The sequence below is a fragment of the Paenibacillus sp. LT-B23 genome (assembly GCF_059417685.1).
Genome location: NZ_JBSQBM010000004.1, coordinates 115,343 through 173,013, shown reverse-complemented (window position 1 = coordinate 173,013; position 57,671 = coordinate 115,343). Strand labels below are relative to the sequence as shown.

Genomic DNA, 57,671 nt, shown 5'->3' with positions numbered 1-57,671 from the left:
TTCCTTAGGCACGTTCAGCGCCTCAGAAATTTCAAAAATCGTCGGTTCCCGCGAATTCAGATTTGTCAGACTATCCCGCACCTGAAGCGCCTTATATGCAATATCTCGCAGCGAACGGGATACACGGATCGGATTATTGTCCCGCAAATACCGGCGTATCTCACCGATAATCATCGGTACCGCATAAGTGGAAAACTTCACGTTTTGCGAAAGGTCAAAATTATCAATCGCCTTCATCAGGCCGATGCATCCTACCTGAAACAAATCGTCAACAAACTCTCCCCGATTGTTAAAGCGCTGAATCACACTCAGGACGAGCCGTAAATTGCCGTTAACCAATTTTTCTCTGGCTGATCGTTCATTATTTTGCTGAAGTGATGTGAACAGCTCGCGCATTTCCGCATTGGTTAGCACTGGCAGTTTGGCGGTATCCACACCGCAAATTTCCACTTTGTTTCGGGTCATCGTGTCTTACCTCCCAAGGAGCAACATTAATGTACATTATCTCCTGAGGGTGTTTTTTTATTCGTCGTTTCCATGGCTTCCTAATATCCCCAAACGTCATACCATTTTGTTGAATTCTTTCCGTAAGCGCTTTATAATACGTTTTTCCAGACGCGAAATATAGGATTGCGAGATGCCTAACAGGTCAGCAACATCCTTCTGTGTCTTCTCTTCCCCGTCCTGCAAGCCAAAACGCAGCTCCATAATCAGACGTTCCCGATCCGTCAGCTTATCCAGCGCCTTATGCAATAATTTGCGGTCCACCTGCTCCTCAATATTTCGGTAAATGGTATCATTTTCCGTTCCCATCACATCGGAAAGTAGCAACTCATTCCCGTCCCAATCAATATTCAAAGGCTCGTCAAAAGAAACTTCCGTTCTCGTTTTACTATTTCGGCGCAAATACATTAAAATTTCATTTTCGATGCATCGGGAAGCATAGGTAGCGAGCTTGATTTTTTTCTCGGGATCAAAGGTGTTAACTGCCTTGATAAGTCCAATCGCCCCTATGGATACGAGATCCTCAATGTTGATTCCTGTGTTCTCAAACTTACGCGCAATGTACACCACCAGCCGCAAATTCCGTTCAATCAACATGGAGCGTACTGCTGCATCTCCGGAAGAGAGTTTTCCAAGCAAATACTCTTCCTCATCCCTCGTCAGCGGCGGGGGGAGCGCCTCGCTACCGCCGATATAATAAATCTCTTCACTTTTTAACCCAAATAAAAATAAAATACGATAATATTGCAACTGTAAAGTCAACCTGATTTTCATCTTGAATTTCATCTGTTCCCGCATGTCATTCTCCCCCTTCTGAAAATGGTGCAAAATCTCGCTGCATCCCTTCATTCGTTACAGCCATCGCCTGATTGCCTTCAGACCTGATCGTGTGCACACGACCATCGTCCTGCGTTGCAAAGCGTGCTTCCTGCTTCTGGTCCAGCTCAGCAGCCCTCTCCGCGTGTGCCGTCACGTCCGGATGAATAATCGCGCGGTATTTTCCCTCTGCTGACAACGTCCCCCCATCCAAGCCGATCAGCACCCGATAATGCACATAGCGAGCTCCATTCATCACCACCTCTACGCGATCCGGTTTGAGTGCGAGCATAAAGGAGTGGTTACGGTTAATACCACGATAGGGTACGAGACGAACTCGATCCTGCCAGTTGAACGATTCGTCTCCCAACTCCATCACCAGCTGATCCGCATTTCCCTCAGATAGCTTTTGGAGCCAGGAAGAGGGTAAATATGCCTCCCACAAGGCAGCCTCCATGATCATCACGGGTGTCCGTGTCAAAGGATCATGAAGCTGATTCCCCGTATCCAACAAGCCTGTACACTCAATATGATCCTGCCCGATCCATACCTGCACCTCACCCAGAAATCCACTCATCCTTTCCGTACGCTGCTTTGAAGATTGCACAATACGAAAGAAAAGCATCACTCCGCCAAACGTGCATAAAATAAACCAGAATGCAATTTTCAGCTCAAAGGACATTCCACCTGAAGCCGTGTACCAGATGCCATTAAATAATTCCCCCGTACTCTGGAGTAAATAATGTATCCCCAGAATTCCGCCCGCTGCTACAAAATTGATCATATAAAAAGCACCCATCGTACGAAGGTACTTTTGCATGCTGCCAAATCCAAAAGCCACCAACAGCATAATGACCGATAATGCCAGCTTAATCAGGAACGTAAATAAAAAGGACAGCTCCGGCACAAACATCATGACCACGTACATCGCACCGATGACAGCCGAAGCAAGCAGCCGCCACCACACCAGACGAATTTTTCTCATCCAGGCGGTAGCCATCAGCAGTACAGCATCAATGAACAAATTGGCCAAAAAAATTAAGTCGATGTAAACAACCAAAGATTCACCCGCCCAGCGTTTGCAGGATAGGCTTAAGTATAGTAGTCATGCTGTTCAAAGTCTGTCTAACGATGGGGACGGTGACCGACTAATTTTGTCGGAAAGGGGAGAAGCACGAGAAATGGTAAAAACATTTGAATCGGCTAACGAATCGAACACAAGATGCAGAAAACAGAAAGAAGCCCGTATCTCCAAGGAGAATACGGGCTATCCGATTTCAATCTAGTTATCGTTATTATTATTGCGTGAACGGTTACGTAAAAATGTCGGAATATCGAGTTGATCACTGCTCTGAGTGTTGCCGAACGGACGCAAGTTAGGAGAACCCTTCTCCGCCGATTCAGGTGCCGCCGGGTTAGCAGCCGGTTTACGCCCCGGTGCCGGTTGGCTTGGTTTACCTTCAAAGCCAGTGGCAATGACGGTAACCTTGATCTCTTCTTTCAACTCTTCGTCAATGATAGCACCGAAAATCATGTTGACCTCCGGATCGGAAGCCGACGTTACAATTTCAGCCGCTTCATTCACTTCGTACAAAGACAGATTGTTACCGCCAGTGATGTTCATAATCACACCCCGTGCGCCTTCAATCGATGTTTCCAACAACGGACTCATGATAGCCTTGCGTGCTGCTTCAGCCGCCCGATTCTCACCAGTTGCTTCGCCAATCCCCATCAAGGCGGAGCCACGCTCCGTCATGATCGTTTTTACGTCAGCAAAGTCAAGGTTGATCAGACCCGGTACAGCGATCAAATCAGAAATACCTTGTACCGCCTGACGAAGAACATTGTCCGCTTCGCGGAATGCTTCCAGCATTGGGGTCTTTTTGTCCACAATTTCAAGCAGTCGATCATTCGGGATTACGATCAAGGTGTCTACCTTTTCTTTTAATCCCTCAATGCCCAGCTCGGCTTGATTGGAGCGCTTGCGCCCTTCAAATGTGAATGGTCGTGTTACAACGCCTACAGTCAGCGCGCCGCATTCCTTGGCAATTTCAGCAATGACAGGGGCTGCTCCGGTACCTGTACCGCCACCCATTCCCGCTGTCACGAATACCATATCCGCACCTTTGAGCGTGTTCATAATGAGTTCACGCGACTCCTCAGCCGCTTTTTTACCCACATCCGGATTAGCACCGGCACCCAAGCCGCGAGTCAACTTATCACCAATTTGAAGCTTATGCTCAGACTTCGCTAAATGAAGCGCCTGAGCATCCGTGTTGACGGTGATAAACTCCACACCCTGAACACCATTTTCGATCATTCGGTTAACCGCATTGCTGCCGCCGCCTCCGACGCCGATCACTTTAATTTGAGCCAAGCTCTCCATTTCAAAATCAAATTCCAACATACTATTCCATCTCCCCCTCAATGTGCATGGATGGCCCGTCCATGATTGGCATAATTAGCAATGAACGTTATATAAACTCACTGAACATGTTTTTTAAGCGTTCAATCAACCCCTGCTTTTGCTCGCCTTCCGCAGCGGGACTGCTCTTGGTTCGGTTGGTCGGCTTCTTGGAACTTCCACCGCTACTGCTGCTAACGCTGGTAGATCTTCCGCGATAGTAGCGAATGGCATTATGCAAGATGCCGACTCCGCTTGTGTAGCCCGGATCCCTTACACCGATAAAGTCCGGTACGGCAATCCTTACAGAAGCGGCCAGTTCGCTTTGTGCCACCTGAAGTACACCAGGCATGGAGACGGTGCCTCCGGTAAGTATATAACCCCCCGGAAGCTCTGTGTAACCCAAGCGCTTAACTTCCGCCTGAATGAGCTGAAAAATTTCCTGCACCCTCGGCTCAATAATGGCAGCCAAGTCCTGCTGATTGAATTCCTTATCGACATTACTGCCGATACGGGTCACTTTAAAGACCACATCGGCTGCCGCATCATCATACCATGCGCAGCCGTATTTAAGCTTTACTTTTTCGGCTTGATCGGTAAGGGTTCTCAGTCCGTAGGCAATGTCATTGGTTACAAATTCTCCGCCGATGGGAAGTGTAGACGTGGCAACAATCGTTCCTTCCTGGAAAATAGCAACATTGGTAGAGCCTGCACCAATATCCACCAGCACCGAACCCATCACCTTTTCATCCTTCGAAAGTGACAATTGTCCGGCGCCCAGAGGCAGCAGCACCAAATCTTTGATCCTCAAGCCGCCTTTCTCAACGCAGCGCAACAGATTATGTATCGGCGTCTTGCCTCCCGTAACAATCGTAGCTTCTACTTCCAGACGAACTCCGATCATACCGCGAGGGTCTTGAATACCTTCAAGGCCATCCACGACATACTGCTTGGCTACCACGTCTATAATTTCTCTCTCTGGTGGTACTGCAATAACTTCAGCTGCCTTGAGCACACGCTCAATGTCCTCCTCACCGATTTCACGGTCCTCGTTGGACACGGCTACTACGCCATGACTATTTTGCAGGCCAATATGGTTGCCTGAAATCCCCACATACACTTCTGTTATTTGAATACCAACCATGCGCTCTGCGTGATCCACGGCGTTACGGATTGATTGCACGGTTTGATCGATGTCTACAATTGCACCTTTGCGAATCCCTTCCGAGTCGGCAGATCCAACTCCAATAATATTAAAGGTTCCATTGTTCATTTCCCCAATAATAGCCCGAACTTTGGATGTACCGATGTCCAAACTAACAATGATGTCATTGTTGCTCAAGTCTGTGGCACCTCCTGACTCCAAAATGAATTTCGTTCTTTGAACACACTCTGTACATATTCAACATTCTCCATGCTTTCCCTCTTTTTTCTACAAATTTTTTAGAAGCCAATTTATGGTTGCAGTCACATAAAAATTCGAAGAAAAAAGAAGGAGGCAAGTCTATTACCCATAAAATCAATTCTAGCATTTTTTCACATCACTGAGTAGTATCTTTTTCTTGGGCCTCTTCGCTCGTGTCCTGTTTGAACGGAACGTAGGAATCTGCCTCCAGCATGGTGATCAAACCAGGCTCTTCTGTTTCCAGCACCTGATTCAAATAGCTGATTTTAGAGCTCAGAAGAGAAACCGTCGTAATGACCTCAAATTGAGAGCGTGTATACATTTTTATGCGGTCCGGAAAAGAAGGGATCGGCGCGGGAATGATTTCCGAAATGTCGGCTGTCCATTCCCCCGGAATCCGAGATAACGCATCACACAGCTTTGCTTTGTAGGGATCATCCGATTTCCATTTGGTCAAAATGGGCTTCTCAACTGCAATTCCGCTGCTGCCCACGCCAACGCTTGTCCCATTTGCAAGAATGGCGCGCAGGCTCCCATCACTCTGCAACTCGTAAGCAACCGTAGCATACTCTTTAATATGAACAGCAATAACTCCTGGAAACTGCTTGTCCACTGTTACTTGTTGAATCGACTGAATCTCTCGCAGCTTATTGGAAATGCCTGAAGAACTGACTCCGAAATACTGATCCCCGATAGCCAGACCACTTCGATTAAGCAACTGTTCCCGAGTCGAAAATACATTACCGTCAAAATGGATTTCAGAAACCCGGCTTAACGAGGAACGGAAAAAGAGAACAGCCAGCAGTACGATAAACAACAAAATGAGCAGGATGGCAATCTTCCGACTTGTTCTTTTTTTCATTCTGTTCTGTTTAAGAACAGGTATTTGAGCGTTTGGCATAGCTTCTCTCCACAAAAGCCTTTGGTCCCTCCGCTAACGGAGGGACATTACAGGCATTAATTTACGAAATCCAGTTGCTCTGGCACCGGAGACTGACGGCTCATTCGTGCACCCAGTCCCTGGAAAAGACGCTCAATCCGGTCATACCCTCTGTCAATATGGTGTACCTGCTCGACAATGGTAAGCCCTTGAGCTGCCAGACCCGCTATAACCAGCGCAGCCCCCGCGCGTAGATCGGTAGCCTCTACCGTGGCCCCGTACAGACGGGGAACTCCCCGTATAAAGGCGGCATTCGCATCAACCGTAATATCGGCACCCATCACATTCAATTCATCCACATGTTTGAATCGACTTTCGAAGACCGTCTCTTTCATCACACTAAAGCCATCTGCCAGAGAAAGCAGAACCATGACTTGTGACTGCAAGTCCGTCGGAAAAGACGGGTAAGGGGAGGTAACAATCCTCTCCACCGCTTTGGGGCGGCTCATGCAGCTTACGGTCATTATATCATTCAAGATGCCGATTTGAACACCAGCCCGCCTGAGGACGTGAATCAGAGCGGACAAATGGGAGGGATTACAGTGCGTCAACGACACACTGCCACGCGTGGCCGCAGCCGCGATTATAACGGTCCCGGCCACAATACGGTCGGGAATAACCTCATACGTACACGGATTCAAGGAGTTGACTCCCGTAATCGTAATCGTATCCGTCCCCGCTCCGATAATACGAGCTCCCATCGCATTCAGGAAGTTTTGAAGATCCTGAATCTCAGGTTCCCTCGCTGCGTTGGTAATCGTTGTCTGGCCTTCGGCCAACGCAGCGGCCATCATAATGTTTTCTGTAGCCCCCACGCTCGGGAAATCCAGATGGATATCCGTTCCTGTCAGCTTGCGGGCCCGAAATGTAATTTGTTCTTCTTTTTCCACGATCTCCGCTCCAAGCGCCTTAAGGCCCTCCAGGTGAAGATCAATTTTGCGCTCGCCTATGGCGCAGCCTCCCGGTTGGTAAATGGAAACTTCTCCATATCTGGCGAGCAGCGGTCCCATGAGAAAGATAGACGAGCGCATTTGCTTCATCAAATCTTCCGGAATCTGGAACGTTCGGACGGACGACGTATCCACGTATACCGTTTCCTCTTCATGTCGGCATGTACAGCCAAGTCTCTCAAGGATGTGCAGCATGACCTTAATGTCTAATAAATGGGGCACATTCCGAATTTCTACCTTACCTTGTGCAAGCAAGCTTGCCGCAAGAATAGGCAGTGCCGCATTTTTTGCCCCATGGATACGTATGGTGCCTGACAAGGGACGGCCTCCCTCAATCACCAATTTGTCCAATGTATCACCTCCGAGTTTACCGCTCACCCACTACGAAAACCTCCGGAACTAGCTTGATGCCGGTTTGAGATGATATTGTACTTTGAATATGCTTCATTAGGGTAAGCACGTCCTCTGCTGTCGCTTGACCGGTATTTACAATGAAATTGGCATGCTGTACGGAAACTTCAGCGCCTCCAGCCTTTAAGCCCTTGAGACCTGCATCTTCAATAAGACGGGCCGCATAGTCTCCTGGCGGATTGCGAAACACGCTTCCCGCACAGGCCAGCTGTAACGGCTGAGTCTGCCTGCGACGATCTTTGAAGGCTGCAAGCGCCGCCGAAATTTCCTCTCGGTCGCCCTGCTTCATCCGAAACACCGCTTCTGTCACCATTCCACGCTGCTCATGCAGCACGGAGTGGCGATAGCTGAAATGCATTTGTTCGGCATCATACACAGCCAATTCCCCTGTATCCAGCACAATCTCAGCGGACTGGAATATTTGTGACACATCAGACCCATGGGCACCGGCGTTCATGTAGACAGCCCCGCCAACCGATCCCGGGATACCTCCCGCAAATTCGAGGCCGGATAGCCCCTGCTTGCTGGCCATGACACACAGTTTGACTAGTGACACGCCTCCACCGGCGACGATCCGTTCATCTTCAAAACGGACATAATCAAATCCCGGTCCCAGCTTGATCACGAGACCCCGGATTCCTTTATCGGAAACGAGCATGTTCGAGCCCCGTCCCAACTGCATCCACGGGATTCCGTGCTCGCCAGCCAGCCGCAGTAAAGTTGCTAGCTGCTCCTTGGTATCCGGGATGACAAGTGCATCCGCCGGACCCCCAATCTTCCACGTCGTATATTTGGAAAGCGGCTCATGCTCCAGCACTTTTCCGATATCATGCTCCGCTAATAATGGCATCCATTGCTGCATTTGTACTGAAACCTCCTTGTTGCTTGCCCCGCATGGTTGTATGGCTCTCGCCTGACAACCGGCAGCCTGAGTGATGGTCACAATGTATAGGGTATCTTATGTCAATACCATCCAGTGTGTGACAACCGCCCAGTCTGCGCTGCGGTCTAACTTTTACGGGCAAGACGCTCCATTTCTTTTACTAAAATATCAGCTGAATCAGGCTTGCCAAGCGCAGACGCTGATTCAGCCATTCGGCTGCGCAATGCCTCATCCTCCATGATCCCCGCAATGGATTGAAACAAGGACGAACCGTTCAGGTCCTTCTCCACAATCATGACCGAAGCCCCTGCTTTTTCAAGTGTACGGGCATTGGCCTCCTGGTGGTTGTTCGTCACATTGGGAGATGGAATCAAAATGGATGGAATACCCAATGATGTGATTTCAGCCAAAAAGGACGCGCCGGCGCGATTAACGATTAAAGAGGTACAAGCCAGCACCTCCGGCATATTGTGAATATAGGGAAGCACATGCAGATGATTGGGTAGTGAGCCGATCTGATTCCGTATGCTGTCCAACGTCTGCTCATAGTAAGATTCACCAGTCACATATACAAAATGGACGTCTTTCAGTTGCGAAAGTTGCGGAGCCATTGCAATCATGGCATCATTGATGGCCTTTGCTCCCCTGCTACCACCGACCACAAGCACGACCGAGCTGTTCATTGGAACCCCGATGGTAGCAAAGCCCCGGTCCCGGTTAGCCTGACGAACCGTTGTAGCGCGCGGATTCCCGGTGTACAGTACATTTTTGGCTTTGGGGAAAGCTCCTTCAGAGCCCTCAAAGCTGACTGCCACCGTATCCACGTAACGGCTCAGAAACGCATTGGTCAGGCCCGGAATTGCGTTTTGCTCATGAATAATGCTGGGTATCCCCAACTTGGAAGCTGCATAGACGACAGGGCCGCATACATAACCCCCCGTGCCGATAACGATATCCGGCTTGAATTTTTTCAATAATGCTTTGGATCTGCGGACCCCTTTGAAGAAGCGCATAATCGTTTTTATATTTTCCACAGACAGGCTGCGACGGAATCCTGTAATATCAATAGCCTCGAATGGAATTTTTTCCTGAGGAACCAGCTTGCTTTCCAGTCCCCGCTGACCGCCAATGTATAAAAATTCAGCGTCCGGATCAATCTCTTCGCACTGTCTGGCTACGGCGAGCGCCGGATAAATGTGTCCTCCGGTACCGCCGCCGCTCAACACGACGCGCATAAACGTTCACCTCGCATAACGTGATAAATTCAGTAAAATGCCCAGCGCTGTTAGCATCAACGTTAGAGAAGAGCCTCCGTAGCTGATTAAGGGCAGTGTTATTCCTGTCACCGGCATTAAGCCGATTACGACACCTATGTTAATGACCACCTGTACGGCAACCATTCCTACAATGCCCACAGCGAGCAAACTGCCGTAAGTATCCGGAATGGTAATAGCGACGCGCATTCCTCTCCACACGAGAACCAGAAAGAGCGCTAGCACCGTCATTCCACCGATAAAGCCAAGCTCCTCCGCCAAAATCGAAAAAATAAAGTCCGTCTGCGGCTCGGGAACATAGCTGTATTTCTGGCGGCTCATGCCAAGCCCCAAGCCTGCCAGCCCACCAGGTCCAATGGCGTACAGCGATTGAATAATCTGATAGCCTGCACCAAGCGGATCGGACCATGGGTCCAGAAACGCAGTGATCCGCTGGAGCCGATAAGGCGCAGCCGCAATCAGTGCCGCAAATCCGGCCGCTCCCGTTAATGCCAGCAGGCCCAAATGCTTCATACGTGCGCCTGCCGTAAATACGATCAGCATGGACGCCCCCATCATCACCGTGCCTGTGCCCAAATCGGGCTGGAGCATAATCAGGCCAAAGGCCAGTCCCATGAGTCCAAGCGGGGGCAGCAGGCCGTGCATAAAGGAATTAATATCATAATCCGGGCGGCTGAGCCAGCGGGCGAGAAAAAGAATCATGCCCAGCTTCATAAACTCGGATGGCTGAATGCCAAAAGAACTGATACCGAGCCAGCTTCGTGCACCGCCTCTGACTACACCAATACCGGGAATGAGTACGGCAACCAGCAGAGCGAGACAGATCAGCAGTACGACCTTGGCATACTTCTGCCAGATCCGATAGTCCGTTCGGGCAGTAAAGTACATCGCTACAAGACCTAGCCCGGCGAACAGCAATTGCCGCTTCACAAAATAGTAGGAGTCCCCGTACTCGTGAAAAGCGAGGACGGCGCCCGCACTGTATACCATAACCATGCCGATGGCTAACAAGCTCAAAATACAGACGAAAAGCCATATATCCGGCGCTGGACGAGATTGCTTCATCAGGAGGCCACCCCTTGCATAAAAGTAGGGGCTTATCCAACCCCCCTACTTACAATTTATGCGCCGCCTCTTTAAAAATACGTCCACGCTCTTCATAGGACCGGAACATATCCCAACTTGCGCACGCGGGTGAGAGCAATACAACATCTCCCGGCTCAGCAAGTTTAGCAGCCTTGTTCACAGCCTCCACGAGCGTAACGGCGGCGTCCTCCCCATTATCGACGACCTCGATACGCTCTATTCCAGCCTGACGTGCCCGGTCTGCCAGCTTATGCCGAGTCTCGCCCAGCAGCACAACAGCCTTTACACCCTCTTGCAAGGACGGTACGAGCTCTGCATAATCCGAACCCCGGTCCAATCCTCCGGCAATCAATACAATAGGTTGCTTGAAGGAAGACAGCGCCATCATCGTCGCTTTGGAATTGGTTGCTTTAGAATTGTTATAATAAGCTGCCCCGGCATGTTCTCCAACATATTCGAGCCGATGCTCCACTCCACGAAAAGCACTTAGCGGTTCCGCCAATTCAGACGGCTCCGCTCCTGCAGCAATAGCAATCGCACAAGCAGCGAGGGCATTTTCCACATTAAAGCGGCCTGGAAGACCAATCTCGGCAACGCCTATAATCGGATGCACCACACCACTCGCATCGCGATATACGATGCTGCGTTCGATGTCATCCGTCACATCCGGTATGTATGGCGGGTCAGCGAACAACCCTTCCTGCAAACGTTCCGTCATTGAGAACGGGAGCAGCTTCGCTTTGATATAGGGCACAAGCTCCCGACAAACGGGATCATCCCAGTTCAATACCGCAGTATCAGCCGCCGTTTGATTGGCAAACAGACGCGCCTTGGACGCAACATAATCTTCCATGTCACCATGATAATCCAGATGGGTTTCAGCCACGTTCAGCAAGCAGGCTACAGCAGGTTTGAAATCCTTTGTTCCTTTTAACTGAAAACTGCTCAGCTCCACCACCATCCACTCGTCCGATCTGGCATCCACAGCGGCCTCACATAATGGCGTGCCGATATTACCAGCCACGATCGGCTTCATGCCGGATGCCTCTAACAGCTTACCTACCCAAGTGGTCGTGGTCGTCTTCCCATTCGAGCCTGTAATCCCGATCATCGGCGCTTTGCATAGATGATAGGCGACCTCGACCTCGGTCACGACCTCAATCCCCAGTTCGACAGCTTTCTGCACTGGCGGGGCCGTATAAGGAATACCCGGATTTTTGACAACCAGCTTCACTCCCGGATGAATTAGCCCTTCCGGGTGACTGCCGCATAAAACGGAAATTCCCAAAGCCTCTAATTCAGAAGCTTCGGGACATTGTTCCCTGTCTTTTTTATCATTGACTGTCAGCTTGGCCCCGGCCTGGTGCAGTACCTTGGCGACTTGCACACCACTTTTGGCCAGGCCTATAATAACGACCTCTTGATCTCGGTATGTGTCTGGATGATTCATTTGTCTACAACCCCTTGTTGAGATAAAGTCCGAGTCCTGCCAGCAGCAGTCCTACAGCCCAAAATGTAATAACTACGCGCCATTCGGACCAGCCGGACAGCTCGAAGTGATGATGAATCGGGCTCATTTTGAAAATACGTTTGCCACGTGTTTTAAAGGAAGCTACTTGCAAAACTACGGACAGCATTTCAATTACAAATACGCCACCAATAATAATGAACAAAATTTCGCTTTTGGTGACGATAGCGATGGCACCTATAGCGCCTCCGATTCCCAGCGAGCCTGTATCGCCCATAAACACCTTGGCCGGATGTGCGTTGTATACAAGAAAGCCAAGTACGGCACCAATCATGGCCGCTGAGCAAACCGCAGCCGGAAGCGAGGTTGCTTGAATAGCTACGATGGCATAAGCACCGAAGGCAATCGCACTGGTACCGGACAGCAGCCCGTCCAGCCCATCTGTGAAGTTGACGGCGTTGCTAATCGCCAGCATCATAATAACGATGAACGGATAATAGAACCAGCCACTCCAATCAAACGACCAGGAAGTTCCCGGAATGCCAATGGCAGTGCTGTGATCGTTACTAATCAGAAGCCAGCACATGATTCCACTGAACAGCAATTGCCCGAATAGCTTTTGACGGGCAGTCAGTCCGAGCGAACGCTTGAAAACAATTTTGATATAGTCGTCCAGGAAGCCGATCAGTCCAAAACCAAGCGTAGCGACCAGCAGGACGTAAAAGTCCGTATTTTTTATCGCCGAAAATTTAAGAAAGGTCAGCGTAAAAGCCACCAGAATAACGATTCCGCCCATAGTAGGCGTACCCGTCTTTTTAAGATGGCTTTGCGGCCCGTCATCCCGGACCTGCTGGCCGAATTTCATTCGCCGCAGCAGCGGAATGAGTATTGGAGCGGCAATGACCGCCAGTATAAACGATACGACGATCGTCAGCAGTAATAATTGAATATCCATGGGAGTCTCCCTCTCGTCAACATCATTTCTGTAGCGGACCGTTTTTCAGCGCATCCACAATTTCTTCCAGTCGCATCCCTCGGGATGCCTTAACCAGCACAATATCATCGGCACGGAGGTAAGCTTGCAGATCTTGAATCAGTTTTTGCTTATCCTCATAAGCATGTACGTCATCAGACGGCATGGACGCTTGCGCCCCATGCGCAATGGACGCCCCCAACACACCGTAGGTGAACAGCATATCTACGTCATGTTTCGCTGCAAAAAGCCCAATTTCCTCGTGGAATTGCTTTTCCTCGGGACCCAGCTCCAGCATATCGCCAAGCACGGCGATTTTACGTCCCTTTGTTTCGTAACCGGATAATGTCTGAATTGCAGCTTTCATTGAAGCCGGACTGGCGTTATAAGCATCGTTCAGCAGGGTAAGCCCATTGGTGCAGCTCACGACCTCAATGCGCATGCCTGTCAATTTCAAAGCCGACAGCCCTTGGCGCACATGGTCTGCATCCACCCCAAAATGACGCGCTACCGCCAGTGCTGCCAAACCGTTCACAACATTGTGCTGCCCAAGCAACAGAAGCCGGAAAGCATCCTTGCCGGATTGGGCCGTCGTGAACAAGCTGCCTTCTCCATCCGTAGTTATTCCAGTTGGATAATCATCGTTATCCGCAGACATACCGAACGTGAACAGCTTCAAGCCGTCTGGCTTAACCGTTTCGGGCTCCGCGAGCACTTGCGGCAATAGCGGTTCATCTCCATTGTAAATCAGCAAGCCTCCAGGTTTGAGACCGCTGACGATTTCCAGCTTTGCACGTGCTATTTCCGCACGGGAACCGAGCTGGAGCAAATGCGATTCGCCAATGTTCGTAATGACCGCTACATCAGGCTGGGCAATATCCGTCAGCAGGCGAATTTCCCCACGTCCGCTCATGCCCATCTCCAAAATGAGGATGTCCGTATCCTGCGGCATGGATAGCACCGTTAAAGGCAGACCGATGTGGTTGTTATAATTCCCTTCGGTTTTGTGTACTTTAAAGGTCGTACCCAGCAACGCGTTGACGATGTCTTTTGTCGTCGTTTTGCCATTGCTTCCGGTAATCCCTACGACAGGTACACCCGTCTCCCGCAAATATGCGGCCGCAAGACGCTGGAGGGCCACCAAGGTATCCTCTACTTCAATCGCATTCCCTGCCGGGGGTGCACCGTGATCCTTTTGCCATAAAAAAGCAGCCGCTCCTTCTCCACTTACGATCTGCTGTACATAATCATGTCCGTCAAACCGTTCACCCGCGAGTGGAACGAACAGCCCCTGAGCCTGCGGCTTGCGTGAATCTGTAAAAACGCCCTCAACCATTCGTTCGGCGTCCGCCTCTATGTGAAGCGTTCCCCCGCTCATGGAGGCGATTTGACCGATTGTTCTTTTCATCACTTGGATAAACCCCTTATCGCTTCTTTGGCTACGATGCGGTCATCGAATTCATGCACCGTTTTTCCGATCAACTGGTAGGTCTCATGACCTTTTCCCGCAATCAATACTACATCGTCAGGGCTTGCCATTTCAACAGCTTTATGAATAGCAGCTCTACGATCTGTAATCAGCTCGTAACGTTCTGCGGGTATACCTTCATCAATCAGCCCTTGCTCAATGTCTTTCAAAATAGCTTCCGGGTCCTCTGTCCGCGGATTATCCGAGGTAATAAAAGCATGATCGCTGTATTGAGCAGCAATTTTTCCCATCAAAGGACGTTTCGTACGATCCCGATCCCCGCCGCACCCGAATACACACCATACTTTACCAACTGCAAACTCCTTAACGGTGCGGAGCACATTCTCCAGTCCATCCGGTGTATGGGCATAGTCTACAATAACTGCAAATGGCTGACCTGCGTCTACAGGCTCTACCCGTCCGTCTACGCCTGCTATGGACTCCAAGCTGTGCTTGATATCAGGCAGAGACACTCCTTCCAATAAAGCGGCTGTAACGGCTGCCAATGCGTTATACACATTGAACTTGCCCACCATGCGCAGCTCAATATCGGTATCTCCTTTAAAAGTAGAGACATGGAAGGATGTTCCCTTGGCACCTACAGCGATATGGGATGCCTGCACATCCGACTCCTTTTCCACGCCGTATGTAATCACTTGGGCCGCAGTGATAGCCTGAAAATAGGAGGAGGCCGGGTCATCCGCATTCAGAACAGCATATTTACTGTCCGACGCATCCCGCGAAAAGGTATTTCCCAAGCGAGAAAACAACAATCCTTTGGCCGCACGGTACTCCTCCATCGTGTTATGGTAGTCCAGATGATCCTGCGTCAGGTTCGTAAAAATAGCGGTGCGAAAATCAGTTCCTTTCACGCGCCCTTGCTCCAGTGCATGTGAAGATACCTCCATTGCACAGCATTGGACCCCTTGCTCCGCCATATTTCTAAGATAGCGTTGCAGCTCTACCGCCTCGGGTGTGGTACCGGACATAGGGTAGGACTGACCACCGTAACGCATTTGAATCGTTCCGATCAGTCCAGTGTTCATTCCAGCATCGTTCAAGATTTTTTCAATTAGATAAGTTATAGTTGTTTTGCCATTGGTTCCGGTTATGCCAATCATGCGCATACGACGGCTCGGTGAATCAAACATATAATCAGCCAAAACCGCCATTGCGTACCGGGCATCCTTGGCTATAAGTTGTGGCACAGATACATTTAATTCCCGTTCCACAACCAAAGCCGCCGCCCCGGACGCAACTGCCTGCTGTGCATAATCGTGTCCGTCAACTGTAAAACCGGGCAGACACAAAAATAAATCTCCCTGCTGTACACGGCGTGAGTCCGCCCCGATTCCTCGGCAATCCACTGTACCGTCCCCCACAATGCGGGAGGCGGCCAGCAGTGAAGCCAATTGTTGAAGCTGCATCTTTCATTCCTCCATTGCTCTCTCGTTAATCTTAGTATGGGTATAAAAAGAACCTATCAATCCCCCATATATATACGGATTGTTGATCCCCGCTCCAGCCGGGAGCCTGGCTTTGGTGCCTGACTGACCACCGTCTTGCCTGACCCGGATTTTACGAGCATAAAGTTCATATTCATATCTTCGTATAAATCAGCCACAGTAGCACCTACCAAATCCGGCACCGTATCAATTCGGTTTTCCCCGTACTTGTATTCCTTGGCAATCTGATTGGTGCGAGGTGGTATTTTCAGAGCAAGCAGCGAATCCCGCAAAATATTTTGCACGATTGGCGCAGCGACCACCCCGCCGAATTGAATGCCCTTCGGGTTATCCACAGCGGTATAGACGACAATTTGCGGATCATCCGCCGGAGCAAAACCGATAAAGGATACAATATGCTCCGAAGAAGAGTAACGTCCGTTGATCACCTTTTGCGCTGTACCTGTTTTGCCACCCACCCGGTAACCCTCAATAAAAGCGGGACGGCCTGTGCCTTTGGCTACGACGCTCTCCAGTGCTTCCCTCACTTGTCGGGAGGTATCCTCTGAAATGACTCTGCGCACCAGTTCAGGCTCTACTTTTTCCAGCACCTTGCCTGTCTCTGGTTGAATCCAGCCTTTGGTGATGTGCGGTTTATACAGATTGCCGCCATTGATCGCAGCGGACACGGCCGTCACCTGCTGAATCGGAGTGACAGATACCCCTTGGCCAAAAGCGGTTGTCGCCAGCTCTACCGGTCCTACCTGGGGTAACTTAAATAAGATACCATTTGCTTCACCAATCATGTCAATGCCCGTTTTACTGCCAAACCCGAAATTGCGAATATACTTGAAAAGCGATTCCTTGCCCAGACGCTGACCCAGCGTCACAAAGCCTGGATTACAGGAATTTTCCACGACTTGAAGGAAAGTCTGGCTACCGTGGCCGCCTTTTTTCCAACAGCGCAGGCGGGCCCCGCCAACTTCAATGTACCCCGGGTCGAAAAAGCGATCGTTTTTGAGATCGACCTTCTTCTCCTCCAATGCAGCAGCCAAAGTAATAATCTTAAAAGTGGAGCCTGGCTCGTATGTCATCCAAATCGGCAGATTTCGATTGTAAATTTCAGGTGCATATTGTTTGTATAGCGCAGGCTCATAGCCTGGTCGCCCAGCCATACCCAAGATTTCCCCATTTTTGGGGTTCATTGCGATGGCCAACGCGGAATTAGCCTGGAATTTGACCATGGCCTGGTCAAGCTCCCGCTCCATGATAGACTGTACAGACTTATCAATGGTCAGTTGCAAGTTCAGACCATCCTTGGGTTCAACGTACTTCTCAGAAGAGCCGGGCATCAGACGACCGCCTGCATCGGATAGATAGGCAATGCTTCCGTCAATGCCGCGAAGCTTGCTATTATTCTTTTTCTCTACACCCGTTAACCCCTGATTGTCAATTCCCGTAAACCCAAGAATATGAGCCGCCAAATCACCATAAGGATAATAGCGTTTGTTGTCTTCAGCAACAACGATACCCGGCAGCTTCAAATCACGAATTTGCTGCGCTTTCTCCATCGTAATTTTTCGTCCGCCGGGCTGAAGTTTTTGGCTTGCTGTTCGTTTGGTAATCAGTTTGAGCACTTTATCCTCGCTCATATCTAGCAAGGGCGCCAGCCTGCGCGCCGCTTCTTCCGGCTCCTTGATCTGCACCGGTATCGCCATGACTGTCGGCGAAGTGACATTATAGGTCAGCGCCGTACCTTGCCGATCCAAAATTTCGCCGCGTTTGGCGGCAAAAGGTATATTTCGGCGCCACGATTCCTCAGCCTTGGCCGAGAGTTCGCCCCCTTTACCCAATTGAACATAGGCGAGCCGGACTGACAAGGCTGCAAACAGTACCAACAATCCCAGCAGCCCCCATACCAGCCTGCGCCGCATGGTCACGTTAGATTTCTTCAAACGCACTCCCCTCCGTTCCTCCAAATACTCATGACATGTCTTACCTCATGAATATTCAAAAAAACAGACGTTAGAACAAGCTATCAGTTATCTTGGCCTTTAATCGCAGCCGCGCTTTTTTCATCGGCTACAGCGGAGACCCCACCCTTGGAAGTATCCCCGCTTGAGCTTGCACTCGCAGTGGTATCGGTTTTTGCATCAGTATTTGTTTTTGCTGTACTGCCTGTTTGGTTAGGTACGCCGGTAGTCGAGTCGGGTGTTTCCTCCGGCTTAACTCCGGTTACGGTTTCTTTGGCTGGCTGGAGCATCACACTGACGACCCGCTTGCCACTTACCATTTGCGCCTTTTGCGAGACAACATACCCTTCACCGGTTACCTGAACACCCACCTTCATGAGCGTCAACACTTGCAGCGTGTCACGCAACGAGACGCCTGTAAAGTCGGGAATAGTCATGTTGGCACTATCCTCGGTCAGCAAATAAATACGTTGTCCCGGCTTCATTTTTACGCCTGCCTCCGGGTACTGACGGACAATTTTGGAGCCTTTGCCGACCGTTTCATAGGCAATCCCCTGTTTGAGCAATGCGTTTTGCGCATCCTTCTTCACCTGACCAGTTAATTGTGGCACCGTCGGTAAATTCACCGTTTTCACAGCAGCACTATCTGATTTATTATTCGCTTTGGCTCCCGTTTTGGGAACCCCCATGTATTGCAGCGACTGGGATACGATTTTCTTGAACACAGGGGCTGCTGCCGTACCGCCGCCTACCGATTTGTTAGGTTCGTCCATTACAACCAGAACAGCTATTTTCGGATCATTCACAGGTGCAAAGCCGATAAAGGACACGACATCCTTCGAATGGTCGTACACTTTCCCCACGACTTTCGTCGCCGTACCTGTTTTACCGGCAACACGGTATCCGTCAATATAAGCAAGACGCCCGGTTCCAATTTCTTGGTCAGACACGACCTGCTCCAGATAGCTGCTGGTCTGTAGGGCCGATTCCTGCGAAATCACCTGGCGGACTTCCTTTGGCTGAATCGTCTGCACTTCCCCTGTATCCGGGTTCGTAATTTCCTTCACCAGATGAGGCTGCATCAGCTTACCGCCGTTAGCAATGGCCGAGATAGCCGCTACCTGCTGAATCGGCGTTACCTGAACACGTCCGTGTCCATATGCAGCTGTTGCGACTTCGGATTTGTATTGGGTGTGGAACGTAATGGCTCCGCTAGACTCACTCGGAAGATCAATCCCTGTTTTCACACCAAATCCGAAGTTGTTAATATATTTCTTCAACCTTTCGCCGCCCAGCTTATCCAGCCCCAGATGAACGAAACCGACGTTACTTGAGCGCTTAACCCCTTGAAGATAGGTTAACGTTCCCCAATTTCGACTCACGTCACGAATATCCCATCCCCCAACTCGGATCATACCAGACTGATAGGTTTCATTTGGGTTGAATACCTTTTCCTGAACTGCCGCAGCCAAGGTTACAATCTTAAACGTGGAGCCTGGCTCATAAATGGACTGAGTTGCATTATTGCGGAAAAAATCCATTGAAGATGTGCTCCCGTATGTATTGGGATTAAAATTAGGATAACTCGCCATACCGAGAACGTCCATCGTTTTGGGATCTGCCGCTACAACCGTCATCGTTTTCGGATTGTATGTTGCAATAGCTTCCTGCATAGCGTCTTCTATATAATACTGAATCGTGTCATCAATCGTCAGCTTTAAATTCTTACCATTTTGTGCTGGTTCATAATTGCTCTCCGATCCCTGAAGAGGAACTCCCTTTAGATCCCGCTGATAAAGAAGCTTTCCAGCCATGCCCGAGAGCTCTTTATTATAATAGGCTTCCAATCCCATGCCTGCTGTACCGTCTTTCCCGTAATAGCCAAGAACATGAGAAGCCAGCTTATTTTCCGGATAATAGCGCTTGGATTCCTGAACCGTGTCCACAGCTCCAATCACTTTGTACTTGTCCTTTAAATATTCTTTGAACGTATCCACCTGTGCCTTGACCTCAGGGTCTACCTTCCAGCCTCCGTTACGAATCTCGCGGTTTTTTAAATAGTTACCGCCTTTGTCCTTGGCCGAAAGATGCTTTCTCAGTTCGTCCTCAGGTGTTTTGAGCAGCTGATGCAGTTTGGCTACGACCTCGTTTTCCAGATCATATTCCTGGATGATGCTCGGATTGACCACTACTGTATAGGCCGGGGCATCTGTAGCCAGTACATTTCCTTTACGATCCGTAATCGTTCCGCGCTTGGGTTGGATCACCTGGTCTTTTTTCACCTGAGTAACTACCTGATTATGCCAGTATTCCCCGCTCACGACCTGAATCCAAAATACCTTAAATAGCAGAACAAGAAAAAAGAGGGTAATACATCCCCCTATCAGCAGTGTGCGAAGCTTTATTCTTTTGACCATAGCTCAACCTCTCTGCAAAAAAATGTACGTCAGAGCATAGCTTAATGCTATGCCCTAACTAACTAATTGGCAGCCTGCTTTTCCACACGAATGGGCTCTCTCGTCGGCTCGATATATCCCTGTTCCTTTGCCGTAGGTACAATCTGATTTTCCAGCCGTTCCTTCTGAATCTTCAGTTGGGCGATATTGGTCTGTAATTTGGAAATGTCCTTGCTCGCTGTATTAATCGAATAATTGATTTGATAAATGTGCGCGTATCTGCCAATCAGCATACCAGCAATGACAATGCACGTTACAAGTGTCAAAAGATACAGCAGCTTTTCCCGAATCGGCAGCTCTCTACGGCGTGTAACGACTTTAGTGGTTTCACGATACCGTTGTTGCTGAACCTGTTCCTGACGGGCTCTTTCTTTTACAGCCAAATTACCGCGTGTATAAGCCATGTCGCCTCTCCTTCTCCATTAAATTTACAATTTTTCGGCAACTCTCAGCTTGGCTGACCGGGACCGTGGATTAAGCTCCAATTCCTGCTCTGACGCCACAATCGGCTTACGATTCACCAGCTTCAGATCCCCTATCATTTTGTCCTCCAAAATAGGCAAATCAGATGGATAGATGCTTTTCGCCAAATACTCCTTGAAAATATGCTTGCATATCCGATCCTCCAGAGAATGGAACGTAATAACCGAAATTCTGCCCCCTGGAGCCAGACATTTTACTGCCTGATGCAAAGTATCTTCCAGTGCACCCAACTCATCATTCACAGCGATTCGCAAAGCCTGAAAGCTGCGTTTGGCCGGATGTCCCCCGGTTCTGCGTGCCGCAGCCGGAATTCCTTCTTTGATAATATCGACAAGTTCCCCTGTTGTGTGAATAGGCTTGTTTTTTCGACGTTCAACCATAATCTTCGCGATCCGGCGTGAAAACTTCTCTTCTCCGTAGTGAAACAAAATACGCGCAATCTCTGCTTCAGACCATTCATTGACAATCTCGTAAGCCGTCAGCGAGCTACTCTGATCCATCCGCATATCAAGCGGCGCATCATGATTGTAGCTGAATCCCCGTTCCCCCTCATCGAACTGGGGCGAGGACACACCCAGATCGAACAAAATACCCTGTACCTGCGGGACGCCGTCTTTTTCGGGCAATCCCAGTTCAGCCAGCCTGTCCTGCAAGTGGCGAAAGTTGGATTTCACCAATGAAATCTTTCCTTCGTAGGCCGACAGCTTCTCGCGCGCATTGTTCAATGCCCAGTCATCCTGATCAAAGGCAATCAGCCTTCCCTCAGGGCCAAGCTGTGACGCAATGACGGAACTGTGTCCTGCCCCTCCCAACGTGCAGTCCACATAGATCCCGTCCTGCCTGATGTTTAGTGCCTGTGTTGCTTCTTCCTTGAGTACGGTAATGTGGTGAAACAAACGGCTGACCTCCTAAATTACAATTCAAAGTTGAAATCAACCAATTTCTCAGCAATGTCGTTAAATGCTTCTTCTGATTGGCTGAAATATTGCTCCCAAGTGTGCTTGCTCCAAATCTCTACCCGGGTGGACACTCCCAATACGACGCACTCTTTGGTAAGCTTGGCGTATTCGCACAAATTCCCCGGTAAATTTACCCTGCCCTGTTTGTCCAATTCGCATTCAGTCGCGCCCGAGAAAAAAAACCGGGTAAACGCCCGCGCATCGGCCTTCATCAAAGGCAGTGCTTTAAGTTTTTTCTCCATGACAGCCCACTCATCCATGGGATACACGAAGAGGCATTGGTCCAGCCCGCGGGTAACTACGAACGAGGCACCGAGAAGTTCACGAAACTTGGCCGGAACAGTAAGCCGACCCTTCTCATCAATGCTATGTTGGAACTCCCCCATAAACATTGGTTTCGTCACCCCTTACCCCATTCTCCCACTTTGGCCCACTTTCCACCACCTAAGCATAATAGATTCGCTTTAAAAAATCAAAGACCTTCTTTACATTTCCAAAAAGTAATAAACAACAAATCCGTACGGTGATGTCTGTTATTGTTGCCACGTATCATAACACGCCAAAAAGCCCCTTTTTCCATGAAGACGAACTCCCGACAATATGCATCAGGTTTCGAAACAACATGAAAATAAAGGGCTTAGTCTCATTCATTATGCCAACCTATACAAACACCTGTGTTACACGTTAAACCTTTGAACCCGGCCAACGTGACCGGCAATGCTCAAGTTATGCATTCCAGCTATCCAGGTAGACCTTTTGGTCTTCTGTTAAAGAATCAATCTTGATTCCCAGGCTATCGAGCTTGAAGCGGGCTACCTGCTCATCAATTTCATAAGGTACGTTAATTACAGCTTTGCCCAGCTCATTATAACGATCGTTCACATATTTCAAGCCAAGCGCCTGAAGTGCAAATGTGGTATCCATAATTTCCGCAGGATGACCATCCGCCGCAGCCAAATTCACGAGGCGTCCTTCTGCCAGCAAATACATTTTACGTCCATCCTTGAAGCGGTACTCCTCAATGTTGCGACGCACCGTCCGAATGGATTCGGAACGTTTGGCAAGCTCAGGCTTACTAACCTCCACATCAAAATGCCCCGCATTACACAGCACAGCCCCGTCCTTCATGACATCAAAGTGCTCTCCGGTAATTACGGCTTTGTTGCCAGTCACCGTAATGAAGAAGTCACCCAGCTTGGCTGCTTCCACCATTGGCAACACATGGAAACCATCCATATGGGCTTCTACTGCCTTGATTGGATCAACTTCGGTTACGACCACGTTGGCTCCCAGCCCTTTCGCACGCATCGCAACCCCTTTACCACACCAGCCATATCCTACCACGACGACCGTGCTGCCTGCCACAACCAGGTTGGTTGTGCGAATAATGCCGTCGAATGCTGACTGCCCAGTACCATAACGATTGTCGAACAAATATTTGCAGTAAGCATCGTTAACGGCCACCATCGGGAAGTGGAGTTGACCCTCTTTTTCGAGCGCCTTCAAGCGGATAATTCCGGTTGTTGTTTCCTCAGCTCCACCACGGATGGTAGAAATCAGATCAGGTCGTTCGGATTGCAACAGAGTAACCAGGTCGCCTCCGTCATCAATAATAAGGTCCGGCTTCGTTTCCAGCGCCTTAATTTGCAAGCTTTTAAACTCAGCCGGGTCCGGATTGTATTTAGCCAATACCGTAACTCCATCTTCAACCAATGCTGCACAAACATCATCCTGTGTGGACAATGGATTACTACCCGTAATCGTGACCTCAGCCCCGCCCGCCTGTACTACTTTAGCCAGATAGGCCGTTTTGGCCTCCAGATGCAGACAAATGGTTACCTTCAGACCCTTAAAAGGCTGCTCCTGCTCGAACTGTTGACGTATACGGTTCAATACCGGCATATGGGCTTCCACCCAATCAATTTTCAGATGGCCCTCAGGTGCCAGTTTAATATCGTGAACGATGCTGTTTTGCAAAGAATGCGAAGTCATATTTATTCCTCCTTCATATTGGTTGTTGCTGTTAGCATGCTAAATCATACATAAATGACACGATGCGTACCCGTCAGATCGGTAGGTACATCCATAATCATATCGATCAGGCCAAAGCCGTAACGGTTTAGAAAATGATAAATCGTATACACCCGTTCCTGCGGCTGTCCGAACGGAAAAAGTGAGCACTCGATACGATCCCATTGACGAAGCGCTGATTCATTTTGCCGAAACAGCGCTTCCTGAACTTTCGCTTCCAGATAAGAAATCTGTTCCAGAATCTTCTCGCGATTGGTCTCTCCAAGCCGGAGTAAACCTTTTTCAATCAAGCCTGACTGCTGTATCAGCGGTTCGTATATACGGACAAAAGCTTCCTTGGCCCCTGCAAACTGCTCCTGCATTCCAAGCTGATCGTGGGTGACAATCCATTGCTTTTTCCGTTCCTCAAGCCCGTCTCTAACTTCGCCAAAGGTCAATTCATACTTCAACATATGCTTTTCCACACCTGGCTCTACCAACGTAAAGGACATCCGTGGCAGCAGTAATGGCATCTGCATCCCCAGCACGCCGAAGGCATCCCGTGTAATCGCCCAGTAGGCAATTTCTCCTAGTCCCAGCACAGAGGCCAGCACCGGAAATAGTGAGTCCTGCATAAGAGGACGGGTTAGGACATTGTTACTAAAACGTTCCGGGTGCCTGTCTGTCTCTTCGAGCAGTTCTTCGATTGTAAATGCCACCTGACCGCGGCGATCCGTGAACAGCCCGTTTTGCTTGAACAGCAGCAAGCGTTCTTCTTCATGGATATAAAAGAGATTCGCGCCGCCTTCATGGACATCTGCTTGCAAATGATAGCCGTAATCTACAATCCGTACAGCAGTCGCCCGGTAAGCTTGCTCCAGTTCATCATTGTGCTGAACCAACCGACGGAAAATGGATGCCTCCAGCTTGCGCAACGAAGGATCAGCAGAATCCAGCAGCACTAATCCGTAGGCGCCGAAAAGAAGTCCCAGCAGTTTGGCGAAGCTTTCACTTAGTCCGTATAAATCATTGAAACCATGCTCAATCATGCGCAAAATATCAGCCTTATGCTCTGAGTCGGGCAAGCTTTGCTCTATATCAGCCATGGCTTGCTTCCACTCTGCGGCATCGACCTTAATGGCACTAACCGAAGAACGACGTTCCGGCTGCTTATTGAGCTTGATTTTTACTGCTTGCGGATCATTCGCCATTACATAGGTATGATTGACTTCATCCCAGTCATGATCCTCACCCGCAATCCAGAAAACGGGAATAACCGGACGCTCCAGCCGTTTTTCCGCTTCCCTGGCCGCCTTAATAATCGTAGCAGCTTTGTAAACGACCAGCATCGGACCTGTGAACAGTCCGCTTTGCTGCCCGCCAGCTACCACCAGAGCGTCTGGTTGCTCCAGCCGATCCAATGAAGCATGAACCGCCTCGTGTGCGTTGTATTGCTCATTGTATATGCGGAGACATGCTACGACATCCTTACGGTTTAATCGCAGATGCTCCGTCTCGTCCAGTCGCTTCGCTCGTTGGGCATAAGCATCGGCATGCAGAACATCATATTCATACAAATCGCGTGCGCGTCCTGTACCCTGTATGTAATCTTCTGCCAAAGCCGACCCTCCGTGAAGCTCTGCCGGAATTATTCTCATGGGTCTGCCTCCTGTCTCCACCAAAACCTTACTGCTTGATTGTACCGAAAGCCCTTGTCCGCGTCAAAGCTTCCCACAAAAAAACCGCCGAGCATACTCGGCGGTTGGTGCATAAAACAACATCAGGCGTAAGGCTCAGCTACAAAATGTCCTTTGGACACTTCGATCAGCTTGGCATTTTCCAGGTTATAGGCTCCTGACTTATTGCCGGATGCATCATTTGTATGAATTGGGCCGGCTTGATCGCCGGGCATAATAATCCGTTTTTTGTTGGCTTCAACTTCCGGATCGGGAATCGGAATCGCCGACAGAAGCATTTTCGTATAAGGGTGGATCGGGTTTGCATACAACTCGGCGCTTTCTGCAAGCTCAACCATTTTACCCATATACATTACGGCTACCCGGTCACTGATATGCTTGACCATCGAGAGATCATGCGCAATAAACAGGTATGTCAGACCAAGACGCTCTTGAAGCTCTTTTAACAGATTGACCACCTGAGCCTGAATAGACACGTCAAGAGCTGAGATCGGCTCATCACAAATGATGAATTTAGGGTTAACCGCTAGCGCGCGGGCAATACCGATACGTTGACGCTGACCACCGGAAAATTCATGCGGGTAGCGGGTTGCATGATCCGGGTTCAAACCTACCAGATCCAGCAACTCTTCGATCCGTTTTTTACGCTCAGCACGGCTGCCTGCCATGTTATGAATATCCAGCGCCTCACCGATAATATCAGAAACCGTAAAACGCGGGTTCAAGGATGCATACGGATCTTGGAAGATCATCTGCATATCACGGCGCATGGCTTTCATTTTACCTGATGATAATTTGTAGATATCCGTACCGTTAAAGCGCACGCTACCTGCTGTAGGCTCATATAAGCGAAGAATGGTACGGCCCGCTGTAGATTTACCACAACCTGATTCACCAACCATACCTAGTGTTTCGCCTTCGCGAATATAAAAATTCAGGTTGTCCACCGCTTTGAGCACACGGTTTTTGCCAACATTAAAATACTTTTTAAGACCTTCAACCTCAATTAAATTGTTGCTACTCACCATGATCTCACCTCCTATTTCTTCAGCTTCGGATCAAGCGCATCACGCAATCCATCACCAAAAAGGTTGAACGCAAGCATAATCAAACTGATCAAACCTGCCGGGAAAAGCATACGCCAAGGATAGTACATCCATCCTGTCAGAGCTGATTCAATCATTGAACCCAGCGACGACTGAGGATTCGGCACCCCTAAACCGAGAAAACTCAGGAAAGCTTCGGAAAAAATAGCGGTCGGAACGCTCAACGTCAATGTAACGATGATCGGACCTACAGCATTAGGCAAGAGGTGGCGGAAAAGCAAGCGACCTGCTCCAGCACCCATGGAACGGGAAGCAAGTACAAACTCTCTGTTTTTGAGTTGCATCATTTCCCCACGCACAATCCATGACATGTTAATCCAACCAGTTACACATAGGGCAATGATAATTGTCGTGATACTCGGCTCCAGAACAACCAGTAGCAGGATCGTAACAAGCAGATAAGGAATGGAATACAGAATTTCAGAAAATTTATTCATGATTTCATCTACACGTCCACCAAAGTAACCCATAATCCCACCATAAATGACACCAATCAGCAAATCAATCATTGCTGCAGCCAAGCCGATAGTTAAGGAAATTCGGGCACCCATCCATGTACGTACAAACATATCACGACCCAACTCATCCGTTCCGAACCAATGCTCCGCAGAAGGGGGCAGGTTTGTGCTCAGCAAATCATTAGAATAGTAATTATAAGGTGACATCATCGGACCAATTAAGGAGAAAAGCACGATAAGAAATAGAATAATCAAGCTAGTCATAGCAACCTTGTTTTTACGAAGCCGTTCCCAAGCATCGCGCCAAGCAGATAAGCTTTCCCGCTTAATAACTTCGGATTGCTTTTCATCCACTCCAATTTTCTGGAAATCTTCCGGCTTTACCTGGAGCTTGTCCAATTTCACAACATTGTCTTTCACAGACATAAGTTACCCCTCCTTCCCGCCGGTCAGCTTAATCCGAGGATCAATAAACCCGTACGCAACATCCGTAATAAAACGAGCTAACATGAGCAAAACACCATAAAAAATGGTAATGCCCATAATCATAGTGTAATCGCGGCTTGTAATGCTATCCACAAACACTTTACCGATACCACCTATTCCAAAGATTCGTTCAATAACAACAGATCCGGTAATAATATTTGCTGTCATCGGGCCAACATAGGTAACAACTGGCAAAATAGCATTCCGCACAACGTGTTTGAACATGATTGTTATCGATTTCAAGCCTTTAGCCTTGGCCGTTTTAATATAATCCGCATGTAGCACTTCCAACATACTGGAACGCGTCAATCTTGCAATAAATGCAATCGGTTGAGCAGACAAAGCCGCAACAGGCAGAATGTAGTCCATCGGGCCTTCAAAGCCCATAACATTAAATAATCCCAACTTTTGAGCAAAAAAGAACTGAATTAATGATGCAAGAACAAAGCTGGGAACCGCAATCCCCATAATTGCCATTATCATAGCTACCGTATCAATGAGCCTACGATGATACAACGCCGCAAGCATACCTAATAAAATACCGACAATAACAGAAAAAACGATAGCAACCAGACCCAACTTAAGTGATACCATAAAAGTTTGTCCAATAATGTCGCTTACATCTTGATTTAATTTTTTCATGGAAATTCCAAAATCACCTGTAACGATATCACCTAAGTATTTAAAATATTGTACATATACCGGCTTATCCAGCCCATACTGTTCCATCAATCGGGCTTGAATCTCAGGAGACGTCGCTCTTTCACTCATGAAAGGGTTACCCGGAATTGCCTTCATTAGAAAAAACGTCGCAGAGATCAGAATAAGCAAAGAAATAAGCATAAAAACGAATTTACTGATCAAATAACGCGCCATCGCCCGTTTACACCCCCCATTTTTTTCGACACCATTCGATTCTATAGAAATAGAGTTAGGTTGTCCACTCTACTTATATGCATGGTTACATAATTCATGAAAAGAACCCTCACACACAAAAAAAACGGGATATATATGGTAGTATCCACATATATATCCCGAAGTAACCCTTCAACTTCAGAATCAAGTATCAGCTACTTACTGTGTTATATAAGCCCTTGTAAAGTCAATTGCACCACTAAAATCCAAGGCAATCCCTTTTACATTTGGTTTCGTTAAGGAAGTATTAGAGTAATAGTAAATAGGTAACAAAATCATATCATCCTGAACAAGAAGCTTCTCAGCTTTCGCAAATATTTCCATGCGTTTACCTGGATCAGTTTCTGTTCTAGCCGCTTTAATTAAACCGTCATATTCTGGATTAGCGTATCCAGAATTATTGTTACCATTACCAGTTGTCCAGATATCCAGGAATGTCATTGGATCATTAAAGTCAGCAGACCATCCACCACGAGCAATTTGGAAATTCAATTTATTACGAGTTTGGATAAATACGCCCCACTCTTGATTTTGGGTTTTAATATCCACACCCAGATTTTTCTTCCACATATCAGCGACTGCCAAAGCAATCTTTTGGTGTCCTTCAGTGGAGTTATAAAGCAAGGTTATTGGAGGAAGCGAAGTTACACCTTCTTCTTTCATACCTTCTTGAAGCAATTTCTTCGCTTCAGCCACATCTTCCTTGAAATAATCATCTTTGTGCTCATTACGATATTCTTGAGACAAACCTTTGATACCCGGAGGGACAAAGCCATAAGCAGGAATTTCCCCACCCATCGTTACTCTTTCAACAATCGGCTGACGTTGAATGGACATTGCAAAGGCTTTACGAATTTTAAGATTGTTGAACGGTTTTTCAGTAACGTTAAACAAATAGTAATATGTGCTTGCAATACCTTTAGCCTGGAACTCATTAGGCATTTCATTTTTTACAGCCATCATTTGATCTGCAGGGATTTCGCCATTAGGTTTACCTGCATAATCAAGTTGTCCACTTCTGTAAGAAGCGAGTTCTGTTGCACCGCTGTTTACAAGGGACATTGTAATTGTCTTCAACTTAATTTCGTCCTTACCCCAATAATTCTCGCTTTTGGAAACTTCGATCTTTTGACCAGTCTCCCAAGTCGACAATGTGAAAGGTCCATTAGTGATCATGCTTTCTTTTTTAGTCGCCCATTTATCATTATCTTTAACAGACGGGTGCACCGGATAATAGGTGTAGAAAGCAGTCAAGCCCAAGAAGTAAGGTGTTGCATGTTCCAGTTCTACCTGCAATGTATGGTCGTCAACTGCTTTGACACCTACATCTTTGAAGTCTGGAATTTTAGTTCCTTTAAAAGATTTGGATGTGCTCAGGTTGTATCCCTCAGCATTCTTGATATAGTACAATTGGTAAGCATACGGAGGTGCTGGAGCCGTGGAAGGATCCAGTACCCGTTGCCAAGCAAATACGAAGTCACTTGCTTTGACAGGGTCACCATTACTCCATTTTGCAGTATCCCGAAGCTTGAACGTATATGTTTTTCCATCATCGGAAATTTTCCATGATTCAGCTACGCCAGGAATTTCTTTACCATCAGGGCCCATGCGAACAAGACCTTCATACATTGTTTTCAAAACAGTGTTTGCTTGAGTATCTTGAGCCTGTGCCGGGTCAAATGTTGGTGGCTCGGATGCCAGATTAATGCGCAAAATCTGTTTGTCGGCCGGAGCCGGCGTAGTTGATGCATTTTCTTGTGCGCCCTTGCCATTGTTTTCGTTCTTGCTGCTGGAGCCACAACCTGCTAACAGTGCGCCAACTGCAAGAATGAGTGTCAAAAGGACTAAAAAGCTTTTCCTTTTCATCTAGCGTTTTCCCCCTAGTTCTAAAGTGGTATATGTTTATAGATTATACAACCAGCGGTCAAAAAAATCTACATCACATTTCTTTAAATTGAGCTTTTTTTTCAAAAAAACATGATTAATTCATATTTTTTCGGGTTTTCATGTCATGTTATATCACATGTTATTGAATATATTTTTAAATATGCCAACAATAGTTAATAAAATATACGCCAATGTCATTGCTATAAAAGTCAATCTCCAGACTGCTCTACATAATCTTTTGCCATCGACCTTACCCTTTATTCGATTTTGGGCTCCTCCAATTAAACCCAGCGCCAGAAGAAGCAACAATAATATCAAATAAAAACCGAATCGTGATGCAAAAATGACGTTAAAGAGCGCCGCGACGGATAGTATCAGAAAAGCCGTGGTAATGTCCATAGATATAAGCAGCGACTTCTTTTTTTCCATTTTAAGCAGGTAGCGGCAAAGCGCAAACACGATCAGAAACGGAAAAAAGGGAAGAATACTAAATGTGATGATGGTACCTTGTATGAGACTCAACTGATCACCCCTCTTTTAGCCGCATGCCCTCAATTAATTGCCATAATACCGCATGGGTTGGTGCAGTAACCCCCGCTTGCTCTGCCATCTGCACCAGCTGTCCGTTAATGGAAGCAACCTCCGTCATGGAATGTGCAAGTACATCGGTCAGCATAGACGACTGATTCTCTGCCGTTGCCCGGCAAACCTTCATAATCTGATCCCACCATACACTGTCCCACCGAATACCATTGGCTTCGTATACTTGAATGCCCTCTTCGTATAGCTTGCGCATCATTTGTATACGACCCGAATCGGAAAGCAGCTCTCCATTGGAGATTCGCCATATTGCTGTCAGTGGATTAATCACGGCGTTAATCAGCAACTTGCGGTATATACCGTTCTCGATTTCTTTCGACAAGCAAACGTCAAATCCTGCTGCAAGCAGCCGATTTAGCACACATTGTTTGAAACTCCCTGCCTGTACTTCCTCCAGTTCATCCGAACAGCCAATTTCCGTAGCTCCCATCCCGGCATGTACGACGGATGCTACCCCGATTCTCTTGGCTCCTTCGGTCGTTACCGCAGGGTATACCTTAGCTTCAGGACAGGCCTGTCTGATTCGTTCTATATGTCCGATTCCGTTCTGTAAGCAAATAATTCCGATATCATTTTCGATATTATCCGCAGGTTTAATCTGCTCCAATACTTCCTCAATCGCCCCCTGTTTGGTCATTATCAAAATCCATCGTGGCGGAACCTGTGAATTCAAGCGTTGCCAATCTGCCAACGGCGCTACCTTCAATGTATCTCCAATCACATGAACAGCAACCTGTCCCTCTTTTTCAAGCACAGTAATCCCCTCACATGCAATGATACGTGCCTGCTCAAGCGTTCGTGTCCATAACCTTACTTTCGTGCCTGAGGCTGCCAGCCTCCCGGCAAACAACAATCCGAGCGAACCTGCTCCAATAATATCAATCACCTATGTATCGTCTCGCTTCCATCTTTTTTTCTACTATATCATATGCACTCTAGAGAAATACAAAAAACGCCAACTACGGCAAAGCGCGAGTTGACGTTCTATTTAACATATGCTGCTGTAATTTTGCTACTCAATGCGCTCCAGATTCCCATTGGCGTCCATTTTGAATCTGGATTTAAGCTCTTCCTCATCCTCGGTGATTAAAGCCAAGCGACGAGCCCGGTCCATAATCTGAATCAGGGCTTTGTAATCATCATTTACAACACGATAGTCGGTTTGCACCTCGTTAACCTCTTTGGACAGCCGGTCATTAATGGAGCGAAGCTGATTTAATTCCTCTTCCTTTTCACGTAAATCTTTTTCCAGCATCTTAATCTGTCGATTGGTTTCCTGTACAGATCCCTTCCATTGACGCAAAAAGCGGATCACAGCGTCGATGGACAACGTATCCTCACTCGTTCCATCCGCTCTGTATACCCCTTCAGCCATATCAAGCGTGGCAAAAGCCGCCACCTGAGATACACCAACTGGACTCTGCTTGCGAATATAACTGCGTTTTTGACGCTGTGCTTTAGCAATACTGATGGCTTCATCATAACGTTTGCGCACGCAACTGTTCCAGCGGAAGCCACATGCTGCGGAGGTTCTTCCTATTTTTTGCCCAACCTCTTCAAATGCGGCTAGCTGTGTTCCGCCTTCCCGGATATGACGCAATGTCACCTCCGCCAATATCAAATCATCTTCCGCACTCCATGCATCTTGTCTTATTGCAGTCATGCCTCTAGCCCTCCTAACAACATCCTGAAATAACCGTCTTCATGAACCGGTCTTACCGGTATTTGAATAGGGTATAAAAGCTGTTTATTCATTTCTATGCCTCTCGTAGAGTTCATAGAATCTATTTGATACTAAATTGTATTTCCATTTCTATAAGAACTCATACGTGGACAAATATAGTTTCGGGTTTCAAGCATCCTCTGGGTGCTGTACAATAAATCAATGGTTAAAGAATAAGAAAGGAACATATATATTACTGTTAGACTTTTTGCGGGAATACATAAAAGGGGAAAACCAATGAACAGACCCACTCTAAAAATGATAAGTTGTACTCTGCTAACGGTCATTTTGATACTAACCACCATGCCTGTACGTCCTGTTCTGGCTGCTCCTTCAGAAGAGGCAAACCGGATTTTGCAGGATAGTCTGTCAATCGTCGAGATTGATCATGAAATTGAACGGATCAGTCAGGAACAACAGATACTTTTACAACGTCAGCAGGAACTACGGAGCAATCTCGCCACTCAGCAGGAGCAGATGATCAGGCAAAGGAAACGTGCGAGCTCTGTGCTGCGCTCCTATTATATGGGCGAAAGGGACAAGCTGCTCAGTGTAGTGCTGGGAGCTAAAAGTCTTAAACAGCTTCTCTCCCTGTACGATTACTACTTGTTGCTGATTAGCCACGATCAGGATGTGCTTCAGGAATACGAGTCCAATTATCGGATTATGCGAAAAACGGAAGAACAGGTCACACGGGCCTCATCGGATTTGAAAACGGTCAAAACAGACTTGTTGGAACAACGCAAGCGCATTGTTTTGCTTCAGGAGCGTGTAAATGCCGGTGTTAACAACAGCAATGACCCGGATACGCTACGCAAGCTAATCAGTGAAATGACAGCTTATTGGGAGAATGTAGGCGTCTACGAGGTGAACAAGCATTTTAAGGCGCTGGCTCAAGCGATGCAGGATTTGCCTCAATTTATTCAACAACAGCAAGGAGCCATGATTACAAACGGCAAAGTCATTACGATAAGCATACGTGAGGAAGATTTTAACCGTTTTCTGAAATCGGAAAATGAATTATTTAATCACTTCAACTTTTCCTTCGGGCAGGATCGTATTGTTGTAGAAGGTCAACAGGGGACCATGAAATTAAGGGTAGAGGGACACTATACGGTTGAGAAAGAACCGCAAAATGCGATTTTGTTCCATGTGGACCGGCTCGTCTTTAACGGGCTGGAGCTGCCAGATACGACCCGTAACAAGCTGGAAAAGGATTTTGATCTGGGCTTCTATCCGCAGCAGCTCATTTCTTATGTCAAGGCCACAGAGGTACGCACCATAGCGGGGGTACTTGAGGTTAAGCTAGAACTGAGTCTGAATTAAGCCTTTTTCACCCTTGTATAGCTATCATAAATAATACATGGACAAAAATAAGAGACCCCGGGATGTTCCCGAGGTCTTTTTTACAACAAAATACTGCGCAGTACATAAATATCCTGATAGTGAATAGTGGTATGAGCTACTACAGCAAATCTGCTGCCAACTGCGCCAGTTTGGAGCGCTCTCCTTTTTCCAGCATAATATGTCCGCTAATCCCTTCCTGCTTGAAGCGTTCTACTACATACGTCAGCCCGTTACTGGCGGCATCCAGGTAAGGGTGGTCAATTTGCTCCGGGTCTCCCATCAAAATAATTTTACTCCCCTCACCTACACGGGACACGATTGTTTTGATTTCATGCCGCGACAAATTCTGTGCCTCATCAATAATAATAAATTGTCCAGGTATTGAACGCCCGCGAATATAAGTGAGCGCCTCCACCTGAATGCTGCCCAAGCCCATCAAAATTTTATCGATATCGCCTGATTTTTTGGCATCAAACAAATATTCCAGATTGTCGTAGATCGGTTGCATCCACGGGCGAAGCTTTTCTTCTTTTTCTCCTGGTAAATAACCGATATCCTTACCCATAGGAACGACAGGGCGGGCAATGAGCAGCTTTTTGAAGCGATGTTCATCCTCTACCTTGAGCAGACCCGCCGCGAGCGCCAGCAACGTTTTGCCTGTACCTGCTTTTCCGGTAATCGTCACCAACGGGATATCATCATTAAGCAAAAGCTCCAGCGCCATCCGTTGTTGGGCATTACGTGCACTGATCCCCCACACCGATTCATTGCTTAAATACAGAGGCTCCAATCGATCTGCCTCCTGATTCACTTTCAGCAAGGCCGATTTCCCAGTTCCCATTTCATCCTTTAGAATAACGAATTCATGAGGATATAGCGTATAAGACAGCTCCAGTGGTTTGATAGGTAAAAAACGATTGGAATAAAACTCATCTATGATGGACGGATGCACCTGAATTGCCGAATACCCGGGATATAGCTCACTCAGATCACCGGTTCTGTCGGATAAATAGTCTTCGGTCAGCAGTCCTAACACATCTGCCTTGATTCTCACCAGCACATCTTTACTGACCAGCACGACCGAACGCGGTTCAGGTAGCTCCTGCTCCTCCAACTGATAATTCAAGGCGACCGCCAAAATTCGGTTATCGTTCGAAACCTCCCCGAACATCTCCTGAACTTTCAAAAAGCTCCGGTGATTTAATTCAACCTTGAGCCTCCCACCTTGCGGAAGTGGAACACCACTGTGCAGATGCCCTACTTCCCTCAATCCGTCCAGCAATCGCGATACGTTGCGTGCATTCCGTCCAATCTCATCCGCGTTACGTTTTTTGGAGTCGATTTCTTCCAGAACAACAGCTGGAATAACCACTTCATGTTCTTTGAAGGTAAAGAGGGCTTTCGGATCATGCAGTAGCACATTCGTATCCAGCACAAAAATTTTCTTCATTTAGATCCCCTCCAAAGCGGCGTGGACAATCTCGTGTTTCATACCTATACCTATTCACCGGGTACCCAATACTTGCTGATTCCCTGAAAAAAGACCCCAGAGACAGCGTTAAACAACGAAAAGTTGGTAGGTAATTAGAGCCGTTAGAGCCTGTACACCTTGGGATCAGACACAAAAGGCCCAGTGATTACTCACTGGACCTTACTTATTCCATTCATTTCATTACCAAAAAAGCAAACGATATTAGACAGCAAACGGGTATGAATGTCAAAACCATATACTTGGCGTGCTACACACTCAGACATACCTCAACCCCCTTATGCCATATAAGAGCTTTTACTCGCTGCGAGTATAACATAAGAGGGAAGTAAGATACAAACTCAAGAATTGGAAGAAGAGACAGTATTATTGTCACTCGCCTTTTTGGATAATTCCTCTTGCAGTGCTTGTTTGGCCAGATCAAGCTGCTGCTCATCAATATAGACATAAGGACTGCGCCACGTTCCCGCTACCGGTTTGTAATTCACATTTTGCTTGGAAATATTCCAATAGGTCTGTACGAGATTTTTCATTTGCTGAGACTCAATATCCGTCATCATATTCTTATCAACGGATTTAATAATTGCACTAAATTTGCTTAGAGCACTAAAGGACTGCATTTGGTCAATCAAGGAATGAAGCACCTGATTTTGTCGACGGTTGCGATCAAAATCATCAGATTCAGCTGTTCTCGGGCGACAGTTGGATTTACGGTAACGAACAAAATCAAGGGCCTGATCACCGTCCAAATGTTGTGCTCCTGCCTTCAAGTTAATGTTAGTACCATCTGCACTGTCACGGTAACACATATTTTTGTCGACCGTAACATCAACGCCACCCAAATTATCCACAACATCTCTGAAGCCCTGGAAGTTAATAACCGTCACATAATTGATGTCAATGTTCAAATATTTGCCGATCATCTTCTTCATTTGCTCTTCAGCGACTTCACCAGACTCTTTCTCTCTGGCCTTGAACACCGGATAGTACTCATTCAGCTTACGAGGTTTATATCCATCCAGTTCCAGCCGCGTATCCCTCGGCAACGACACGATTGTAGATGACTTGGTATTCGGATTCAGGGTAGCTACCATAATAACGTCCGACAAATAAGTTGGATGATCAGGGCGGTAATCCGTTCCAAGCAACAAAATGGTCAAAGGCTTGGCCTCGGCCAACTGTGTTTTTGGCACCTCTTTATTGATCCCCGTATCCAGAACATCCTCTATCTGATTGTATAGATAGTAGGTGTAACCGCCGGCCGCCAAGATACCTATAATGAGCAGAAACAGAACAAACTTCATAAACGATCTGAAAAAGCTTTTTTTCTTTTTCGTTTTTTTCGGTTTGGCGGATTTTTTCCCGCTTTGTGTCCGGGGAGGCAATCCGTTAGAAAGATTACTCATGCTTCAACACCTTTTCCTGCGTTTTGAGAAATAAAGCTTTCTCCAAGTTTACAATCCTAAAACAGATACAGCGGCGCATCCCGTTGCCGGGCGTCGCCGCTGTGGCCAAAACCAATCCAATCAATTACGAATTTGCTTGTGCTGTTTTACGCTGTTTTTCTGCACGCTCGCGCTCACTTTTGTTCAAAATCTTTTTGCGCAAACGAATGGCATTAGGTGTAATTTCACAATACTCATCATCATTCAAATATTCGAGCGCCTGTTCCAAAGAGAAGATACGAGGCGTTTTAAGTTTAACAGTATCGTCTTTTGTCGCAGAGCGAACGTTCGTCAATTGCTTCTCTTTACAAATGTTAACAACGATGTCGTTATCACGTGTATGCTCTCCGACGACCATACCTTCATAAATCTCAGTACCCGGCTCCAGGAACAGAATACCGCGATCCTCTACACCCATCATTCCATAGAATGTAGTGCTTCCATTTTCCGTCGAAATGAGTACGCCTTGATGACGTCCACCAACTTGACCGCCAACAAATGGACCATAGCTGTCAAACGCATGGTTCATTACGCCATAACCACGAGTCAAAGTCAGGAAGTTCGTAGTGTAGCCAATCAGACCACGTGCAGGGATCAGGAATTCCAAACGAACCTGTCCGGTGCCGTTGTTAATCATGTTGACCATTTCAGCTTTACGGGAGCCGAGACTTTCCATAACTGCGCCCATGCTTTCTTCAGGAATATCAATGAGGAGACGTTCGATAGGCTCCATTTTCTTGCCATCAATTTCCTTCACGATTACTTCCGGTTTGGACACTTGCAACTCATAACCTTCACGACGCATGTTTTCAATCAGGATACCCAGATGCAACTCACCACGTCCAGATACGATAAATGCGTCCGGGCTGTCGGTTTCATCAACACGCAAGCTGACATCCGTTTCAAGTTCTTTCAGAAGACGCTCGCGCAGTTTACGGGATGTGATCCACTTACCTTCGCGACCTGCGAATGGGCTGTTATTAACCAGGAAGGTCATTTGCAGCGTTGGCTCATCAATCTTCAGTACAGGTAAAGCTTCAGGATGATTTGGATCGGCAATCGTTTCGCCAATGTTAATATCCTTGATCCCTGCAATAGCCACAATGTCACCAGCGCCCGCTTGATCGGTTTCGATCCGTTTCAGACCTTGGAAACCGAACAGCTTCTCAATACGCGCTGATTTGCTGCTGCCGTCACGCTGCATAACCGTAACCGCTTGTCCCTGCTTGATAATACCACGGTTTACACGGCCAACTGCAATGCGGCCAAGATATTCGTTATAGTCCATCAGTGTTACGAGGAATTGAAGAGGCTCATCTACTTTCTCCGTTGGAGCGGGGATGTGATCTACAACGGTTTCGTACAATGCCTGCATGTTATCGTCTTGCTTTTCGGCATCCAGACTGGATGTTCCGTTCAGCGCTGAAGCATAAACAACAGGGAATTCCAACTGCTCATCATTCGCACCCAACTCGATGAACAGATCAAGTACTTCATCAATAACTTCGGCCGGACGAGCTGCCGGACGGTCAATTTTGTTAACAACAACGATTGGCGTCAAGTTTTGCTCCAACGCTTTACGCAGTACGAATTTAGTCTGCGGCATACAACCTTCGTAAGCATCAACGACGAGCAAAACACCGTCAACCATTTTCATAATCCGTTCCACTTCGCCGCCAAAGTCGGCGTGTCCCGGTGTATCCACAATGTTGATCAGGTAATCTTTGTACGTAATAGCTGTATTTTTAGCCAAAATCGTAATACCGCGTTCACGCTCCAGATCGTTGGAGTCCATGGCGCGCTCCTGAACAGCCTCGTGGTCTCTAAATGTTCCGGACTGTTGTAGAAGCTTGTCGACAAGCGTCGTTTTGCCGTGGTCGACGTGGGCAATAATAGCAATATTGCGAATGTTCTCTCTTGCATGCATGGTTTGTATCCATATCCTTTCCGTATATCAAAATAGTGTCTCTATCCTGAAAGTAATGCTTATCCAAGGCTAACAATCGTTCTTCAGGCCCGCTCCCTGCCAGCCCTCTGTATATTTCAGGCTTTGTGCAGGCAGCTTCTCTTTCCGATTCGCGTGAAAACCTTAAAATAAGCGTCAGAAAACATTCCGACGCTCTTATCATATCCATTATATTATAGTTGAAATATGTCATAAAGCAAGACATTATTGGCTGTTCCGTAATTTACCGCCATAAATTTTGCACACCTTGTCGTTTCACCATTTACGTTTGGTGTGATTGTTAACCATCAACCATATTCCCGCACCGATCAGTATAACTGCAACCACATAAATAATTCCGGTCCCTAACATGCTGATAATCAGCAGAAGTATCGAAACGAACCCCAAAATCATGCTCCCTGTATATAAGGTGCGAGGCAGCGTTATATCATTAATGGCGTATTCCCATAATCCAACCGCCACACCCAGTAGTAGCATAGGCCATAGATAGACCATCAAATGCCAGCCCCATGTATTACAGAGAAAAAATAAAAAACCGTACACCGACAAAATCCCGGCCGGCAGCAGCATAATGGGAGAAACCTTACGCATCATGTACATCGCATGCAGTATAATACCAGGTATTAAAATCAGCAAGGGCCAGAAGTATTGTCCCAAAAAGGAGAAGACCCCCAGTTTTCCTATCAAAATAATCAGTCCTACGGCAATGATGCCCAATCCGATCATACGCTCTTTTCCGGAATTCATCGTGGTCTCCTTTATTTGCTGGATTTGTTTTTTGGTCTCTTAATAAGAATGTTTTCAAGTGTATTTTTGTAAGTATAGTGTTTTTACAAAAACCGAGTAGATTCCCCGGCATTTGCAAAAGCCCTATGTATAGTTTAGCCGATGTTTTCCAAAAAAACTACGTTCAAATGCGGCGGGCTCGCATCTGCTGATATAATCCTGCTATTACAACTACGGTGGCCAGTAATCCCGGTAACCATGAATGTAAAACTTCCACTGACCCGGCTAACCATGCTCCCAGTTTGGGATCACGCAGTAGCATTTCACCTGCCGTGAAGGCCAGTATTGCAGATCCGAGTAGAACAAGTACAGGGAAACGGTAAAGCCAGACTGCAATAATGTTGCTTCCCCATACCACAATTGGAATGCTAATCGCAATCCCGATGACAATGATCGCAATGTCCCCATTTGCAAGTGCTGCAATAGCCAGTACGTTATCCAGACTCATCACAAAATCCGCTACCAGAATCACTTGTATAGCCTTCCATATAGTCGTTTCTGCTCTTACTCCCATATTATCGTTATTCTCATAAAGCAACTTAAACGCAATCCATAACAAGAGCAGACCACCTGCTGCCTGAATGAAGGGTATGCCTAGCAAAATGACAGCTGCAAAAGTCAACACACAGCGCAGGGCAACTGCGCCGAGCGCCCCCCACCATATTGCTTGGCTCCGCTGTCTTGCAGGCAAGTTTTTGCTCGCCATGGCTATAACAACCGCATTATCACCGCTTAACACCAAATTGATCATTAATATTTTCAACAGCAAAATGATATGCTCCATGTGTACAAACACCCCCATCCTACTTGTATGCGAAATAGGACGAGGGTATGCTTGTACACCGAGGAATCTAATAATTTTATTAAACATATCCATATTTATTAAAAATCAACACCTGATTTGTTGAGCATAATCCTTGAAATGATTAGCAAACAGCAATATAATGAATCGTATTTCCGGAAAACGGGTATTAATCATAAACAGAGCATACTGAACTTAGGTTGTTTAATCAGGGAGATGAGAACGATTGACATGTCCGGATTCCAGTTTTTTTGGCTACTGCTTAATGTGATATTTATTGACCTTCTGCTTGCAGGAGATAATGCTATTGTAATTGGGCTTGCCGCCCGAAAGCTACCGCCCGAAACGCAAAAAAAAGCGATACTGTACGGTACCGGCGGTGCTCTACTCATTCGTATAGCGGCCACGATTGTCGTGCTTTGGCTGCTTCAAGTGCCGTGGCTGCTACTCGTCGGAGGAGTAATGCTGATCTGGATTGCATACAAGCTGCTGGTAGATCAGGAGGATCACGCTGAAGTCAAAGCCGGCACGAGTTTATGGGGAGCTATACGCACCATCGTTATAGCTGATGCAGCCATGGGATTGGACAATGTGATCGCCGTCGCAGGCGCTGCCCAGCAGCATTTGATACTGGTGGTGCTCGGTCTGCTGATCAGCGTGCCGATTGTCGTATGGGGAAGCACTCTTTTCATCAAGCTTATTAACAAATTCCCCTGGATCATCTATTTGGGCTCGGCTGTGCTTGGCTATACCGCCTCCAATATGATTACCGAAGAACGCAAGCTGGAGCCATACTTTACCGCACATCCCGCGCTGCGTGCCCTGTTTATTGCCTCAGTGATGGTTGGTATTTTGCTTACAGGCTATCTTCAAAACCGCAGAGCCATATCCAGTCGAAAAAAAGCTGTTTTGAAATAATCCCCAAGAAAAACCTCGTATATCTTATCTCTAATCTAAAAAGAGGCAGACCCGACAATAGTCGATGGATCTGCCTTTTTATATATCCTTATACGTAACATCATAAAAGATTTTAAAACCAATTCTCTTTTACAACTTCCTCTTGACGTCCCTCTATAGCTCCATCAGCCTCAAGAACAACAGTCTCCGTTGTAGCCACGGCCTGCTCAATCAACGTATTTAAATCCCGAATAGAGGCTTCAATCTTTTGAACAACCCACAGATTCGGATTGGTCGTTGGGGATTTGGGAACAAACAACGTGCAGCAATCCTCATACGGCAGAATAGATAGATCGTATGTGCCGATTTGCTTGGCTATTTCCGTAATTTCCTGTTTATCCATCATCACGAGAGGACGCAGCAACGGTAATTCCGTCGAACGCCCAATCACATTCATGCTCGATAAAGTTTGGCTGGCTACTTGGCCGAGACTATCACCCGTTACAAGCGCCAGCGCCCCTTCACGCTCCGCCAGCATGGTTGCAATACGCAGCATGGACCGTCTCATCAGCGTGATAATTAAATTATCCTGTCCAGTGCGTGTAAAAGCCGTCTGCACCTCCGTAAAAGGTACGAGATGAATCTTGATGCGTCCCGCGTAACCCGCCAATACCCTCCCCAAGTCAATAACCTTTTCTTTCGCACGCTCACTCGTAAACGGATAGCTGTAAAAATGGACGCATTCGATTTCCAATCCTCTGCGCATGGAGGACCATCCCGCTACCGGACTGTCGATTCCGCCCGAGAGCAGCAGCATAGCTTTGCCATTTGTACCTAACGGATAGCCTCCTACAGCCGTAATAATATCGCTAAATATATAAGCCGCCTGCTCTCTGACTTCCACCCGTAGCTCGATATCCGGTTGGCGGACATCGACCTTTAACACTGGAAACCCGCGCAGTACCGGCGAGCCAATCAAATGATTCATCTCATGAGAGGAATGGGCAAATCCTTTCCACACCCTGCGAGCATTTACCTTGAAAGTCGTTCCCTCGGTCGGGTTCAACTCACGCATCAAGGCTACAGAGGTCTCAATAATCGTGTCAAGCTCAACAGGAGCCATTTTAACAGGACTGATGGTGGTGATACCAAAGACTTTTTGTAGCACCTGAATGATCTGCTCATAAGGCTCTCCTCCGAGAACTACATAAATCCGTCCAAATTCCTTACGCAAAGTAGCGCCGGGAAACGGCTTGAGCAACAGTTTTACGTGATTCAGTACCGCCTTTTCAAAACGGGCGCGGTTTTTCCCTTTTAATGTAAATTCGCCAAAGCGAAGCAACAACATATCATAATTCATTTTAACGTTTCCACCTTTCAAGGGATTCCAACTGCGCCACAGCCTGGCGAAGCGCGAGAATAAGCTCGTCAATATCCTGTTCCGTATGTTCATCCCCGAAGCTGATCCGAATGCCGCCAGACGCTTCCGCCTCATTGCGACCCATCGCCAGCAAAATCCGGCTAGGCTCGGCTAATTTGGAGGAACAAGCCGATTGGGTCGATACCGCAAAGCCCAATTGCTCCAGCGTATGCAGCAGCACCTCTGCCTTCATACCCGGATACGAAAAATGGACAATGTGCGGTGCTTCCTCCCCGCTATTCAGTCGCAATTGGGGGATCGTCTTCACTTCCGCGGCTACCCGATCTCTCCAAGCAGTCATACGCTGCGCCGCCTCTGCTTGCCATTCGCCCGCCAGCCGCACTGCCTTGGACATGCCGACAAGCAGCGGAACATTTTCCGTACCGGCACGAAATCCCTGCTCCTGAGAGCCTCCGCTAAGCAGTGGGAAAAGCTCCACACCTTCCCGAACCACAAGCAGTCCGGCTCCTTTGGGACCGCGCAGCTTATGTGCGGACAGGCTGTACAAATCAGCCTTCCAGCCCCGGATATCCACCGGAAGCTTTCCATAGCCCTGCACACCATCAACATGAAACAGTACACGCGGGAACTGTTCCTTCAGCGCGGCTCCGATATCATGTAGCGGCTGCACCCTTCCCGTCTCATTATTGACATGCATAATGCTGACTAAAATCGTGTCTTTGCGGATAGCTGCACAAACCTGCTCTGCACTGACATGCCCTTCCGCATCAACGGGCAGAAATGTGACCTCAAATCCCACTTTTGCCAACTGTTTGCAAGCCTCATACACAGACGGATGCTCCGTTGATACTGTAACGATATGCTTGCCTCTGGCCTGATACTGCAAGGCCACTCCCTTAATAGCGAGATTATTGCTTTCCGTTGCCCCGGATGTGAACACAATCTCCGCCGGATGTACACCCAAAGCTGTAGCACAAACCTCCCGGGAACGCTTGAGCAGCTTATCCGCATCTTCCCCGTACCGATGCATTGAGGACGGGTTGCCGTAGTGGCGTCTCATCACCTCTTCAATCGTCGTAATCACCTCTTCAAAAGGCGGAGTTGTCGCTGCATAATCAAAATATTTCATGGAACCCCCTTTCTGCCCTGCAACCTCTACAACAAAAAAAGACCAAAACAGGGAAAGGTCACTGCATTACACAGTGACACCCTTTCCCCATATTGATCCTGCCTGCGGACCTGTTTGATTAAAATTTTGTTTTTCTTCATAAGCTACAGGGCTTAAATCGTATATTTTTCACGTGCGTTCTGAATTTTGGTAATATACTTTTGCGTTTCTACCGGAAGCTTGTCCAGCACAGCCATCAGCTGCTCGTCACTATTCACGCCCAGACGCTGTACCCGTCCGGGCCCCGCATTATAAGCTGCCAAGGCCATATTTTCCTGTCCGTTAAAACGTTTGATCTGGTAAGACAAATAACGAACTCCGGCATCAATATTTTGTGCAGGGTCATACGCATCGCTCACGCCCAACCCTTGGGCCGTAGCATCCATAAGCTGCATAAGGCCTTTGGCTCCCGCTGAAGAAGTGACCAGCGGGTTAAACGAAGATTCCGTATCAATGACCGCTTTAATCAGCGACACCGGAACCCCGTATTTATTGCTGGCCTCGTTAATTAGATCATCATAAGCCGTAGGTATGGTTGGTCCATCGGTTGCTGTGCTGGAAGCAGGATATACCGCCAATGGCGAAGCTGCCCCTCTCGATGGTCCCAATTGGAGCCAGAGCAAACCATTTTCATCCCTTGTAACGTCCCCTGAATTGACACGAGCTGCAGCATCATCTGTCCCCAACTGACCTGCCTGCTCAAGCAATTCGGAAAAAGCATCCGTTGTTCCCGTTTGTGCTGTAGCACTTATATTATTCAACAACTGCGTATCGATTATGGATTTGGACACGCGCGAATCTATTTGCATGTGGTATTCCCAACTTTCTTTAGTTGTTATATCCCAAACGGTCTATCATTACTGCTTATGATACAACGTTTTGTTATGTACTGCCATACTTTTTAACGAAAAAAAGCTCCGTATCTGTCGAAATGACAGCGGAGCTTCATGGTACTGACTTGATGCAGACAGATCGCTTTAATCATTTCTACTTGGACAGGCAAGCAATTACCCGGTTTTTCGTGCCTTCATGGAATCAACGTACAAACGGAATAAAAGCAAAGTAGCTTAATGTCGCCAGCGCACCCAGCCCGATCGACCAAATACCTGTTGTTTTGTTCCCATTTACATAAGCAAAAAAACCCAACACTGCAGCAATAGGCCCCAGCACAATAGACCACATAAACAGTGCGGCAATACCTGCGGCTAGACCGATATAGCCTGAGATACGTCCACTTTTGCTTATGACATGCTGCTCATCCTTGTCCTTATGCCGAGTCACGGCTGGTGAGCCGGGAGCTACCTCAGCCGCATATTCCTCTTGATGGTTGCGACGCTTGGCAGAGCGTTCTTGAATACGACGGGGATAATCCACACGCTCGCGGCTAAAATTCTCTTCGTCTCGATGCTTATCAGTTTCATGATCTTCCATAATACACTGCACCTCCAATTACGTAATGATTCGCGGGATGGATTGTTACAGAGACTTTGGTTTAAAGGTGTGACAACAGGTTGCTGCAGAAGTTGCAGCCTGGTCACGTTCGACTGAGCTGAAGCTTTCGCCCGCATATTCTTCATCAAATTTTTTCCCGGCGTGACTGTCAATTTCTATCATGATCAAATCTGCCTTGCACAAGTTGTTTTCTCCCCAATAATGACAATTGGCTACGCTGCATTTGACTATTGGCTTGGCCTCTTGGCTCATGATCATCACCTCGAATTCATTGTCCCCCCGGTATCGTTCACCTATGCGCCACGGCATATGGCAGTTGGTGACATACGAAAAAAGCCGTTTCCGGCACCTCCTCCACACTGGCAGGAAGCAAACAGGAAACGACTTGCTTGTCTCATTTGTTTTTGTTTTTAATTGAAAAAATCACCGGGCTAGATACTTATGCATGTGTACGACGAGTCTGCATCCGGCGCTGGGTCAAATAATCACTTTCATAATAAGCAAGATCATCGCGCAATTCTTCAAAATTTTTCGTAATGTCCATGATCACTTCGCGGGCAGGCGTTACTGGCGTTTTACGGAAGCGTATAGCATCTTGTCCCGTATAAGCGTAGCGTCCGTCCTCTGCGTAAGATTCATTTTTGGGATAAAAAAAGCTGTTCACGCAGTCATGGTAAACGTTATACAATGCCTTTTCCGCAAAATCTACGTCAAAGTTGGCACGGCGCAAAGCCACACCCAGCTTTTCATAAGATACTTCGGAAAAAACAAGGACATGGCGGAGATCAGACAAAAAGCCTTTGTAAAAGAGTACGGACTCCTCACTGCGATCCACAGCCAGCTCCGGCAGTGTATGCTCATTAAGGAATGCTTCCACCCGTTCCACGGCAGATTTCAGTTTCTCCTGCGCCGACTCACATAATTTTTGTACGTTGACTGCTGACATCAATGCAGCTCCCCCTTATTTGTTGCTTGTTCATCAATTTGGTTACCCGAAAATAGATCCTTCTAACCGAAAGAGCTGTAATTTTCAGTATTTATCCTAACACAAATAAGGATTGAAAGGTATAAAAACATGCCAACCTTCTCACGCTAACCATAAATTCATAAACTCCCAAGGAGGACGGTCCCATGTCTCGGCAAAAATGGTTAAAACCCCTGATCGGAGCAGCCGCCGGGGTGCTTGTCATCACCCTGATGCTGCCTTCCCGAGATCACCGCCACACACCACAGCCCGAATATACGGCAAAAATGGTGCCACAGCAGGAACAGCAGCTCAAAAAAGGAATGTTGGCTTTGGACTTGACCGCTACAGACACTATCACTCGCATGGATGCCAGACAGGATATTGAATACGTAATGCGTGAACTGAATGGTAAAACCAATGATCAGAAAAAGCATTTTGCCCGCAAGTTTCAGCAGTCACACAGTCATCTTCACACGCTACAGTGGATCAATACACGTGACGCGAAGAGCACAACCTACACAGGCAGGAAGACACAATCCCGTCTGCTTAATGACGCTCAAGTCAAAAACAGTCTGACAGCGGCTCGCCGTTCCGTCCTGCAAAACAAATCTTACGAATCCGCAGCCTTTCAGGTCGAGGGTCGAAAATATTTTGTCATGGCAGAGCCAGCAACTGACGGAACATACGGCGTTGCCGCGCTGGTCAGCCAGCAAGTGCTTCATGACGTGGAAAAGCATCAGCGCAAAAACCTGCGCCTGATCCCCTATCCGAAGGAAGGCAGCTACAAAATCGAATCAGTACATCCCGACACACTGCATGATATTACCGTCAAGACGGGTCATGACAATGAAAATGCGAGCCATTATTTTGAGAATGAAATCGTCGTCCGCTTCCGCCACAATCCTGATCAACAGCAATTGCGCGAGATCGCAGCAGATTTGAACTGTGAACCAGGCCGAAAGCTCGGTTATACGTATGTGTTTCATTCGAATAACATGAACTTCAAAGAGCTAAAGCAATATTTCTCGCAGAAGTGGAACCCGGTATATGCGGAACCTCACTACATGTATCTGACGAATGAAAAAAAACCCGTAAAAGCGTCGGATGTCTCTATTCCGAATGACCTGCTCTTTTCCCGCTATCAGTGGAATCTGCCAGCCACCGAAACCAACCGGGGCTGGGCATTATCCAAAGGCAGCAAAAATGTCGTCGTAGCCGTCGTGGATACGGGAGTGGATATGGACCATCCTGATTTGAAGGGCCAAATCCTCCCGGGACACAACGTAGTTAGCCCGAAAGAAAAACCTTACGATGACGTTGGTCACGGAACGCATGTTGCCGGCATCATATCCGCGCTCGTGAACAACGGAGAGGGAGTTGCCGGCATGACATGGTATAACAAGGTCATGCCTGTCAAGGTACTCGATCAATCCGGGTCCGGGACCACTTATTCCGTGGCAGAGGGTATCATATGGGCTGCAGACCATGGAGCCAAGGTCATTAATCTGAGCCTCGGTAATTATGCGCAAGCTGAATTTTTACACGATGCGATTAAATATGCCTATGACAAGGATGTTGTATTAGTCGCAGCCACGGGAAATGATAATACGGAACGGCCAGGCTATCCCGCAGCCTATCCGGAAGTATTTGCCGTATCTGCCACAGATGCGTCTATGCACCGGGCTTCTTTTTCCAACTATGGAGATTATGTTGATGTTATGGCCCCCGGCGCAAGCATAGCAAGCACGTATCCAGGGAACCAATACGCCGCCCTCTCAGGCACTTCGATGGCCAGTCCGCATGTATCAGCGCTCGCGGCCCTTGTCCGTTCCATCAACCCCGACCTGACGAACAAAGAGGTTATGGATTTAATGAGACACAGTGTGATTGATTTGGGTACACCAGGGCATGACAAATATTTTGGATATGGCCAAATCGACGTATATAAGGCGTTGAAAGCAGCTCAACGTCCATATGTTCCTTTGCAGTTGTATCCACAGCATTTGGGTGACAAGATTAAATCTCTCTTGAAGATGCTGGAAACGTAAAAAAGATTCCGTTTGGGCAAAAAGAAGCCATGTACGCCCCATGGCTGCTTTTTTTTGTAAACTTTTAGCGCTTTGAGCTACTACGTACCTTACGCTTGCCATTACTGCTAGTATGACTGCGGGTATGACAGCAAGGTTCACCTGGGTCCTTTACAACCACTGGAAATACATGGTGGGGTACAGGTACAATGTGCGTTTGGTTGACAATCTCAATTGGATGAACCACAGGCACGACTTGTGGGAAAAATTGATGATTTACAAATTGCATCGGCGGGCACACGATAGGTTCGTAAGGGCAATGACTCATAATGTGCAACTCCTTTCGGTGAATTAGTACAGCATATTACAAAGGGGTTCCCTGTGATTGGATGATTAACCCCTATTGCAAATATCCTTACAAAATAGGCCTTCGTTCCATGATGACCGAGCGGTCAAGCAGTTCTCCCAGCAAGCGGCATAACTTGCGCAATCCTGCTTCGAGTGTGTCCTTGGCCGTGTATGAAAAGGAAATACGAATATGATTACTTTCCATACCACCTGCATAACATACCCCTCCTGGTAAAAAGGATATGCCTTCACGATCAGCTAATCGTCCCAGCTCTGTGATATCAACAGCAGGCGGGAGTTTTATCCATATATTAAGACCACCCTCAGGTGCTTGCCAGGTGACTTCTGCAGGGGCAAAGCGCTGGAGTGTGTGCAAAGCAGTGGTCAGACGGTCCTGCATTTGATCTCTTAACGAGACGAAATGGTTATCCAGCCGATGCCTGATGAAAGGTAACAATGCTTTTTGCGTCAACAAAGGGCTTCCCAGATCCGTAGTTGACTTGGCTGCCACAAGGCGGTCCAGCACACTTCCTGTAGCCACTACACAAGCGATACGACAGCCGGGAGCGACGGTTTTACTGAAGCTTTTAATATAAATCACATGTCCGGACAGATCATGCGCCTTAATGGGAAGCGGTGGCTTTGTTTTGTAGAACAGATCAGAAAACGGATCATCTTCGACGATCAGACAATGATAACTTTGCGCCAGATCCAGAAGTTGCATGCGTCTGACTGTCGTTAAGGTTATTCCAGTAGGATTATGAAAGGTAGGTATCGTATAGATCAGCTTGGGAGGATGAGTGTCACAGAGGCGTGTCAGGATATCCATGCGCATGCCCTGCTCATCCATCGGAATCATGACCACCTTGGCACCACGGCTGGTAAATACATCAATCGCACCCGTATATGTAGGAGCCTCCATAAAGACGATGTCACCGGGGCCAACGAACGTACGCGCCACAAGATCAATCCCCTGCTGGGCACCGCTTGTCACAAGTAGATGTTCCGCTGTAGTACGGATTCCACGTTCGCTCAGGTGAGTTGCAAATACTTCCCTCAGTTCTACATCCCCTTCGAAGGTGCCGTAAACAGCCATCGCATCGGGATCTTCGGAGGATAAACGTTGGGTATCATCAATGATTTCACGAGTGGGAAGAAGCTCTGGCTGAACTGCGGCAATATGAAAGGAATAGGGAACCTGTCGGCTATGGTTAAAGTTTCTCCATAACTGTGCACGCGGCAAGTAATCTATCAGCGACATTTGCCAAGATAAATCCAGCGCTTCCTCACGATGCGAAGGATACAGAAGGCTCGGCTACATAGCATCCCTTTCCCTGTGTACACACCACAAGATGTATGGATTCTAGCTCTGCATACGCCTTGCTTACAGTTACAGGGCTAACCGAAAGCAGACTGGACAAATGGCGGACAGAGGGAAGCTTTGTACCCTGAGGCAGCAGTCCGGACTGGATACGGTCCGCCAATGTTTTGGCAATCTGTAGATATAATTTGACACTGCTATTGCGGCTGAGTTCAATATGCATCGGAATCGTCCCTTCAGGATCTGACCATCGGCTTCCATTATAACATTCAATCACTTGGTAGACGACGCGAATCGGCCGAACGAGCTTCTTGTTTTCCCAGATTATCGATCCCAGATAAACGCATTTGCCGTCGCGTTCCTCGCAGCACATATCGTTTTGTTTGGCGATAGCTAGCCAGGTTTCGGGAGGCTCGCGACACTGGTTGCGCTTGATGATAAAATCCATCTTTGCATCCAGACAGACATTCAGATTTTCTGTCGCATCATTGCCGGCATATGGTGCTGGATGACGCAGAGCAGTTATTTTCAAAATAAGCATGATAACGTTCCTGTGATTTTATCTGTTTCCTATCCACAACACAACCGTAACCTGTCGTTTCGGAAGGCTGCGGTTTTTTGTATGGGCAAAATTGATGGAAGTACAAGTATGACATTTAAAGCTGTGTATTCAATGTATTCCCGTGAAGATGGTCTTGGATGCTTCTTGTATTCCATACTTTCCCGAATTGACTTTTTACCCGGGCGTCATTATTATCTTATAGTATGAGATAAAAGCTAGAAGGTGTTGTGACCATTGGATTATAAGACATTAGCGACAGAACTATTCGAGTATATTGTCAAAAAGCACAAACCGTCATTAGAGGAGCGAGGGCACTACTCACGTGGTGAAATGGGAATTCTCATCTGTCTGAATTTCAATAAGGGCGGGGTTACTTCGGGCCACTTGAGCGAATACTTGTCCGTCAGTACAGGACGGGTAGCAACGGCGCTGAAGAGCCTGGAGAAGAAAGGTCTGGTTGTACGCCGTACCGATGTCACCGACAAACGTAAGGTGATTGTATTTATTACGGATTCAGGCAAGCAATTTATGATTGATAAGTATAATGAAGGAATCGCATGGACCGAGAGCATTCTTCGCAAGCTGGACGAACAGGATGCCAAAGAATTTATCCGACTCATTAAGCTTATTGTCTCTAAAAGTTGAATTCCTAAGCAGGTCGCATGAAGGTGATCAAATTGAACCAAACACCTAAGATTTTCAGATAAAAGGAGTGCAACAGAATGCTAAAGATATTCAAATATCTCAAGAAAAATGAATGGATGCTCGTGCTTTGCAGCCTGGCTTTCATCGTTGTGCAGGTTTGGCTTGATCTGAAGCTGCCTGATTATATGGCGGAAATTACGACCAAGCTGCAAAGGGAAGGAACGCCTATGTCGGAACTGCTGATTCCCGGCAGTTACATGCTGTTGTGTGCAGTCGGCAGTATGATTGCATCTATTATTGTTGGCTATTTTGCGGCGAAGGTGGCGGCAGGGCTGGCCATGCGACTGCGTGCGATGGTTTTTGATAAGACCTTATCCTTTTCGATGGAAGAGATGAACAGCTTTTCGACGGCAAGCCTCATCACCCGCACCACGAACGATGTTACCCAGATTCAAACGATCGTTGCGTTGGGACTGCAGGTGATCGTCAAGGCACCGATTTTGGCCGTGTGGGCTATTGTGAAGATTGCAGATAAAAACTGGCAGTGGACCGCCTCTACAGGAGCGGCCGTGGCTGTTTTGATCCTGATGCTAAGTGTTATTGTTATTTTCGCTCTCCCCAGTTTCCAGCGAATCCAGCGTCTCACCGATAATCTGAACAGGGTAACACGTGAGCATTTGACTGGACTTCGGGTGGTGCGCGCTTATAATGCAGATCAGTATCAGGAGGAAAAGTTTGAGCAGGCCAACATCGAATTGACGAATACAAACCTGTTTGCGAACCGGTTAATGGCAATGATTGGCCCGGGTATGACCTTTATTATGTCGGGTCTGAGTGTCTCTATCTATTGCATCGGCGCTTACCTGATTAATGGGGCGGCCGTGCCGGACCGCATTGCGCTGTTCTCCAATATGGTCGTATTCTCCTCTTATGCGATGCAGGTGGTCATGGCCTTTATGATGGTTAGTATGATTTTCTTCCTGATGCCTCGCGCTTCGATTTCTGCCAAACGGATCATGGAGGTATTGAACACCCAATCCAGCATCATGAACGGGCATGAGGCGGCTGGAGAAAAAGACGTTATGGGACAGGTGGAATTTCGTAATGTCAGCTTCAAATATCCGGACGCCGAGGAGCCCGTGCTTCGCGATATTAGCTTTACGGCGAAACGGGGTGAGACAGTTGCCTTCATCGGCGCGACTGGCAGCGGTAAAACCAGCGTAATCAATCTGATTCCCCGTTTCTATGATGTGACCGAGGGAGAAGTGCTCGTGAATGGTGTCAATGTCAAAAACTATAACCAGCATGCACTTCATAACAAAATCGGGTATGTCCCTCAGAAAGCCGTGCTTTTCAGCGGTACAGTGGCATCCAACGTTTCGTACGGTGATAACGGAAGAGCAGAGGCTTCGGAGAAACTCATCCAGGCAGCCGTAGGGATTGCCCAAGGCACGGAATTTGTCGAAAAAATGGACGGTCAGTATCAGGGACGGATTTCACAAGGTGGAACGAACGTATCAGGCGGTCAAAAGCAGCGTCTGTCCATTGCTCGTGCCATCTACCGTCAGCCGGAGATTTATATCTTCGATGATTCCTTTTCAGCACTGGACTACAAAACAGACCGAATTCTGCGCTCGGCTCTCAAAAAAGAAACCGACCATGCTACCACACTCATTGTTGCTCAGCGCATAGGCACCATTAAGGACGCTGACCAAATTATCGTACTGGAACAGGGTGAGATTGTAGGGAGCGGCACACATGATGAGCTGATGGCGAACTGCAGCACCTATCAGGAGATCGCTTATTCGCAGCTTTCAAAGGAGGAACTCGTACATGGATAAGAATGAACACACCGAAGGCAACCAGAGCATGAAAATGAAACAACGAGGTCCCCTGCGTGGAGATCCTGCGGGCGACATGGATGCTGGTAAAAAAGCGAATCATTTTAAAAAGACCCTCAAACAGCTCTTATCCTATAGCAAGTCCTATATACCTATGATTATGCTCTCTATGGTGCTTGCTCTGGCAGGTTCCATCTTCAACGTAATTGGCCCGGATAAGCTCAGCGATATTGCCAATCTGATCCAGAAAGGAATCGTAACAGGGATTGATGTGGGTGCTGTCCAGAAGATTGTTCTTGTATTGGCGCTTTTGTATGGTCTTGGTCTTATTTTTAACTATTTCCAAGGCTTCATTACGGCAACCGTGTCACAGCGTCTTACAAAGAAAATGCGGACAGAGCTCTCCCAAAAAATCAATCATATGCCTTTGAAGTATTTTGACGCTACGAGCTACGGTAATGTGCTCAGCCGTGTGACCAACGATGTCGATACCATCGGGCAAACGTTAAACAACAGTCTCGGTACGCTTGTCAGCGCGCTGGCAACCTTCGTGGGCGCCTTGATTATGATGCTGTATACGAACTGGATCATGACCGTTACCGGGATTGTAGCTACGCTGATCGGTTTTTCCCTGATGACGGTGATTATGAAGCATTCACAGAAATATTTTGTAGCACAGCAAGCGGAACTTGGCCAGATCAACGGTCATATCGAAGAAACCTATGCTGGTCATAACGTAGTCAAGGTATATAACGGAGAAAAAGCAGCCAAGGAAGTATTCCATGGCATTAACAGCCGCTTATATACAAATGCATGGAAATCCCAGTTCATGTCTGGCCTGATGATGCCGGTCATGATGTTCATCGGGAATTTCGGTTATGTTGCGGTCTGTGTCGTGGGCGCTTTGCTGGTGAACCAACATGCTATAACGATCGGAACCATTGTGGCATTCATGGTGTATATTCGTCTGTTTACACAGCCCTTGTCACAGCTGGCACAGGCCGCAACCAATCTGCAATTGGCGGCTGCCGCCAGTGAACGTGTATTCGAATTTCTGGGTGAAGAAGAATTGGCAGATGAGAGCGACAAGACCAAGAAGCTGGACAACGCCAAAGGGGATGTCGAATTCAAACATGTCCGTTTCGGTTATAACGAAGACCGTATGATTATCAAAGACTTCTCCATGAAAGCTGAAGCCGGTCAGAAAATTGCCATTGTTGGTCCGACAGGCGCCGGTAAGACGACGCTCGTGAATTTGCTCATGCGGTTCTATGAGCTGAACGGCGGGGAAATCTATATTGACGGAACCCCGATCAGCCAATTAACACGTGCGAATATTCATGAATTATTCTGTATGGTGCTGCAGGATACCTGGCTGTTTGAAGGAACGATCCGTGAGAATATCGTCTTTTCCAAAGAGCATGTTACCGATGAACAGGTAGAAGCCGCATGTAGAGCGGTGGGGCTGCACAGCTTCCTTAAAACACTGCCGCAGGGCTATGACACGGTGCTGGACGACAAAGCCAATCTCTCTGCCGGTCAAAAGCAATTGATTACCATTGCAAGAGCCATGATTGAAGATGCACCCATGCTCATTCTGGATGAGGCCACAAGCTCGGTAGATACACGTACGGAATTGCTGATTCAACAAGCGATGGACCAGCTGACTGTAGGGAAAACCTCCTTTGTGATTGCCCACCGCCTCTCGACGATCAAGAACGCCGATCTGATTCTGGTCATGAAGGACGGTGACATTATCGAAACGGGTAACCATGAGGAATTGCTGACTAAAGGCGGCTTCTATGCCGATCTATACAACAGTCAGTTTGAACATGCATCCTAAAAAAATAACCAGTCCCTATTTGAAAAAAACATGATAGTATTCACTATTAGCATATCAGGGTAAAAGAGAGACGTGTCTGGATCGCTGCGAAGGGCGATCTAGACACGTTTTTGGTGTGCTCAAAAGCTGTCCGATGTTTGGCGAATCAGCTTGTTTATTATGTTTTTTCATAGCTGCTAGAATTTCCAAAGCCATATTATCGTCTAAGCGATAACGTGTTAGGTTTTGTAAGAAAGCTCCATGTAGAATTGTGAGTAACTTTGCTTTGCTGATTCTTATGCACATGTGGATAACCGGATCATTACCAGTGTAACCTTCTAGCGAGAAACCAAGCATTTCAAGCTTACGCTGAATAATAGCAAGATTTACGTGATAGTGATTTGTATGGTCGAATTTGTTCTTGGGATCAGGATTTTTTCGGCCTTCCATTAGACCAATCAACTGTTATATTCAGACGTTTACTGTTATACTTCATTATTGTTATAATACAACAAATTTCATAATACAGTATAGAACACAGGAGATGATTAGATTGGAATATAAATTTTCGGGTATGGCTCGTACTCAGAGCTCGTCCATCGTAAGGGACATTTTGAAGCTAACCCAGGGAACAAACGTGTTATCCCTGGCAGGTGGTCTTCCGGCCGATGCCTTTTTTCCCATCGAAGCCGTTGCTCAAGCCTATGAGCGGGTATTCCGTCTGGGCGGTACTACCGCGCTTCAATACGGTCTAACCGATGGATATATTCCTCTACGGGAACGCCTTACAACCATAATGGCATCCCAAGGCATCTCCGTCACCAGAGATAACATCATCATGACGACGGGCTCACAGCAGACTATCGATCTGGTTTCGCGTGTGCTGCTTGATCCGCAGAATACTGTATTGGTGGAGTCCCCTACCTATTTGGCAGCTCTTCAGGTGTTTAAGTCCTATGGCGCCAACATTGTAAGTGTAAATACAGACTCCAACGGTATGCAATTAGATGATCTTGAAGCCAAGCTCAAGGAATATCAGCCTAAATTCGTGTATGTCATCCCAACTTTCTCCAACCCATCGGGGAGTGTATGGAGCATGGAACGCAGAGTAGGCGTTGTTGAGCTATGCCGTAAATACGGAACTTTGATTTTTGAGGATGATCCTTACGGACGTCTCAAATTTGACGAAAACCTTAACTTCCCTACCCTTTTATCCATTGACCAGCAGCAAGGTGGAGACAGTCATGTCATGTACACCTCTACATTCTCCAAAACTGTTGCTCCTGGTGTTCGTTCTGGATGGCTGGTTGCTGATCAAGCGATTGTCAATAGAGTCTCGAAGGCCAAACAGTCTGCTGATCTGCACTCCAGCAGTATCGATCAACGTGCTTTAAATGAGCTCTTGGACTTTTTTGATTTGGATGGACATATTCGTACCGTATCCACCGAATATCACTCTCGTATGCTACGCCTCACAACGCTGATGAGAGAACGTCAATGGGAAGGCATTACGTGGAATGATGCACTTGGCGGCATGTTTATGTGGGTCACTTTACCCGAAGGCTTCCGTTCCGATCGCTTGCTGGAACTGGCCATTCAGGAAGGGGTCGCATTTGTGCCTGGACAAGTATTTTATGCTGATCTGAGTGGCAGCAATCATATGCGGGTTAACTTCACACATACCGATCCTTCACTGCTTCCTGAAGCGGTTAACCGTTTGGATCGGGCATTGAAGATGTATACAGAGGAAAGATTGGAAAAAAGCGTGCGCTGATGAAGGTTTTCAGGCACCCACGCGAGAACGCTTCGCAAATCATTTGATCTTGCGATCGCTGTTGCCCTCGGATTCCTATCATATAAGTTCCGACAAAGGTCGGAATCCGGGGGGCAGATTATGCTTCCGATGCGAGCTTTTCTATGGAAAGCTTTCAGGCGAACACTGCGCTTCTCCAGATTCAAATGCTCCGCTACGCTGACTACGTTCCTCATCCCTGGACGTTTTTACGGTAGAGGGAATGGGCAGATAAAAAAACAGAATGAAATAGACCTAAACATACACGTACGCTTCGTAAAATACGGTATATAAAAAAAGGTCAAGCCTGATTCCCAAAGGAATATGGCTTGACCTTTTTTATAATTCATTAAATACATTTGGATTCCAAGTTTTCCATGCAAACAATCATTTAAAAGGTTAGCATCATGCATTTTAAGGTGTTGCAGTGTGGAAAGTTTTCCGTAAGCCGGGTTCTGTGCTATTCGTGGTTCAGACGGGAACTACCCTCCCACTACAAGCGACAATCATCTATCTAGGCCGAATATTGCTATCCGGCTCCAGCGACCAACCTAGACACGCCTCGGGCTAAGGCCGCTTCGCGAAGAAGCTGTGTCCCATTAGGTCTTGCTCCAGATGGGGTTTACCAGGAACGAAGTCACCAGCGTTCCTCGGGGTCTCTTACACCTCGGTTCCATCCTTGCCTGTGCCGCAAGCGGCCATCGGCGGTCCATTTCTGTGGCACTATCCTTCAACTCGCGCTGACTGGACGTTATCCAGCATCCTGCCCTATGGAGCCCGGACTTTCCTCTCGCGGTTCACACCGCCAGCGATTGTCTGTTAAACTTTCCGAA

The 57,671-nt window shown here is 47.5% G+C and carries 47 protein-coding genes, 1 other RNA gene and 1 pseudogene (1 of these 49 cut by a window edge); 7 read left to right on the top strand and 42 right to left on the bottom strand.

From position 1 onward, the window contains the following. From sigG to ACWXW9_RS07460, 28 genes are all read right to left on the bottom strand, one after another. On the bottom strand, positions 1-465 hold the 5' portion of the coding sequence (sigG, locus tag ACWXW9_RS07595; protein ID WP_007431182.1) for an RNA polymerase sporulation sigma factor SigG. The gene continues 318 nt to the left of window position 1, outside the view; only the first 465 of its 783 coding nucleotides appear in the window; it begins with the start codon at positions 463-465; its stop codon lies off the left edge, out of view. 96 nt (positions 466-561) lie between these two features. Beyond that, the gene (gene sigE, locus ACWXW9_RS07590) at positions 562-1,302 is read right to left on the bottom strand and encodes an RNA polymerase sporulation sigma factor SigE (RefSeq protein ID WP_014282431.1); all 741 of its coding nucleotides are present in this window, start codon (positions 1,300-1,302) and stop codon (positions 562-564) included. Position 1,303: 1 nt separating this feature from the next. Beyond that, complete coding sequence (gene spoIIGA / locus ACWXW9_RS07585; protein ID WP_494928903.1) at positions 1,304-2,380, bottom strand: sigma-E processing peptidase SpoIIGA; 1,077 nt, start codon at positions 2,378-2,380, stop codon at positions 1,304-1,306. A gap of 222 nt (positions 2,381-2,602) precedes the next feature. Beyond that, entirely contained in the window at positions 2,603-3,727 is a 1,125-nt protein-coding gene (gene ftsZ, locus ACWXW9_RS07580; RefSeq protein WP_044649277.1) for a cell division protein FtsZ, read from the bottom strand. Positions 3,728-3,794: 67 nt separating this feature from the next. Beyond that, entirely contained in the window at positions 3,795-5,066 is a 1,272-nt protein-coding gene (ftsA, locus tag ACWXW9_RS07575; RefSeq protein WP_134913489.1) for a cell division protein FtsA, read from the bottom strand. 199 nt (positions 5,067-5,265) lie between these two features. Continuing rightward, positions 5,266-6,030, bottom strand: coding sequence for a cell division protein FtsQ/DivIB (locus ACWXW9_RS07570; RefSeq protein ID WP_494928902.1), 765 nt, complete (start codon positions 6,028-6,030; stop codon positions 5,266-5,268). A 56-nt stretch (positions 6,031-6,086) separates the two neighbouring features. Further along, positions 6,087-7,370, bottom strand: coding sequence for a UDP-N-acetylglucosamine 1-carboxyvinyltransferase (gene murA, locus ACWXW9_RS07565; protein ID WP_494928901.1), 1,284 nt, complete (start codon positions 7,368-7,370; stop codon positions 6,087-6,089). 16 nt (positions 7,371-7,386) lie between these two features. Continuing rightward, positions 7,387-8,292 (bottom strand): UDP-N-acetylmuramate dehydrogenase, encoded by a 906-nt coding sequence (murB, locus tag ACWXW9_RS07560; protein WP_134913486.1) that lies wholly within the window; start codon positions 8,290-8,292, stop codon positions 7,387-7,389. Positions 8,293-8,438: 146 nt separating this feature from the next. Beyond that, positions 8,439-9,548, bottom strand: coding sequence for an undecaprenyldiphospho-muramoylpentapeptide beta-N-acetylglucosaminyltransferase (gene murG / locus ACWXW9_RS07555; RefSeq protein WP_476125520.1), 1,110 nt, complete (start codon positions 9,546-9,548; stop codon positions 8,439-8,441). 6 nt (positions 9,549-9,554) lie between these two features. Beyond that, a complete protein-coding gene (gene spoVE / locus ACWXW9_RS07550; RefSeq protein WP_494928900.1) occupies positions 9,555-10,652 on the bottom strand; it encodes a stage V sporulation protein E in 1,098 nt (365 codons plus the stop codon). Between the two features lie 49 nt (positions 10,653-10,701). Next, positions 10,702-12,123: a UDP-N-acetylmuramoyl-L-alanine--D-glutamate ligase gene (gene murD / locus ACWXW9_RS07545; RefSeq protein ID WP_494928899.1), complete on the bottom strand. Its 1,422-nt coding sequence runs from the start codon at positions 12,121-12,123 to the stop codon at positions 10,702-10,704. A 4-nt stretch (positions 12,124-12,127) separates the two neighbouring features. Continuing rightward, a complete protein-coding gene (mraY, locus tag ACWXW9_RS07540) occupies positions 12,128-13,096 on the bottom strand; it encodes a phospho-N-acetylmuramoyl-pentapeptide-transferase (protein ID WP_014282442.1) in 969 nt (322 codons plus the stop codon). 22 nt (positions 13,097-13,118) lie between these two features. Next, positions 13,119-14,522: a UDP-N-acetylmuramoyl-tripeptide--D-alanyl-D-alanine ligase gene (locus ACWXW9_RS07535; RefSeq protein WP_494928986.1), complete on the bottom strand. Its 1,404-nt coding sequence runs from the start codon at positions 14,520-14,522 to the stop codon at positions 13,119-13,121. Next, entirely contained in the window at positions 14,522-16,009 is a 1,488-nt protein-coding gene (locus tag ACWXW9_RS07530; protein WP_494928898.1) for a UDP-N-acetylmuramoyl-L-alanyl-D-glutamate--2,6-diaminopimelate ligase, read from the bottom strand. Before ACWXW9_RS07530 ends, ACWXW9_RS07535 begins: the two co-directional genes overlap by 1 nt. Before the next feature lie 56 nt (positions 16,010-16,065). Beyond that, positions 16,066-17,982, bottom strand: a complete 1,917-nt coding sequence (locus tag ACWXW9_RS07525) for a stage V sporulation protein D (protein WP_494928897.1) — start codon at positions 17,980-17,982, stop codon at positions 16,066-16,068. A gap of 83 nt (positions 17,983-18,065) precedes the next feature. Next, positions 18,066-20,417, bottom strand: a complete 2,352-nt coding sequence (locus ACWXW9_RS07520) for a penicillin-binding transpeptidase domain-containing protein (RefSeq protein WP_494928896.1) — start codon at positions 20,415-20,417, stop codon at positions 18,066-18,068. Between the two features lie 62 nt (positions 20,418-20,479). Then, on the bottom strand, positions 20,480-20,860 hold the full coding sequence (locus ACWXW9_RS07515) for a hypothetical protein (protein ID WP_025685739.1): 381 nt from the start codon (positions 20,858-20,860) through the stop codon (positions 20,480-20,482). A 24-nt stretch (positions 20,861-20,884) separates the two neighbouring features. Next, a complete protein-coding gene (rsmH, locus tag ACWXW9_RS07510; RefSeq protein WP_431087831.1) occupies positions 20,885-21,835 on the bottom strand; it encodes a 16S rRNA (cytosine(1402)-N(4))-methyltransferase RsmH in 951 nt (316 codons plus the stop codon). 17 nt (positions 21,836-21,852) lie between these two features. Beyond that, positions 21,853-22,290, bottom strand: a complete 438-nt coding sequence (mraZ, locus tag ACWXW9_RS07505; protein ID WP_007431201.1) for a division/cell wall cluster transcriptional repressor MraZ — start codon at positions 22,288-22,290, stop codon at positions 21,853-21,855. A gap of 334 nt (positions 22,291-22,624) precedes the next feature. After that, positions 22,625-23,890, bottom strand: a complete 1,266-nt coding sequence (locus tag ACWXW9_RS07500) for an adenosylhomocysteinase (RefSeq protein WP_149093316.1) — start codon at positions 23,888-23,890, stop codon at positions 22,625-22,627. Between the two features lie 44 nt (positions 23,891-23,934). Further along, entirely contained in the window at positions 23,935-25,566 is a 1,632-nt protein-coding gene (gene bshC / locus ACWXW9_RS07495) for a bacillithiol biosynthesis cysteine-adding enzyme BshC (RefSeq protein WP_494928895.1), read from the bottom strand. A 122-nt stretch (positions 25,567-25,688) separates the two neighbouring features. Next, positions 25,689-26,633, bottom strand: a complete 945-nt coding sequence (locus ACWXW9_RS07490; protein WP_044648186.1) for an ABC transporter ATP-binding protein — start codon at positions 26,631-26,633, stop codon at positions 25,689-25,691. Between the two features lie 11 nt (positions 26,634-26,644). After that, on the bottom strand, positions 26,645-27,595 hold the full coding sequence (locus tag ACWXW9_RS07485) for an ABC transporter permease (protein ID WP_494928894.1): 951 nt from the start codon (positions 27,593-27,595) through the stop codon (positions 26,645-26,647). A gap of 3 nt (positions 27,596-27,598) precedes the next feature. After that, complete coding sequence (locus ACWXW9_RS07480; protein WP_044648188.1) at positions 27,599-28,531, bottom strand: ABC transporter permease; 933 nt, start codon at positions 28,529-28,531, stop codon at positions 27,599-27,601. A 198-nt stretch (positions 28,532-28,729) separates the two neighbouring features. Further along, a complete protein-coding gene (locus ACWXW9_RS07475; RefSeq protein ID WP_494928893.1) occupies positions 28,730-30,436 on the bottom strand; it encodes a peptide ABC transporter substrate-binding protein in 1,707 nt (568 codons plus the stop codon). Positions 30,437-30,589: 153 nt separating this feature from the next. Beyond that, a complete protein-coding gene (locus ACWXW9_RS07470) occupies positions 30,590-30,979 on the bottom strand; it encodes a DUF3397 domain-containing protein (RefSeq protein WP_494928892.1) in 390 nt (129 codons plus the stop codon). 4 nt (positions 30,980-30,983) lie between these two features. Continuing rightward, positions 30,984-31,943, bottom strand: a complete 960-nt coding sequence (locus tag ACWXW9_RS07465) for a ketopantoate reductase family protein (protein ID WP_494928891.1) — start codon at positions 31,941-31,943, stop codon at positions 30,984-30,986. Positions 31,944-32,069: 126 nt separating this feature from the next. Beyond that, a complete protein-coding gene (locus tag ACWXW9_RS07460) occupies positions 32,070-32,720 on the bottom strand; it encodes an RsfA family transcriptional regulator (protein WP_134913477.1) in 651 nt (216 codons plus the stop codon). A 297-nt stretch (positions 32,721-33,017) separates the two neighbouring features. Between ACWXW9_RS07460 and ACWXW9_RS07455 the strand changes: the two genes are divergently transcribed. Next, a complete protein-coding gene (locus ACWXW9_RS07455; RefSeq protein ID WP_494928890.1) occupies positions 33,018-34,106 on the top strand; it encodes a coiled-coil domain-containing protein in 1,089 nt (362 codons plus the stop codon). A 139-nt stretch (positions 34,107-34,245) separates the two neighbouring features. On the opposite strand, the gene ACWXW9_RS07450 is transcribed toward ACWXW9_RS07455, so the two are convergent. The 5 genes from ACWXW9_RS07450 to ACWXW9_RS07430 form a co-directional block, all read right to left on the bottom strand. Then, positions 34,246-35,577, bottom strand: a complete 1,332-nt coding sequence (locus tag ACWXW9_RS07450) for a PhoH family protein (protein ID WP_494928889.1) — start codon at positions 35,575-35,577, stop codon at positions 34,246-34,248. Positions 35,578-35,957: 380 nt separating this feature from the next. Then, positions 35,958-37,022 carry an LCP family protein gene (locus tag ACWXW9_RS07445; RefSeq protein ID WP_494928888.1) on the bottom strand — a complete coding sequence of 355 codons (1,065 nt, stop codon included), beginning with the start codon at positions 37,020-37,022 and terminating at the stop codon, positions 35,958-35,960. Between the two features lie 124 nt (positions 37,023-37,146). Further along, positions 37,147-38,988: a translational GTPase TypA gene (gene typA / locus ACWXW9_RS07440; protein ID WP_025685752.1), complete on the bottom strand. Its 1,842-nt coding sequence runs from the start codon at positions 38,986-38,988 to the stop codon at positions 37,147-37,149. 294 nt (positions 38,989-39,282) lie between these two features. Beyond that, positions 39,283-39,774 carry a hypothetical protein gene (locus ACWXW9_RS07435; RefSeq protein ID WP_494928887.1) on the bottom strand — a complete coding sequence of 164 codons (492 nt, stop codon included), beginning with the start codon at positions 39,772-39,774 and terminating at the stop codon, positions 39,283-39,285. A gap of 163 nt (positions 39,775-39,937) precedes the next feature. Then, positions 39,938-40,597, bottom strand: coding sequence for a TerC family protein (locus tag ACWXW9_RS07430; protein ID WP_494928886.1), 660 nt, complete (start codon positions 40,595-40,597; stop codon positions 39,938-39,940). A gap of 234 nt (positions 40,598-40,831) precedes the next feature. Here ACWXW9_RS07430 and ACWXW9_RS07425 point away from each other — a divergent pair, with 234 nt between their 5' ends. Beyond that, entirely contained in the window at positions 40,832-41,533 is a 702-nt protein-coding gene (locus tag ACWXW9_RS07425; protein WP_494928885.1) for a TerC family protein, read from the top strand. A 112-nt stretch (positions 41,534-41,645) separates the two neighbouring features. Here ACWXW9_RS07425 and thiI read toward each other — a convergent pair whose 3' ends face one another. The 6 genes from thiI to ACWXW9_RS07395 form a co-directional block, all read right to left on the bottom strand. Further along, complete coding sequence (gene thiI / locus ACWXW9_RS07420; RefSeq protein WP_494928884.1) at positions 41,646-42,872, bottom strand: tRNA uracil 4-sulfurtransferase ThiI; 1,227 nt, start codon at positions 42,870-42,872, stop codon at positions 41,646-41,648. A gap of 1 nt (position 42,873) precedes the next feature. Then, positions 42,874-44,022, bottom strand: coding sequence for a cysteine desulfurase family protein (locus ACWXW9_RS07415; RefSeq protein ID WP_494928883.1), 1,149 nt, complete (start codon positions 44,020-44,022; stop codon positions 42,874-42,876). 152 nt (positions 44,023-44,174) lie between these two features. After that, a complete protein-coding gene (locus tag ACWXW9_RS07410; RefSeq protein ID WP_494928882.1) occupies positions 44,175-44,870 on the bottom strand; it encodes a lytic transglycosylase domain-containing protein in 696 nt (231 codons plus the stop codon). Positions 44,871-45,096: 226 nt separating this feature from the next. Further along, positions 45,097-45,492, bottom strand: a complete 396-nt coding sequence (locus tag ACWXW9_RS07405; RefSeq protein ID WP_494928881.1) for a hypothetical protein — start codon at positions 45,490-45,492, stop codon at positions 45,097-45,099. Positions 45,493-45,537: 45 nt separating this feature from the next. Continuing rightward, entirely contained in the window at positions 45,538-45,765 is a 228-nt protein-coding gene (locus ACWXW9_RS07400) for a DUF1540 domain-containing protein (RefSeq protein ID WP_149093304.1), read from the bottom strand. Positions 45,766-45,952: 187 nt separating this feature from the next. Beyond that, positions 45,953-46,459, bottom strand: a complete 507-nt coding sequence (locus ACWXW9_RS07395; protein ID WP_494928880.1) for a YpuI family protein — start codon at positions 46,457-46,459, stop codon at positions 45,953-45,955. 185 nt (positions 46,460-46,644) lie between these two features. On the opposite strand from ACWXW9_RS07395, the gene ACWXW9_RS07390 reads away from it, so the two are divergent. Further along, positions 46,645-48,528 (top strand): S8 family peptidase, encoded by a 1,884-nt coding sequence (locus tag ACWXW9_RS07390; RefSeq protein WP_494928879.1) that lies wholly within the window; start codon positions 46,645-46,647, stop codon positions 48,526-48,528. 64 nt (positions 48,529-48,592) lie between these two features. Here the strand turns inward: ACWXW9_RS07390 and ACWXW9_RS07385 are convergent, their stop codons facing one another. Then, positions 48,593-48,835, bottom strand: a complete 243-nt coding sequence (locus ACWXW9_RS07385) for a hypothetical protein (protein WP_494928878.1) — start codon at positions 48,833-48,835, stop codon at positions 48,593-48,595. Between the two features lie 87 nt (positions 48,836-48,922). Next, a pseudogene (pdxR, locus tag ACWXW9_RS07380) lies at positions 48,923-50,399 on the bottom strand (MocR-like pyridoxine biosynthesis transcription factor PdxR). Between the two features lie 573 nt (positions 50,400-50,972). Here pdxR and ACWXW9_RS07375 point away from each other — a divergent pair. From ACWXW9_RS07375 to ACWXW9_RS07360, 4 genes are all read left to right on the top strand, one after another. Next, positions 50,973-51,383, top strand: a complete 411-nt coding sequence (locus ACWXW9_RS07375) for a MarR family winged helix-turn-helix transcriptional regulator (protein WP_494928877.1) — start codon at positions 50,973-50,975, stop codon at positions 51,381-51,383. A gap of 77 nt (positions 51,384-51,460) precedes the next feature. Next, positions 51,461-53,224 carry an ABC transporter ATP-binding protein gene (locus ACWXW9_RS07370; protein WP_494928876.1) on the top strand — a complete coding sequence of 588 codons (1,764 nt, stop codon included), beginning with the start codon at positions 51,461-51,463 and terminating at the stop codon, positions 53,222-53,224. Continuing rightward, entirely contained in the window at positions 53,217-55,067 is a 1,851-nt protein-coding gene (locus tag ACWXW9_RS07365) for an ABC transporter ATP-binding protein (protein WP_494928875.1), read from the top strand. Before ACWXW9_RS07370 ends, ACWXW9_RS07365 begins: the two co-directional genes overlap by 8 nt. A 532-nt stretch (positions 55,068-55,599) precedes the next feature. After that, complete coding sequence (locus tag ACWXW9_RS07360; RefSeq protein WP_494928874.1) at positions 55,600-56,820, top strand: aminotransferase-like domain-containing protein; 1,221 nt, start codon at positions 55,600-55,602, stop codon at positions 56,818-56,820. Between the two features lie 447 nt (positions 56,821-57,267). On the opposite strand, the gene rnpB is transcribed toward ACWXW9_RS07360, so the two are convergent. Next, positions 57,268-57,666: RNase P RNA component class A (gene rnpB / locus ACWXW9_RS07355), an RNA gene on the bottom strand. Positions 57,667-57,671: the final 5 nt, after the last annotated feature.

What these genes read in the sequence shown, in the direction of transcription:
- sigE (WP_014282431.1), bottom strand. Translation starts at nt 1,302, where the DNA reads ATGCGGGAACAGATGAAATTCAAGATGAAAATCAGGTTGACTTTACAG.
- ftsZ (WP_044649277.1), bottom strand. Translation starts at nt 3,727, where the DNA reads ATGTTGGAATTTGATTTTGAAATGGAGAGCTTGGCTCAAATTAAAGTG.
- ACWXW9_RS07570 (WP_494928902.1), bottom strand. Translation starts at nt 6,030, where the DNA reads ATGCCAAACGCTCAAATACCTGTTCTTAAACAGAACAGAATGAAAAAA.
- murB (WP_134913486.1), bottom strand. Translation starts at nt 8,292, where the DNA reads ATGCAGCAATGGATGCCATTATTAGCGGAGCATGATATCGGAAAAGTG.
- murG (WP_476125520.1), bottom strand. Translation starts at nt 9,548, where the DNA reads ATGCGCGTCGTGTTGAGCGGCGGCGGTACCGGAGGACACATTTATCCG.
- spoVE (WP_494928900.1), bottom strand. Translation starts at nt 10,652, where the DNA reads ATGAAGCAATCTCGTCCAGCGCCGGATATATGGCTTTTCGTCTGTATT.
- murD (WP_494928899.1), bottom strand. Translation starts at nt 12,123, where the DNA reads ATGAATCATCCAGACACATACCGAGATCAAGAGGTCGTTATTATAGGC.
- mraY (WP_014282442.1), bottom strand. Translation starts at nt 13,096, where the DNA reads ATGGATATTCAATTATTACTGCTGACGATCGTCGTATCGTTTATACTG.
- ACWXW9_RS07535 (WP_494928986.1), bottom strand. Translation starts at nt 14,522, where the DNA reads ATGAAAAGAACAATCGGTCAAATCGCCTCCATGAGCGGGGGAACGCTT.
- ACWXW9_RS07530 (WP_494928898.1), bottom strand. Translation starts at nt 16,009, where the DNA reads ATGCAGCTTCAACAATTGGCTTCACTGCTGGCCGCCTCCCGCATTGTG.
- ACWXW9_RS07520 (WP_494928896.1), bottom strand. Translation starts at nt 20,417, where the DNA reads ATGGTCAAAAGAATAAAGCTTCGCACACTGCTGATAGGGGGATGTATT.
- ACWXW9_RS07515 (WP_025685739.1), bottom strand. Translation starts at nt 20,860, where the DNA reads ATGGCTTATACACGCGGTAATTTGGCTGTAAAAGAAAGAGCCCGTCAG.
- mraZ (WP_007431201.1), bottom strand. Translation starts at nt 22,290, where the DNA reads ATGTTTATGGGGGAGTTCCAACATAGCATTGATGAGAAGGGTCGGCTT.
- ACWXW9_RS07500 (WP_149093316.1), bottom strand. Translation starts at nt 23,890, where the DNA reads ATGACTTCGCATTCTTTGCAAAACAGCATCGTTCACGATATTAAACTG.
- bshC (WP_494928895.1), bottom strand. Translation starts at nt 25,566, where the DNA reads ATGAGAATAATTCCGGCAGAGCTTCACGGAGGGTCGGCTTTGGCAGAA.
- ACWXW9_RS07490 (WP_044648186.1), bottom strand. Translation starts at nt 26,633, where the DNA reads ATGGTGAGTAGCAACAATTTAATTGAGGTTGAAGGTCTTAAAAAGTAT.
- ACWXW9_RS07485 (WP_494928894.1), bottom strand. Translation starts at nt 27,595, where the DNA reads ATGTCTGTGAAAGACAATGTTGTGAAATTGGACAAGCTCCAGGTAAAG.
- ACWXW9_RS07480 (WP_044648188.1), bottom strand. Translation starts at nt 28,531, where the DNA reads ATGGCGCGTTATTTGATCAGTAAATTCGTTTTTATGCTTATTTCTTTG.
- ACWXW9_RS07475 (WP_494928893.1), bottom strand. Translation starts at nt 30,436, where the DNA reads ATGAAAAGGAAAAGCTTTTTAGTCCTTTTGACACTCATTCTTGCAGTT.
- ACWXW9_RS07460 (WP_134913477.1), bottom strand. Translation starts at nt 32,720, where the DNA reads ATGACTGCAATAAGACAAGATGCATGGAGTGCGGAAGATGATTTGATA.
- ACWXW9_RS07455 (WP_494928890.1), top strand. Translation starts at nt 33,018, where the DNA reads ATGAACAGACCCACTCTAAAAATGATAAGTTGTACTCTGCTAACGGTC.
- ACWXW9_RS07450 (WP_494928889.1), bottom strand. Translation starts at nt 35,577, where the DNA reads ATGAAGAAAATTTTTGTGCTGGATACGAATGTGCTACTGCATGATCCG.
- ACWXW9_RS07445 (WP_494928888.1), bottom strand. Translation starts at nt 37,022, where the DNA reads ATGAGTAATCTTTCTAACGGATTGCCTCCCCGGACACAAAGCGGGAAA.
- typA (WP_025685752.1), bottom strand. Translation starts at nt 38,988, where the DNA reads ATGCATGCAAGAGAGAACATTCGCAATATTGCTATTATTGCCCACGTC.
- ACWXW9_RS07435 (WP_494928887.1), bottom strand. Translation starts at nt 39,774, where the DNA reads ATGAATTCCGGAAAAGAGCGTATGATCGGATTGGGCATCATTGCCGTA.
- ACWXW9_RS07430 (WP_494928886.1), bottom strand. Translation starts at nt 40,597, where the DNA reads ATGGAGCATATCATTTTGCTGTTGAAAATATTAATGATCAATTTGGTG.
- ACWXW9_RS07425 (WP_494928885.1), top strand. Translation starts at nt 40,832, where the DNA reads ATGAGAACGATTGACATGTCCGGATTCCAGTTTTTTTGGCTACTGCTT.
- thiI (WP_494928884.1), bottom strand. Translation starts at nt 42,872, where the DNA reads ATGAATTATGATATGTTGTTGCTTCGCTTTGGCGAATTTACATTAAAA.
- ACWXW9_RS07415 (WP_494928883.1), bottom strand. Translation starts at nt 44,022, where the DNA reads ATGAAATATTTTGATTATGCAGCGACAACTCCGCCTTTTGAAGAGGTG.
- ACWXW9_RS07410 (WP_494928882.1), bottom strand. Translation starts at nt 44,870, where the DNA reads ATGCAAATAGATTCGCGCGTGTCCAAATCCATAATCGATACGCAGTTG.
- ACWXW9_RS07405 (WP_494928881.1), bottom strand. Translation starts at nt 45,492, where the DNA reads ATGGAAGATCATGAAACTGATAAGCATCGAGACGAAGAGAATTTTAGC.
- ACWXW9_RS07400 (WP_149093304.1), bottom strand. Translation starts at nt 45,765, where the DNA reads ATGAGCCAAGAGGCCAAGCCAATAGTCAAATGCAGCGTAGCCAATTGT.
- ACWXW9_RS07395 (WP_494928880.1), bottom strand. Translation starts at nt 46,459, where the DNA reads ATGTCAGCAGTCAACGTACAAAAATTATGTGAGTCGGCGCAGGAGAAA.
- ACWXW9_RS07390 (WP_494928879.1), top strand. Translation starts at nt 46,645, where the DNA reads ATGTCTCGGCAAAAATGGTTAAAACCCCTGATCGGAGCAGCCGCCGGG.
- ACWXW9_RS07385 (WP_494928878.1), bottom strand. Translation starts at nt 48,835, where the DNA reads ATGAGTCATTGCCCTTACGAACCTATCGTGTGCCCGCCGATGCAATTT.
- ACWXW9_RS07370 (WP_494928876.1), top strand. Translation starts at nt 51,461, where the DNA reads ATGCTAAAGATATTCAAATATCTCAAGAAAAATGAATGGATGCTCGTG.
- ACWXW9_RS07365 (WP_494928875.1), top strand. Translation starts at nt 53,217, where the DNA reads ATGGATAAGAATGAACACACCGAAGGCAACCAGAGCATGAAAATGAAA.